Raw genomic sequence first — 55,761 nt, forward strand, 5'->3', positions numbered from 1 at the left:
GTGTGCTGGTCATAACACTCAGTGAAGCAGTGACCACTGACACTCACCCTGCCAGAACCCGCGTAAACACGCGGGTTGTGGACACGTTCTTCGAGAAAGTTCGCTGTGCAGAAGATGGGCAGTAAAGCAGGTCTCGACACGCTCGACCACCGCGGGGTGTGGCGGGTTCGTCACGGTGAGGGTCTCGACAGGCTCGACCACCGCGGGGTGTGGCGGGCTCGACACCGTGGGGGTCTCGACAGGCTCGACCACCGGGAGGGGCTCGACGCGGACCGTGTCGAACCCTCCCGGCATGCTCGCTCCGACGGGGGATGTCACCGGAGCGTGGCAATATACCCGGGTCGGGTCGAGTGGCCTGACGGAGAGTAGGGACTTCTATGGATTTCGCATCGATACGGATCATCACGGAAGACGTCGACAGGCTCGCCCGTTTCTATGAGCTCGTCACCGGATCGGTCCCGGACCGACCAGCGCCCGAGTTCGCCGTGTTCCGCACGTCGGCCGGTGCCATCGCGATCGGAAGCACCGCTACGGTCGCGATGCTCGGAGAGCAGGCGCCGAAACCGGGGAAAAACGACTCGATCATCATCGAATTGCATGTGGCCGACGTAGACGCGGAGGTTGCGCGCCTGCGCGACGATCTCGGGGAGATGGTGCTCGAGCCGACCACGATGCCATGGGGAAACCGATCCGCGTTGTTCCGCGACCCAGACGGCAACCTCGTCAACCTGTTTTCGCGCCCCGCTGGCTGAACAGTACGCGAGTCGCCGATGGTGTCCTTATCGCGGCATCCCCACCCTGCCGGGAGCACAGCTGCGGATGACGGTCAAGCCCCTGCCGGGTGCCGACCGGCGAGTCTAACCTGGCACGGAGAAGTACCCGCAAGACCGCGAGACCGCATGAGCAAGGAGACAGGATGCACGTGCAGCGAGGGGCCGCAGACACGAGTTCGCGGAGTGCAACGGTCCGCTCGTGGTTGTTCGCCGCTTCCGCCGCGCTCGGTGCCGCTTCCGCTGCCGCAACAGCCGTGGCGGTCGTGCGCTACCTGTCTCTGCGCACACGCCAGCAGCGGCAGGCGGTTGACGTCAACGCCATCGCATCGCCGAACTACGCACAGGTGCGTATCGCCGGCGCCGGGCGCAAAGACTCCGCCCGCGACGCGTCGCCCGTTCCTCCCGAGAACCCCCACGCTCCTCCCGGACGCTGAGAGAGTGACGGGGAGGGCGTCACGTATCACGGCTCGTTGCGCTCCTCGCTTGTGCGGGAGTGCGAAGAGCTGACGTCTTCGATTCCCGGCCGGGGCTTCGGCGCCAGGTCGTCTGTGGTCCCGGTCTCAGGCTCGGCGGATGCCCGCGCATCGACGGGTCCTCCGTCTGTCGGCCATTCGATCAGATCGACCTCGGTGACCCGCAGTCGCTGGTCGCGCGGAATACGGAATGTGCGCAACTGGCTGGGGCCGAAGTGCGCGTCGATCACGCGACCGACCACCGGCAGGCTGATCTGTGCCGAACCGCTCTCGCCACGTGTCTCGACAGCGCGCACGATCAGGTCGGCGCTGCCGCCGCCATCGGCATCCGCCCGGTCTTCGCTGCCCTTCACGGCGGTGATCATCACCGGCCCGCCGTCGTCGGAGGCGAACGAATGGGCCGGCCCGAGCGCACCGCCGTGCGAGGACTCGAGCATCGCCCGCACCGGGGCCTCGAGCAGGGCGGCTCGACGCGCGGGGTCGACCTCCCGCCAGTCGCCCGCGTGGGGGGCGAGCTCATAGCTGAACCTCTGGATGCCCTGGTCCTGATAGCTGTAGATGCCTTCTGGGTCGAGCAGCCTCGGGTCGTGCCATGCATAAACAGGGCTGCGGGTGGCGGTGATGCCGATGCTCGGGTTGTCGCCGGGCGAGGCGTCGAAACCGTGTTTGTTTGCGGCGATCACCGTCAGGCCGGCCGATCTGCCGTCGATCGTCCCGCTGAGGTCGACCCACGACTGCGCAGGCTCCTCTGATCCGTCTACCGGTCGCTCCAGGTGCCCGAACGGCACCCCGAACGTGGCGTGCGGGTCGTGAAGAGCCGTTGGAAAACGCAGCTTGAGCAGGTGCGCCCGCTCGCGCCAGTCGAGAGTCGCATCGACCCTCAGCACGGCGGAATCGTGGTCGAGCACCAGGTCTTCTGCGAGTGTCGACGCACCCCAGCCGCGCTCGATCCTCACGCGTGCGCGAAGCGGGCCGCTCTCACGCACGACGATGCGCGAGAGCTCCATCGGCGCGCCGGGCCAGGCATACGAGATGACGCGGTGGCCCCAGGTGTCTGTCGGGTCGTCGCAGACCTGGGTGTGCGTCTCGGTCACGACGCCGGCGGCGACATCGATGCCCGTCGTCTTGTCGAGGTACGACCGGATCCACCCTGTCCGCTCATCGAGCTCGATCCGGATCAGATCGTTCTCGAGCACGTGCTCGGTGACCTTGAGCCCGCCGCCGGCAGACGGATGCTCAGGGGGGACCGGGGAGCGGCCCTGACGCATGCGGTACAGACGGTAGCCGAGAGCGGGCACGTCTGACCGAAAGACGAGGGCACCGCGGCTCACGTCGCTTGTGGTCGCCGTCGACTGGGTGTGTTGCATGAGCACGGGGGTGCCGTCGGCGTCGACGACGTGCACGCCGTCTCGGAGGGCGCCGTAGTTGAGCGGCACGTCCGTGCTGACCGGCCACGGATGCTGGTTGAACACCACAACCGGCTGGGTCCCGTCTTCGAAGGGAACGTTGATCTGGCGTGCGATCACGTTGTGCGCCCTCACGGTGATGCGCTTGGCGATCGAGATCGCCTCACCGAGCTGATCTCTGGCATCCTCGTATGCCGGTTCGATCGCAGAGCCGGGCAGAACGTCGTGGAACTGGTTGAAGAGCACCTGTTTCCAGGCCCTCTCGAGCTGTTCCCTCGGATACGCGATGTCGTCGCGCACGGCGGTCACCGCTGCCCAGCGCTCCGCCGAGAGCACTGCATGCTGGGCACGACGCTGCCACGCTTTGATGCCCGAGTGGGCCGAGTAGCAGCCGGCCGCGTGGTGCTGCAGGTCGTCTCGGCGCACCGTGAGCGACTCGAGGAACACCGGGCCGCGCGCGACGACCTCGTCGAGGTATTCACGGGGAGAGGACATCTTCATCCTTCCGAACGAGCCCATTCGGTCGTAGCGGTGGATCGACTCGATGTTCGCCCGGGTCGGCCCGCCGCCGTGGTTTCCGACGCCGTAGAAGATCATGGCGTCTCCCAGGCTCTTGTCGAAGTTGCCGAGCGCCTTGTCTGCCTGACCGTCGACCGATCCTGGTGCGCTGCCGTACTCGAAGGGGATGCGGTAGCCCAGAACACGGCTTCCGTCGGGTGCCTCCCACCAGAACAGGCTCTCGTCGAAGTCGCTCTCGTGGGGGCCGGGCCTCAGGAACAGGTACGAGTCCATGCCCTGCCCGCGCAGGATCTGCGGCAGCATCACGTTGTGGCCGAACGGGTCGACGTTCATGCCGACCGTCGCCGGCTTGCCGAAGCGTGACCGCAGATAGCGCTGGCCGTACAAGCCCTGCCGCACGAAGCTCTCGCCCATGGGCATGTTGCAGTCCGGCTCGACCCACCAGCCGCCGACGTTCACCCATCGCCCGTCTGCCACGCGCTGCCTGATCCGCTCGAACAGCTCGGGGTCGGATTCCTCGACCCAGCTGAGCAGCACCATCTGGTCGCAGGTGAAGACGAAATCCGGATACTCGTCCATCCGCTCGATCGCCGACCAGAACGTGGCCCGTGCCTCTTGGTAGCCTTCCTGCCACGGCCACAGCCACACCGGGTCGAGGTGGGCGTTCCCGATCATGTGCAGTGTGCGATCGGGGGTCGCGAAGGGGCGTGACTCCGGATCGAGAGCGGCAGACTGAACGCCGGCAGGTGCGTTCGCGACGGGAGCCGCCACACGCGCGGACGGATGCCGTCTGGCCGGACGTCGCGCCGGCGCCTTGGCCGGCATCCGTTGTTCTTCTGGTGCCTGTCGTTCTTCTGGTGTCCGTTGTGTGTCTGGGGCCCGGTGTGCGTCGGCCGCGCGATCGGCGGCGGGTGCCTGTCTCTTGTTCGGCATGTTATGCCCCCTCTGCGGCGGCCCAGTCATCGACCATCTCTGAGATCACGTGCAGCATAAAGGTGTGCATCTCCTGTATTCGCGGGGTGTACGTCGACGGCACGAGAAGGGCGACATCCGCTGCGTCGAGCGCCGCGCCGCCGCTTCCGCCCCCGAACAGCACTGTTGTGGCTCCATTCGCCCTGGCCTGGTGCATGGCCTTCACCACGTTGGCCGATGAGCCAGACGTTGTGAAGGCAGCGACCACATCACCGGTTCTGGCGAGTGCCTGCACCTGTCGTGAGAACACGTCGTCATAGGAGTAGTCGTTGGCGATGCAGGTGAGCGTGGTCGGGTCGGTGCTCAGGGTGACGGCGCCGAGCGGGCGCCTGTCGTGTTTGTAGTGACCGATGATCTCGCCGGTGAAGTGCTGGGCGTCTGCAGCGCTCCCCCCGTTGCCGAAGGTGTAGAGCGTCTTGTCGTCGGCGAAGGCGCGGCAGAGCAGCCGGCCGACCTCGTGCACACGCGGCAGGATCGCGTCGACGCCGCGCGCCGTCGCGACGTGGTCGGTGAGCTGATCGCGCATCCAGTCAGCCACCGCTCGCCTGCCTCTGTGCCATGATCGTGCGCGGGGTGACGGATGCCTCGAGCAGGTCGAAGGCGGCGGCTCCGGCTCCGACGACGCAGACCACGTCGCCCAGCGCGGCGCGCTCGATGCGGACCATGCGAGCCGCAGGCGGCATGGCGTCGCGCTTCACGGCCTGTCGTATCGGTGCGAGGAGGAACTCCCCGGAGCGGGTGACTCCCCCGCCGAGCACAACGAGATCCGGCTCCATGATGTTCACGAGGTCCGTGATCGCGACACCGAGCAGTCTCGTCGTCTCGTTCCAGACGTCGAGCGAGAGGCTGTCGCCGCGCTGCGCGGCCGCAGAGACGTCTTCGGCGCGGATCACAGGCAGCGACGCGAGGGAGGAGGAGGAACCCGAGTGCTCCACAGCCTCTCTGGCGCGCTGGGCGATAGAGGTTCCCGAGGCATAGCCCTCGAGGCATCCGCGCCGCCCGCAGAGACACGCGCGGCCTCCCGAACGCACCAGGATGTGGCCGAACTCTCCCCCGTTGCGCGCCGCGCCGCGGTGCAGCTGCCCGTTGATCACGGCACCGCCGCCGATCCCCGTCGACACCGTCAGGTAGAGCATCGTCGACGATCCCCTGCCCGCACCGTATCGATGCTCTGCGAGCGCCGCAGATGTGGCATCGTTCTCAAGGGTGGCAGGAACACCGAATCGGGTCTCGGCCAGGGCTGTGATCGGCACCAGGCTCCACCCGGGCAGGTGCAGGGGACTGATGAGCACACCACGTTGTGCATCGAGCGGACCACCGCACGAGATGCCGACAGCCGCTATCGATTCGAACCCGGAATCCCTGATTGCGCGCTCCCCCATGCGGAAGAGGTGCTCGATCACCGAGTTCGGGCCGTTCTCTCGAGCCGTCGGCTCGACGACGAGGCCGTGAGTGCGGCCATCGGCCGTGACCACGGCGACAGCGAGTTTCGTTCCACCGATGTCGAGCGCGAGCACCGGTTGCCGCTGTGCCGTCATCTGTCCCCCCTGACCTGATGTGTGGGATCGATCCCACACGATCCTACGGGGCGCTCTGCGGTGGGTCAACTGTCTGGGCCGAGCCGGTTCGTCTGTCAGAACGGATGCATCCGTCGGCACCGATGCATCCGTCGGCACCGACGCCCCGCCTCGCTGCGGCACGGTGTTCATCCGGCGCCTAGGCACGTTAAAACGCCTCAAACCGTGCGTTGGCGACGGATAAAACCGTGTGATCGGGCAGCGCAGCCTCAACGACGTCGATGAGAGCCTCTGTGTGCTGCCCGAGCATCAGCGAGCCGATCGTCACGTCGAGGGCGATACGTGCCCTCCGCTCCGCGCCGGCGCCGACCCGCACAGAGAATGACACCTCGCGTTCCTCGCCCGGCTCCAGCTCAACGAGCAACTCGGCGGTGCCGGTGCCAGAGCCGGCGCCTGAGTGGCCGTCAGCAGTCGTCACCGACCACCCGCGCGGCAGAACGGGGCGCATGAGTGCCGTCTCGGTGTGCGGATGCGGGTTGCGCACCGTGGCCGAGAAGGGGATGACCGAGCCGCTCGCTGCGCGTGAGCGGTACGGCATCAGGCGGCTGAGCACCCCGTCTGCCCCGAGGTCGAGCTCGTCGAGCGGCAGGAGAGCCTCGTGCATCTCGATGAGGTCCTCTCCCGCATAGACGAGGTAGTCGAGGTAGCCGTCCTCCACCCAGCGCGGCTCCCAGTGCCCGCTGGCGAGAAGGCCGGGGGCTATGCGCCGATAGAGCTCTGCGCTGGCGAGGTAGTCGGGGATCCTGAAGCGATTGCGGTACTGGTAGTTGAGGATCTCGTGCCGTTCCCCCGGAATGCCGAGGTTCTCTTGCTGATCCCCCGTGAACACGACGGTGACGCCGTCGACGTGCAGCTCGAACGCGGCGGCGAACAGCGTGTGCCCCGGCTGCTCGTGCACCCTGATCGTGTACTCGTTCCAGGTGAACGCCTCGCCGACGGGCAGCACCCGGTCTGAGAGGATCGGCTCGTACCACTGGCACGGAAGGTCGTAGCGCCACGGATCGTCGAGCACGGGGGCGACGTTCGACGGCGACCAGATCTCCGTTCCCTCAACGTCTCGAAGCAGGCTCAGACCCGCGACGTGGTCATCGTGATAGTGCGTCGGCAGTGCGACGGCGATCTTCGACACAGCGAACTGGCGCTTGAGCTGCGGAAGGGATGCCAGCCACGGCCGACGGGCCGCGCGGTCCGATCCTGTGGGCAGGCCCGTGGTCATGTCGTAGCCGTAGTCGATGACGAGCGCTTCGCCCGTCTTCGACAGCAGCACGTACGAGCACGACAGGCTCGAGCGGTTGAGCAGCAGATGCTCCGTCAACCTGACGTAGGGGTTTCTCAGCCGGTCGTGAAGATCCCACGGGTGCCAGCGTTTCGAGTCGACGTGATACTGCATGCGTGCGGCGAGCAACTCGAGCGCACCGGCCGGATCGTCGATGGGGCCGCCGTGCGACGGCAGCAGCAGCGACGGATGCTCGTCTTGCAGCAGGTGGCAGCTGAGAACGATCATCGCCGGCCCCTCGTGCGCCGTGTACGACCACTGGGTCGCCGCGAGCGACCAGACCTTGCCCGGCGCATAGATGAGGTCGCCGGCGAAGGCGATGCGCGAGCCGTCTCGGTCGAGCAGGTAGGTCACAGAGCCGATCGTGTGCCCCGGTGTGGGAACGGTGGTGATCTCGACACCGCCGAAACCCGCGGTGCGGTACTCGGGAACGGTTCCGCTCACCTCGATCGGCTCGAGCAGCGAGAACCGGTCTTGCCTGACGTTGTAGTCGTTGTCGAGCTGCCTGGTGCGCCACATCTCGTCGACGTTCTCGAACAGGTCGACCTCGACGGGGGGCACGTGAACCCGTGCGCCATGCGCTATCGCACGGGGCAGGCCCTGGCCCTGGTCGCGATGGTGATGGGTCATCAGAACGTCGGTGATCCTGGTGATCCCCAGGTCGTCGAGCACATCGAGCGCCAGCCCGGACCCGAAGTCGATGGCGACGGCCGTGCGTTCGCCGTTGTGTTCGGTCGCGATCAGATAGACGTTGCAGGTGTCTCGCACCCGGAAGACCCCGGGTGCGACCTCTGTCGCGACGGATGCCGGTGCGGGTGCCGTCATCGCTGCATCCGTTCTCGGTACGCAGACCAGGTGGCTGCGATCGCCCGCAGGTCGTCTGCGTCGATGTGCTCCCCCGACCTGTCGATCGCCTCGACGTAGTACAACGCGGGCACACCCTTGTCGATCTGCGCCCGCGCGTAGCGCAGCCACTCGGCACGATCGGGCATCGGCCACTGGTCGGTGTCGATGAGGTGATCGGGAAGAACGCGTGTCGCGACCGCGTGCCGCAGCTCGAGCTGATCGACGACCGGAACCGGCTCGCCGACGACATCGAGCTTCGACACGTCGTTCAGTCGCACCATGTCGCACACGTCGGCGAACGAGGGATGCATCGCGTGCGCGATCACGAGGGCATCCGGTTTCGCGGCCTTCGCCGACCTGTGGATCTGTTCGAGCAGGCGATGCAATGCAGCGATTCCCCAGAGGCCGGAGCCCGTGAGGGTCCGGCCGCTCGGCCCGCGCTGGGTGAAGTCGATCTTGAAGCCGTCTGCATCGAGTCCGTCCGGCCCGATCAGCTCGTTGACCACACGGCGCACACGCCCCAGATAGGCCTCGCTGCCGGCATCCGCTGTGACCGGCCTGCCCGTGCGATCCAGCACGCATTCCTCTGCGGCCAGGCCTTCGGGGTCCCAGGCCTTCCACCAGAGCAGCACCCGCTGGCCGTCGCGGTGCCGATCGGCGATCCAGCCCTTGAGGTCGGGCCAGTGATCGGTGTCGACGACGCCGGTGCCGTATTCGGCCTGCCAGCGGTCGTCGATCACGATGGTGCCCGGCACCAGGTCGTTGGCCTTCAGCCGCTCGAGGAACTCGTTGTACACACCCTCGCGGGCGAAGCTCGGCGCCGTTCTGATCACAGCGAGTTCTTCGGCGCCGGACTCCGGAGCTGTGTCGTCGGTGGGAGAGTCATCGTCGCCATGCAGACGGTGGGCCGAGCGCGCGCACTGTGCCCCCCATCCGCAGAAGATCGGTTCCCGCCACCATCCCGCCGGCTCCGGTGCGGCACCGGGGGCACAGCCGGACGCCACGAGGTCGCGGCGATAATCGGTCAGCACCGACCACCCGTCTGCAACGGGTCTGAGCACGATGGTCGGTGACGTCCACTCGCCGTCCACGCGGGTGTGCCCCTCGTAGTCGAGCGTTATGAGAAAGCCGTCTTCGAGCGGTGAGTACCGCATGGCGGTGAAGGTCAGCTCGTGCACCGGGGCACGGAGCCAGAGGCCGAGCCAGTCTCCGGAGGGGACGTCGGTCGCCCCCGTCGCCGGTGACCGCGAGAGCCCGAGGGCGAGCGGAGGGGGTGAGAAGACGGCGTGGAGTCGCCCGGCTGCAGCGTCTCCGACCACCCCGAGAGAGACGGGGGTGCGGGCCGGCCTGACCAGTTGAACGGGCTCGCCGGCGACGGGAGCGAGAACACTCGTGAAGGCCACGCCGGAGCGGAAGGCGCCCGTCGCGCCGCTTGCCAGACTGCCACGACCGCCGAAGAGCGTGACCTCGTCGAGGTCACCGGCTCCGGTGACGTTCACGGACAGCTCGACCGACTCCGGTGTGCACAGCAGCCGGGTCTCGTGCCGTTGCCAGGCAGTGCTGCTGAGCGGAACCGTGACGAGGACGTGTGTTCCGTCGGTAGCGGGCACCTCGGTGATCGTGATCTCACCCACTCCCCACACCTCGTCGGCGTCGGCGAGGGTGCCGACGCCGCTGAGAAGGTTGATCTCCATCCACTCGGTGCCCTCCCAGGCCGTTCCGTTCCACTTCCCGCCGCGGCGGGCGCCCGGGGTGCGCGACCTTCCGTGGAGCACTGCATGAGGTGCAGACGTGCTGCCGGATGGGGAGAGTTCCAGCCGGTACGACTCGGCGTGCACGGTGAGGCGGTCGCCGGCTCGGTCGCCGGGACGGGCTCCAGGGCGGGCTCCAGGGCGGGCTCCGGTGCGCTCCACACGCAGGGCCGGCCGTGTGCGGGTTATGTCGTCGACGGTCATCGTGCACGCTCCGCGTCGTCGTGTGTGGTGCCCATCGTGTTGTCGAGCGCCCTCAGCAGGGCAGCGATTCCGCCTGAGGGCGAGGTGAGCACGGGGGTGCTGACGCGCTGACCGGCAACGGCGTCCACCATCGTCGCCTGCGCGAGCACAACGACATCGGCCTCTGCGCCGGGTTCGAGGATCGCCTGCGCGATGAGCCTGTTGTGCTCGGCCCGATCGCCTGAGGACCTCGCCGCAGCCGCTCCCCGCACAACGTGCGCCTCGATGCGCGTCTGGTCGTCACCGGCCGCGCGTTCGATCAGTCGTGTTGTGGGGCCGAGGGTGGCCTCGAGGGTCGCCAGCACCAGGATGCGACCTGTCCCGTTCCGCCCCAGGCGCACCGCTTCATCCGCCATCGCCGCGTCGACGCGGATGACGGGGACGGATGCCGTTGCCGCCGCTGCTTCGACGGCTTCGCCGATCGACGAGCAGGTGACGAGCACGGCCATCGCCCCGGACGCGGCGAGGTGGGCGACATGTGCGCGCACCGCGCTGTGCACGGCATCCGTCACCCCGGTGTCCACAGCCGTCTGCAACAGCACGGGGTCGGCGATGTGCACGAGTTCGACGTCGGGGCGGGTCGCGGTGATGTCCGTGTGGAAACTGCCCGCGAGGGCGGGGACGGTGTGCAACAGGCCCGCGCGTGCTGTGCTCATGAGAGGCTCCAGGGTCGTGCGTGGGTGTCGACCACGTCGATCAGCGCTTCGAGGCGCGGGACCGCGCGCTCGCGGAGTGCCAGGCGCACGTCTTCGGCGTCCATGCTGCCGTCCGGCGCCATCCCGGTGCCGACGACGTCGCTCCACAGCGCTCGTCCGGCCAGGAATCCGCTTGCGCCGGCACGGCAGGCCGCCTCGACCGCGGAGCGGAACGCCTCTCGCTCGACGCCCTGAGAGAGCACCACCCAGGGGCCGGTGATCGCCCCGGCGAGGCGCTCGCTCGCTCGGCGTTGCTCGTCTGGGGTTCCCGCGCCGGCCAGGGGAACCTGCACTTTGTACAGGCTCTGCCCCAGCGCCGAGAGCTCGCGGGCGGCCTCGTTGATGGCGTCGTCCGCATCCCAGGCGCCCGCATCGAGTTCTTCGGGCGTCGCGCGCACAACAGGCTCGAGCACCGAGAGCAGGCCGCGTTCACGTGCGGCCCCGACGAATGACCTGGCCAGTTCGACCCTCTGCTCGCGGCGATCGTCTCGACGCCAGATGATGAGCAGCTTAAGAGCATCCACACCACGAAGGTCGGTGTCGGGGCCGAGCACCACGTCGTCGAGCGCCGTCTCTTCGACGGGGCCACCGTCGTCCTGCGTCAGGGCGTCTGCCGCGAGGATCAGCCCCGTCGAGTCCCCGAGCATCCCCGCGGAGCGCACTCGATCGAAGCCGTAGTGCCTGTCGATCAGGAAGGCAGAGGCCAGCGGGCCGAGAACGTCGGCGACCACGAGCTTGAACGAGGTGAGCACGTCGTCTGCCGGCCTCCCGGCTCCGACCGCGTCGAACATCGCGCGCAGGCTCTCACGCTGGTCCATCGCCACCATGGCGAGGCCGCCGCCGTCGCGCGCGAGGCGGTCGAGTGTGGCTGTGGGTCTGTTCATCGGGCTCTCTCGCGTGTGCCGGTGTCTGCTGTGGGTTCTCGGTCGTCGTCGGGCGCCCCGCCGGCCCGTGCAGCGTCGACGAACGCGGCGAACATCTCTTCGAGGCGCGCCTTCTCGGCAGCGGCGGGCGAAGACCGTTGTGCATCCGATGGGATGACGTCTGTGACGGATGCCAGGGGCAGCGTCGCGTCTGCCGGCACACGTCCGTTGTGCACCAGGGCGAGCAGGCCTGCAGACGAGGCCACCGTCTGCGTCGCCTCGACGCGAGAGAGAGGCGCGTCGAGCACAAGCGACTTCATCCTGAGCCAGTCCGCGTTGTCGGCCGGTGCTCCCAGTATCCGGATCGCAGAGCGCCCGCCATCGGCGCCCCCGGCATCCGTCACACAGTCTTCGCCGATCAGTGCGCGCTGGGTCTCGTTCATCCAGCGCAGCTGCAGGCACATTCCGACGAGCGTCGCCGTCCAGAGCTCCGCGGTTGTGCAGCGCGAGCTGTGGACGGGACGACCACAGACGTCGACCAGGCGAGCTCTGGCACCGGCATCCGGGTGCGGTGTCTGCCTGCCGGCTGGATACGGCAGCACCATCAGCGCGCCGGGGAGCTCGCCGGCCAGACCGGACGGCACACCGTCTGGGAACCACTTCTCGATCAGAAACCCCGCACCGCTTGTGCCGGCGAGCAGGTTCTCGTGTGTGCCGGACACGGTTCTGGTGAGGCTCATGCCCGCCATCGAGACGGCGAGGCGATCGACCGGACGCTCGAGAACACGGAGAAGAGCCTCACTCGTGCCGAGCGAATCGGCGACCTGGCCGGGTTCGCGCACTCCCGCTCCCCACGCGCCGACCGCATGGTCATGCCCGCAGACGTATACGGGCAGTCCAGGTGCAAGACCTGTGCGCTGTGCGGCTGCGCGGGTGAGGCCGCCCGCCGGCTCACCGGGCTCGGTGACTGTCGCGAGACGGTACGGCGCCAGGCCGACGACCGACAGGAGCCACGGATCGAAGCCGGCGGGAACAGGCTCACCGAAGGCGGGCAGCAGGTAGGCCCCGGTCCGCCCGGCGAGTGTGTGGTCTGTGGCGAGAGTGCCGGTGAGCTCGAGGGCGAGCAGATCGGCGACGCCCGCCCAGTGGGCCATCCGCCGCCAGAGCGCGGGGTCGTCGCGCCGCAGACCGTGCCACACGGCCAGCGGGGCCTTCGGCACCGGCTGCACACCGGTCGCGGCGAAGAACTCTTCTGGCCCGATCTCATCGAAGACCGTGCTGCCGCTCACACCCGCGGTGTGTGCGTCGTTCGGCCGGCGGCGGTTCCAGTGGATGAGGGGTGTGAGCGGCAGGCCGTCCGCGTCGAGTGCGACGCCGGTCTCCGCCATCGAGCTGATCCCGATGGTGACCGGTTGCCCGGACGTGACTGGATCGGTCGGATCGCTGCTGCCGTCTGGGACCTGAACGACGTCGCGGATGGCGTCCATAACCCCGGTGAGCAGATCGGGTGCAGAGGCCGGTGTGGGGAACGAGCGCGTCTCGAGCTCGCGAACCTCCGTGTGCGGCGCGTCGATGCCCGCGTCCCCGACAATCGGCTCGCCGGCATCCGCAGCGATGAGTGCGATCTTGGTGTTGGTGCTGCCGATGTCGATTCCGATGCTGAGAAGCGGGGTCGACGAGCCGTCAGGCCCGCGGAGCGCGCGAGCACGACTCGACGTCGATGTGCCCATGGATCAATTCTGTCCGTTTCTGCACAACAAGGTCAAGTTTTGTTCTTCTATTGACAAACGCGGTCGGGCATCTTTGGATGGAGACGTGCGATACACCGAAGCCCCCGCTCGCCGAGCCGAGCTGCTCCGACGTCTCGAGGTCGCCGGCTACGTGGCATCCGCTCAGCTTGCCGTCGACTTCGGCGTGTCGGAGATGACGATCAGGCGCGACGTGCGTCAGCTGCAGCTCGACGGTCTCGCGCGACGTGTGCCGGGAGGCGCGACACTCGCGGGCGGAACCGGTGTGCCGTTCGACGAGCGCACGAGGGCGAGCACCGCAGACAAACACGCGATCGCCGCCGCCTGCGCTCCGCTCCTCGCCGGAGCGGCCACGATCGCGCTCGATGCCGGCACAACGGTGGCACCTGTCGCAGAGCTGATCGCCGCGGGCACAACAGTCGTCAGTCATTCGGTGCCGGTCATCACCGCGTGCGCCGAGCGCGCAGAGCTCGAACGGATCGACGTCATCGGCGTCGGCGGGGTGTACCAGCCAGACACACGATCGTTCGCCGGCCCGGCCGCGAGCGCGGCCATCGCGGCGCTCTCGTTCGACGTCGCCGTGTTGTCTGCAACGGCGGTCGATGCCGACGGGCTGATGTGCGCGAACATGCTCGATGCCGATATCAAAAAGCAGATGAGCAGCAGTGCGGCAACCACGATCCTGCTCGCAGATCACACGAAGCTCGTCACCCGTGCCCCGATCAGGGTGGCGCCGCTCTCGCTGATCGATGTGCTCGTCACCGACAGTCATGCGCCTGCCGAGCTGCTCGATGTGTTCAGGTCGGCCGGTGTGCGCGTTGTGATCGCAACGGACGTCGTCCTCGCATCCGGATCCGCCCTCGCGGCCCTCTGACTCCCTGATCGGAGGCCTTCCCAGATGATCGGCACAGTTCTTCCGCGACCCCGAGACCTGCGGATCGACGACCCGCACACCGTCGTCTCCCGCGATGTGCTCCTGCACGTGCTCACGGGAGCCGCGAGCGGGAGCGACGCCTGGGCCCTGCTCGCCGATGAGCGCCCGTGGGACCTGCCGTCAGAGGGCTACGTGCTGCGCATCAGCGCTGCCGGCGCTGTCATCGCGGGAGCTGACGACACGGGTGTCTTCAGGGGACGCGCTGTGCTCGAGCAGCTCACCGAGTCGGCCGAGGGCATCCACCCGCTCACCGTCAGGGACTGGCCCGAGCTGCGTCGGCGCGGAGTGGTCGAGGGCTTCTACGGGCCGCCGTGGTCGCACGACGACCGCGTCGACTTCGTGCGGTTCGCCGCCAGGGTCGGACTCAACGAATACGTCTATGCGCCGAAAGACGACCCGTATCATCGCGAGAAGTGGCGTGAGCCGTATCCGGAGCGAGAGCTCGACGAGATCCGGGAGCTGGTGGTCGAGGCCGAGAAGAACCGGGTGGATTTCGTGTATGCGATCTCTCCCGCACTCTCGATGAGGTACTCAGACGATGCCGAGCACACGAGCCTGGCCGCGAAGGCCGGGCAGCTGCTCTCTGCAGGCGTCAGGTCGTTCGCGCTGCTCTTCGACGATGTTCCCGGCGAACTCACCGACGAGGCCGATGTGAGAGCCTTCGGGGCGGATGCCGGTGCCGCCGGGCGCGCGCACGGGCTCGCGTGTGCGCGGTTCTGCGAGGGCTTTCTGCGTGCAGAGGGTGTGCAGACACCGCTGGTCATGTGCCCCACGGACTATGCAGGGTGCACCGACTCACCGTATCGGGCAGGTCTGCGCGAGACCCTTCCGGCAGACGCACTGGTGATGTGGACGGGTTCGGACATCGTTGTGGGAGAGGTCACGAGAGCAGACATCGACGCCGCCGCGGCGAGCTATGCGCGCCGGCTTGTGCTCTGGGACAACTTTCCCGTCAACGACTTCGATCGCAGTCGCCTGTTTCTCGGGCCGCTTCTCGGCCGGACAACAGATCTCGAGGGGTCGGCTCTTGTGGGGATCAGCTCGAACCCGATGGTCGAGGCGACGCCGTCGCACCTCGCGCTCGCCACCGTGGCCGACTGGGCGTGGAATCCGCCGGCCTACGACCCGCAGGACTCGGCTCGGCGCGCACTGCTCGCCGTCGCCGGGCAGCACGCGGGCAGCGTCGCCGAGGTGGTCCGGGTGAGCAGCTCCTGGCCACCGTCCGCGTCGCAGAGCGAACACATCGAACAGCTGGCAGAGGCGGCGCTCGCCGGGGACCAGGACGCGCTCTCCGGTCTGGAGGCGGCGCTCACCCTGCTCGCGCGCGCGGGCGACGGTGGCGAGGTGGACGGTGGCGAGGCCGACGGTGGCGAGGCCGTCGCCACCGATGCGGAGGAGGGCGAAGACGGCGGCCAGGCGGACGCCCTCGATCAGGACAGCACTGAGCACGACGCCGTCGAGCATCCGTTGACCGTCGCCATGCGTCCGTGGCTCGCCGCGGCACGTGACGCCGGTCGCGCCGGAGCACTCGCGTGCGCACTGCTCAGGCACATCGGCGAAGAGCACGAACAGGCGATCGCCGCCGAACGCGACGACGTCGCCGAAGCACAGGCCACGGCCGATGCCCATTACCCGAACGTGCTGCGGTCTGTGCTGCCCGCTTTCGTGCGCCGGGTTCTCGAGCGGGCGGGTGGTGAGCAGGCCGTCTCGGTCCACGCACACCATCGCGTGAGCGTGCTGACGGGCGAGAACAGGGTCCCTGGGGACCGGGACCTGTCCGAACGGCTCACCGCCCGTGGCTTCGACGTGGACCTCGTCGACGCGAGCGACGGCGTGCCCGCGGGCACCGCCACCGATCTGGTCATCGTGACGCCGGGAGCATCCGTCGAAGCGGCATCCGCTGCCGCCGGGCTCGCCGTTCCGCTTCTCGCCTGGGGCCGTCTCGACACGCTCGGCCTGACCACGGAATCCGGCACGCTTCTCGCGCAGGAGACCGTCGAGATCGTGGACCGCTCCCACGCTCTCGCTGCGGGCGTGTCGGGTGTCGTCAGGGTGTACCGAGGACCGGGAACGGTGACCTGGGGTTCGACTGCACCTGACGCATCCGTGATCGCGCGCACGACCGAGCGGGGCCTGCCCGCCATCGCGGTCTACCCGAGCGGCTCCAGACTGCCGGGCGGCCGCGTCGCTCCGGCGGACCGGGTGCTGTTCTTCTTCGGGTCGAACGGGCTGGCGCCGTGGCTCATCGCGCCAGAGGGGCACACGCTGTTCAACGCGGCCGTCGACCTGCTCATCGGAGCCGATGTCGCGCTGAGCCCTGCCTCTCAGTGACCTTTCCGGACAGAGGTGGCCGTCGCAACGAGCACCTCTGTCCGGAAAGGTCACCGAGAGCGGCAAAGCTCATCGAGAGCGGCTGAGGCCCGGCAGCCCCCGCCGTGCCGCGCGTCAGCCCCAGAGGCGCTCGGTGGCGATCGCCGCGCCGGCCGCAAGCGACTCGAGCTTCGCCACCGCGATCTGCGGGTGGATGCGTCCGCCCAGCCCGCAGTCCGTGGACGCGATGACGTTCTCTCGCCCGACGAGTCGCGCGAACCGCTCGATGCGATCGGCGACGAGCTCCGGATGCTCGACGACGTTAGTTGCGTGACCCACCACACCGGGCAGGATCAGCTTGCCCTCGGGAAGAACCGTGTTCTGCCACACCCGCCACTCGTGCTCGTGCCTCGCGTTCGCGGCCTCGAACGAATAGGCCCCCGCGTCGATGGTCAGCATCGTGTCGACGAGGTGCTTCATCTCGAGGTCTGTTGTGTGGGGTCCATGCCAGCTGCCCCAGCACAGGTGAAAGCGGATGCGATCGGCCGGCAGGCCGCGCAGGGCATGGTTGAGCGCCTCGACGCGGATGCGCGTGAACGACAGGTAGTCCTCGACCGACGGCTCTGGGTTGACCTGGTCCCAGTTCTCGGCGATCGAGGGATCGTCGATCTGCACGATCAGCCCCGCGTCGATGATCGCCGTGTACTCCTCGCGCAGTACGTCCGCCCAGGCCCAGATGAACTCTTCTTCTGTGGCGTAGTAGTCGTTGCCGATGCGGCTCGCCGAGCCCGGCGAGAGCGCCGTGATGAAACCCTCGTCGAGGCCGGCGGCGTCGAGACCGGCTTTGAGGTTGCGGATGTCGGTCGCCAAGGCATCCTGCCCCGTGTAGCGCAGCGGGCCGGTGCAGCTGGGGAAGGCTGTCGCATTCTTGCCGAGCGCGATCCCGCTCGTCGGGTCTTGGTACGCCTCGGCGAAACGAGTCCAGTCGCGGCGGTCGGCGAAGCTCGTCAACCGCACCTGCCCGGGTTCGCTGCGCACCGGCGCAGAGAGGATCGGGTTGAAGTCCGTGAGTTCGAGCCCGGCTGTGCGCTGGAACGAGTACGTCCACCACGCGCCGTAGTCGACGGCGCTCGACATGGCCTTGCCGTATTCGCCGTCGCCCGGCACCGTGACGCCGATCGACTTCTGCCTCGCGACGAGGTCGACGACGGCATCCGTCAGCAGCGCCTCGAACGCGGGTGTGCGCGTCAGCGTGAAGCCGTCGTCGCTGAACTCCCTCGCCTCGTTGGCCGCGATCAGTTCAGGCGTTCTGGGCAAACTGCCGGCGTGTGTGGTGAGAATCTGTTCGGTACTGGCGTGCATCGAGAGCTCCTTGAAACGGGAGTCACGCGGACTCCCGGTCGATATCGGAAGATCCGCAGCCGCTGCCACCGCATCCCGGCGAGCGGATGCTCTAAGGGCGAATGGCGGTGGCGCGAGGCTTCGCATAACGCTGCGTACCCGTTCACTCAACCACAGGTCACCCGCTTCCGTCGACTCGTGCCGTCACACCGGGTCACACCGGGTCACACCACGATCTGCGGCCGAAGGCTGTAGATTGGCGCCGTGTCAACGGATCTTACGGTCAAAGACGGGTCACTCCCCGACATCGACTGGGCGTTGGTTCCTCCGGGGATCACGATCGGGGTCTTCGACGCGCCCAGCGGACGACTGGCGACGGCGTCGATGGGCGACCCCCGTCATCCGCGTGTTGTTCTGGTGCCGGGGGTTACCGGCTCGAAAGAGGACTTCTGGTTCATGATGCCGCTGCTCGTCGCGGCCGGATACCACGTGCAGAGCTACGACCTGGCGGGGCAGTATGAATCGGCGGATGCCGGGCCCTGGCTTCTCGATCCCCCTCGCGAGCACTACGACTACGCGTTGTTCGTCGACGACCTGATCGCGTTCCTGCGCGCGGGCGAACCGGCGCACGTGCTCGGCTATTCGTTCGCCGGGATCGTGGCGCAGTGTGTGGTCGAGCGTGAGCCCGAGCTCGTGAGAAGCCTCACCCTGCTCTCCACTCCCCCGCTCTCTGGCCAGTCGTTCCGCGGTGTGAGGATCATCGGCGCGCTGAGCCGCATCGCGTCGCCCGCCGTGATCGCTGCACTGATGAAGTGGGGTGTGGTGAACAACCTGCACCGGGTCACCCCGATGCGGTTGACATTCATCCGCGATCGGTTCCAGCTCACCCGGCACGACTCCCACGTCGATGTGATGCGGCTGATGAAAAACGTTCCGAACTGCGACCGGGCGCTGGCCGAGAGCGGCATCCCGATCGCGATAGCCGTCGGCGACCACGATCTGTGGCCTCTGAGACTGCACCGCCGTTTCGCCCAGAGGATCGGGGCGAGCATCCACGTCTACCGCACGGGCCACAGCCCGTGTGAGACGGCTCCGCATCAGCTTTCGCGTGACCTCATCGCGCTGTGCGAGAAGGCGGCTGAGTCAGGGCCTGAGGTCGAGCGCTGAGGCTGAGCGCTGAGGCTGGGTTCTGAGGCGCGGAGCCTGACGGGTGCGCGGCCTGTTATGCGGAGCCGGGTTGCGCGTCTTGTGCCTGCGCCCGTCGGCGTTGTCTGCGCCTGGCCACCGGCGGATGCGTGCGCACACCGAGGGCGATCGTGGTGGCGGCCCACGCGATGCGCCTGGCGAACCCGGCGAAGGAGTCGAACGGCCGTGCCGAGATGCCCACGGCGAGGTCTCGGTCGTACACCACACGCATGTCGGGCTGAAGGGCGAAGCTGATGTCGAGGTCGTCGTGGACCTCGCGCCTTCGACGGTGCACCGATGTGCGGATGCGTGCCCAGGCATCCGCTGTGATGGTCATATTCGAGCCGAACAGCGGTGGATGCCCGAGCACGAGGCCCATCGACCAGAAATACCCGCCGATGTAGGCGATTCTCGCGATTCTGCGCACAACGGCGTTGCCGCCGTAGAAGTCGCCGGGGCCCGTGAGTGCGGCGATGCCGGGCTGCGCGATGAAGTGCTTCTCGACGCGCTCGAGCCAGTCCGGCGGCGGAACGGAGTCGGCATCGATGCGGGCGAAGAGGTCGCCCGTCGCGCTGTCGAAGCCGGTGGCCGTTGCGGCGAGGATGCCGTGCACCGGCTCGGTGACGACGCGGGCGCCGCCCCGCTGTGCGATCGTGGCGGAGTCGTCGCTCGAGTCGTTGTCGACGACGACGACCTCGTCTGCCCGCCGTGTCTGCGCGGCCAGGGCGTCGAGGCAGCTCTCGAGCATCCTGGCATCGTCGCGCACGGGTATCACAACAGAGATCCGCAGGGGTTCGTGCACGGCATCAGCCTATGGCGCGTGGTGTGCGTGCGGGGGGCGACGTGCCCGGCTCGGCTCACCGCGGAGCCAGACGCGTGTCATCGACCGCGGCACGCGGGGTGGCGTGCGCTTCTCGCGAACGCTGGCGTTCTCTGAATGCCTCTCCGGGTGTGTCACGGTAACGTCGAGTACACCCGACTTCGCGTCGATCCCCTGTTCGCCCTCCCGAGAGAGCCCGGATGCCTGAGAGTCCGATGTCGGCCACGCCGTATGAAGTGCTCGGTGTGCCGTCGTCAGCGAGTGCTGAAGAACTGCGTCGCGCCTACCGGCGCCGGCTTCGAGAGGCCCACCCGGACACCGGGGGAAGCGAAGCCAGGTTCCACGCTGTTCAACTCGCCTGGGAGCGCATCGGCACACCGGAGCTGCGGGCCGCCTATGATCGCGGGTCGGGCGCGGCAGGCGCGGCCGGTGCGACGATGTCGCGTGCGGATGCCTCCGGCGGCCAGAGCACATCGGCGTGGGCAGCACCGTCGTCTGGCGGCGCCTCCGCTCCCGGGCGACGGGACTCGCGGCCGAAGGCCCGCTCATACGGACACCCCGGCGGCTGGCGTCGGGAGCGGTTCCTCACCCTGATGCGCGAGTGGGTCGGTCGTGGTGTTCCGCTCGAGAACCCCTATGACCCCGCGCTCGTGCGCACGGCGCCTCGCGAGATCCGTCACATCCTCGCCGATGCCATCGCCGAAGAGGCGACGGCCACGGCACTCGCCGAGCTCGGCATCGGCTTCACGATCTGGCACGACGTCGCCACAGGGGAACCGGATCAGAAGATCGACCACATCGTGCTCGGCCCGAGCGGGCTGTTCGCGATCCTGTCCGAGGACTACGGCGAGCCCGTTCGTGTGCGTCGCGGCGAACTGATCGGCGACCCCATCGGCGCGTCGAAGCCCATGCACTCCCTCGCCCTCGGGGCTCGTTCGGTCGCGCGGTCGCTCAAGGTGAAGTTCACCGGTCTGCTGATCGTCCTCCCAGACGACGCGCTCGATCTGCCCTTCCAGGTGATCGGCTCCAGTCGCGGTGCGTCGACGGGCGTCGTGCAGCAGTCCCACCTGCCTGCCCTGCTGCGGAACGGGCTGCCGGACTCGCGGCGCACGGGTGGCACCGAGGCCTTCGACGTGCGCACCCGGCTGCAGAACGGCATCCGCTTCGTCTGAGCGGCCTCTGCGCTGAGCGGTCTCTGGGCCGAGCGGTCTCGTCACGCGCTACACCTTTTGCGACGCGCGCCCCTAGCTCGGGTAGCGCGTCACAAAAGGTGTAGCGCGCGGCGAAGTGAGCGGTGCGGGGGATGCGCGGCGACTCAGATGCGGGCTGGCGCATCGGACTCGGCGGGCACATCGGGGGCGGATGCCGCAGGGTCGCCGAGCAGGGCGACGATGCTGCGAACGGCATCCCGCCCCGCGCGAGTCGCCCCGATCGTCGATGCAGAAGGGCCATAGCCGATCAGGTGCAGCCTGGGCTCGGCCGCGACCCGAGTGCCGTTCATCGCGATGCCGCCTCCGGGTTCGCGAAGCCTGAGCGGCGCGAGATGGTCGAGGGCCGCGCGAAACCCGGTGGCCCACAGGATCACGTCCGCGTGCTGCAGGTGGCCGCCGGGCATCCGAATGCCGTCGCGTTCTATCCGCGTGAACATCGGCTGGCGATCGAGCACACCGCGGGCGGCTGCAGCACGTAGCGCCGGCGTCCACACGAGGCCGGTGACAGAGACGACGCTCTGCGGAGGAAGGCCATCGCGCACACGCTGTTCGACGAGCGCGACGGCGTCGTGGCCCGCCTGTGCGTCGAAGTCATCGTCACGCCAGACCGGTTCGCGCCTCGTGACCCAGGTCGTGGTCGTCACCTGCGAGATCTCGTCGAGCAGCTGCACAGCCGAGATCCCTCCGCCGACGACCACCACGTGCTGCCCCGCAAAGTCCTCTGCCGAGCGGTAGTCGGCCACATGAAGCTGACGGCCGGCGAAGTCGAACTGCCCCGGGTAGATCGGCCAGAACGGTTTCGTCCAGGTCCCTGTCGCATTGATGACAGCGCGGGCGGACCAGTCGCCGCGATCGGTCCGCACGAGCAGCCGCTCCGGATCGTCGTCGTGCCGCACCGCCTGCACCGACACGGGTCTGCGAACGCGCAGGTGCTGCTCGGCCTCATAGCGCGCGAAGTAGCGCGGAAGCATGTCTGCGCTCGGCTCGTTCGGGTCGACCTCTGGCTGAGCCATTCCGGGCAGGTCGTGGATGCCGTTGACGGTCGCCATGCGCAGCGAGCGCCAACGGTGCCGCCAGGCCCCTCCGGCGCCCTCTTCTGAGTCGAGCACCACAAAACTCGACGGGCCGGGCTCATCGTGCTCGCCGAGCGGGGTGAACCCCCGCCGTCGCAGGTGGTACGAGGCGGAGAGCCCGGCCTGACCCGCACCGATCACCACAACGTCGACGAGCTCGCCCATGCACACATCGTATGCGCGGCGGTGAACCCGATGTCGCCGCGATCACACCCGATGAGCCCGGATGCGATCGCGATCTCATCGCGATGCGCGGCATGCGGTCGAGGACGCTCTGTCGCGTCGCCTGCCGCCGGTGGTACGGTGCGTGCATGACGGCGTCGTTTGAAGCTTCTGTGTTCACCGCCACGAGTCTCGACGGATACCTCGCTCGTGCAGGAGGATCGCTTGACTGGCTGATGGATCGGGACGTTCCACCCGAGTCCACCGGGTGGAACGCGTTCTTCGAACCGATCGACGCGGTAGTGGTCGGCCGTGCGACGTACGACGCGGCCGCGGGCGTGGAGCCGTGGCCGTTCGCGGGCAAGCGGGTCCTCGTGCTGAGCCATTCCTTCGACGAGCTGCCCCAGCCGAACACGTCGGTGCGTCATGACCTCACCGATATCGTCGAAACCCTCGAGCGCGAGGGTCGCACTCGTGTTTATGTCGACGGCGGCCAGGCGATCACCGAATTTCTGCACGCCGGACTCGTGACGGACATCACTCTGACCGTGGCTCCTGTGCTGATCGGCGGCGGTATCCGGTTGTTCGGGCGGTTGACGAGCGACATCGACCTCACCCTTCTCGAGGTGCGCGATCTCGGTTCGGGCTTCACGCAGTCACGTTATGAGGTCGTGCGCGACTCGGTGTGAGCGGATGCCGCGTCGTCGGCATGCAGAGCGCCGCAACGAGGTGCACAAGCGCGAATCCCACGACCACCAGGAACACGGCGCTCCCGGTGGCCTGCATGGTCAGCGGATCCTGTTCGCCGGTGGCGACGCCAGGGTCGGCGGACAAGATGCTCTTCGCCACAGCTCCGAGCGAGGCCGCTCCGAGCGCCTGGCCGAGAGAGCGGAAGAAGGTCACCATTCCGGTGACCACGCCCCGCTGGTCCCAGGCGACGCTCTCTTGCAACGCGACGAGTCCCGGCACGGTGGTGAGCCCGAAGCCGATTCCCACCAGAGCGGCGAAGCCGGCGACGGTCAGGGCGGACGGATGGGGTGCGAACACCGCGAGTCCGGACCCGCCGACCAGGGTCACGCCGGCACCGAGCACTGTGGTGAACCGCAGACCGATCCTCAGGGAGAGGACTCCGGCGATCGCCGACGACACGGGCAACCCGATCGACATCGCTGCAACGGCGGCTCCCGCCAGAATGGGCGAGGTGCCCGCCGCCACCTGCAGGTAGGTCGGCACGAAAACGGTCAGCCCCACCATGATCGCGCCCATCATCAGGCCGAGCACCGTCATCACGATGATCAGACGGCGCCGGAAGAGCCCGAGCGGGATGATCGGTTCTGCCGCGAAGTGCTGTCGCACCAGGAACGCGACGAGCAGCGCGCCGCCGCCGCTGAAGATGAGCAGGCTCGTCGGTGATGACCACTCCCATGCGTCACCGCCTTCGAGCACACCCAGGATGAGCAGCGAGAGTGAAACGGTGAGCAGAACCGCGCCCGCATAGTCGACCCGGTGTCGTCGACGCTCGAACTGCTCGTGCACGCTCCGGTAGATCAGCCAGGCCGTCAGCGCACCGAGCGGGAGGTTGATCAGAAAGACCAGCCGCCAGGCATCCATCAGCGCGAAAACGCCGCCGATCGCCGGGCCGGCGACAGAGGCTGTCGCCCCGGTGACCGCTATGTAGCGCTGTACTCTGGCACGCTCCATCTTCGTGTAGATGTCGCCGATCACCGTGAGTGCCAGGGGCTGAAGCGACCCGCCGCCGATTCCCTGGACGACGCGGAATGCGATCAGCGACGGCATGTCCCATGCCAGGCCGCACAGCACGGAGCCGATCACGAAAACACACACCCCGAACAGCAGCAGGCGTCTGCGGCCGAGGGTGTCGGCGAGCTTGGAGAACACCGGGACCGTCACGGTCATCGCCACGAGATAGACCGAGAACAACCACGGGAACGACGAGAACCCGCCGATGTCCGCCACGATCGAGGGCACTGCCGTCGAGATGGCGGTCGCTGCGGCGCCCACCAGGAACGTGGCCACGAGCATGGCGAGCAGCGCCGGGCCCCGCGTCGACCGCAGTCCGATCCCGTCAGGCATGCGGCTACAGGATGTCTTCCGGCTGTCTCGAGATCGCCTCGAGGCGCACAGACACGACCGCCGGTGTGCCTGCGGCGACCTGTGCCAAGCCGTTGTGCAGCGCGCCCTCGAGCTCGTCGAACTCCGTCACGGTCACACCCCACGCGTTGCCCGCCGCTGCCGCGATCGCGGGGAAGTCCGCGCTCTGCTGCAGATTCACCCAGTAACGGTCGGTCCGGTCGGCCTGCTCGCCCTGGTGCTGACGCTTCAGGTTGCGCTTCGTCGCGTTCCAGCCGCCGTTGTCGAGGACGACGGTCAGCAGCGGGATTCCGTAGCGGTCGGCGATCCAGTACGTGGACGACGGCACGCTGAAGAAGAACGTGCCGTCGCCGACGATGCTGACCACCGTCCGATCCGCGGAGGCGAGTTTCACACCGAGTGCCCCGCCGCCCGACCAGCCCAGCGACGTGCCGCGGTTGCCGTAGACGGTGCCCGGGTTCTGCCTCGGCAGGTGCTTCCACACGGTCGGCGCCTCAGAGATCGCTTCGTTGATGACGATCGTGTGCTCGTCGACCAGGCCGCTGAGCACACGCGACACGCTGGCCGGCGTGAGGCGCTTCGCGGCGACGTCCTGTCGCGCTGCCGCGCCCCAGGTCTCGCGGGCCTCGCGGCCAGAGGCCGCAGCCGCGGCCGTGCGCCGCGTGCGCTCAGCGTCGGCGATCGCCGGAAGAGGCAGCCGCTCCAGGACCTGGTCGAGCAGCACGCCGCTGTTCGCCCGGATGAAGTGGTCGGCCGGGGCGTACCAGACGAGGATCGACTCCTGGAGCGGATCCTCGTTGATCACATAGATCTTCGTGTCTGTGCGCGGCCGGCCAGAGGCGGCCAGCCAGGGGACATCCGTGTCGAGCGCCACGATGACATCGGCATCCGCGATGAACGGGTGAGGATCGTCGCCGACGTGGAGCGGATGATCGTGGGGAAAACTCAGGACCTCGGCGTTGTACTCCACGATCGCGATGCCGAGCCGCTCGGCGACCTCGACGAGCTTCGCCACCGAGGACTGGGTGCGTCCGAGATAGCTCGTCACGAGCACCGGCGCCCGAGCCGCCGTGAGATCGGCGACGAGTTCGTCGACCAGGTCTGACGGCACCGCCGTCGGTACGACCGGCCGCCACTGGCGCGGCTCCACGTCTGGACGGGGAACGGCCTCGGCGAGCACCTCGCGGGCGCCCGTGAGATAGACCGGGCCTGCGGGGGCGCTCGCCGCCAGTTGCAGGCCCCTGTGCACCAGCTGTGGCACGTTCCTGCCGGTTCGGATGTCGTAGTTCCATTTCACGTACTGGCGCACGATCGCATGCTGGTCCGGGGCATCCTGCAGGTAGTTGATGTGCGTGTTCCTGGTTCCGGGGAGTTCGCCCTCGAGGGTGTACGGGGTGAGGCCGGCGAAGATGAAGACCGGCACCCGAGAGCGCGAGGCGTTGTGCACGGCACCGCCGAGGTTTGCCGTTCCCACGTCTGTGTGGATGAACACGGCCTGCGGTTCGCCTGTCACGGCGGCGTAGCCGTGGGCGGCGCTCAACGCGCTGTACTCGTGGGGGCAGATGATGACCGCCGGAGTCTCGATCCCCCGCTCGCGATCGGCGGCGAGCGCCTCGATGATGGCCGGATGGTCGCTGCCGAAGTTCGCGAAGAGGTACCTGACGCCGGCCTCTCGGAGTGCCTCGACGAGCAGGGCCGCTGCCGAGGCGAGCTCGGCCACTACGCACCGTCCACGGCAGGAAACCGCTGGGCGTCGATGCTGTGGAACTGCAGGTACTCGTCGATCCCGTACGGTGACGCCTCCCAGCCGATTCCGCTCTGCTTCCACCCGCCGAACGGGATCTTCTTTGTGCCGGTCGGCGAAAAGAGGTGGTTGTTCAGGATCGTCATGCCGGCCTCGACGCGGGACGCCACGGCGAGGGCGCGTTCGGTCGAACGGGACCAGACAGACGAGCAGAGCCCGTACTCCGTGTCGTTCGCCATCTCGATCGCCTGCTCCTCGGTGTCATAGCCGATCACCGGCAGGATGGGGCCGAACTGCTCGTCGCGCACCACCTCGTCGTTGTGCTCGGCATCGAGCACCAGCGCGGGCTGCTGGTAGTGACCGTCGCCCCATGACTCGGGGCTCAGCCTGCTGCCGAGCACACGCACGTCGCGCCCCTGCGCGGACGTGCGCTCGAGCAGCCCCTGTATCTTCGCGAGCTGGCCGGCGTTGTTCAGCGGTCCCATCGTGGCCCGTTCGTCGAGCGCATCGCCGACCACGATCCTGCCCACACGCTCGACGAGGCGACTCGTGAACTCTGCAGTGAGCGAACGGGGCACGTAGATCCGTTTCACGGCGAAGCAGACCTGGCCCGCTCGACGGAACGCGGACTCCACGATCCGCTCTGCAGTCACGTCGAGATCGGCGTCGTCGAGCACGATGGCCGGGTCGTTGCCGCCGAGCTCGAAGTGCACACCCGTGAGGGTGTCGGCGGCCTGGCGCATGATGTGACGGGCCGTCTCACCCCCGCCGGTGAACGAGATCTTGCGAACGCGCGGGTGACCGATGATCGCGCTTCCGACCTCACCGCCGCCGTTGACGACGTTCACGACGCCCGGCGGCAGGATCGACGCGGCGATGCGCCCGATCATGGTCACTCCGATGGGCGCGAGGGGCGACGGCTTCAGCACTATCGCGTTGCCGGCCGCAAGCGCCGGCGCGATCTTGTTCGAGGTGAGGATGAGCGGAGCGTTCCACGGCACGATGCAGGCCACCACGCCGAAGGGTTTGCGTTCCACCCGCACGAACTCACCGTTCGGGCCCGATGGATGCCGGTGCGGCGTCAGCTTCTCAACGAGATAGTCGGCCACCTCCCGGAAAGCCGCCGCGGCGCCGATCAGCTCGCGCCGGACGATCGGGCGGATGCTGCCGTTCTCGCGCGCAACCAGGGTGGCGAGCTCTTCTGCCCGCGCGTCGATCTCGTCTGCGATCTTCGCGAACAGCACGATCCGCTCCTCGGCGGATGTCGCCGCCCAGCCGGGTGCCGCGGTGGCCGCCGCGGCGACGGCGGCGTCGACCTGTTCGACGGATCCGTCGACGACGGTGCCGACGCGCTCGCTCAGTCGTCCGGGGTTCACCACCTCGATGACTCGTTCGCCCGGCAGCTCTCGGCCGCCGATCATCTGGCCGAGGTGCACAGGCTCACGCGTGCTTGTCGTGTTCGTCATGTCTCAGACCTTCTGCTCGTGTCGCGCACTTCTACGCATCGTGTGGCATGACGAGCGCCATCAGGCGGTTGCGCAGCCTCAGGAACTCTTCGCTCGAGCGGGTCTCGACCTGTGACCGGACATCGCCGAGGGGGACCTCGACGATCTCTTTCACGACGCTCGGGTTCTTCGACAGCACAACGATCCGGTCGCTCAGATAGATCGCCTCGTCGATGTCGTGTGTGACCAGCACAACGGTGATGCCGAGTTCGCGGCGCACCTTCAGGGTGAGGTCCTCGAGGTCGAACCGGGTCTGCGCATCCACCGAGGCGAACGGCTCGTCCATGAGGAGCAGCTCGGGCTGGTACGACAGCGCACGCGCGATGGCGACACGCTGCTGCATTCCGCCGGACAGCTCCCACGGGTACTTCTTCTCGACGTGACCGAGGCCGACGCTCGACAGGCTCTGGCTCACACGCTCGGCGCGCTCGGCCTTCGGCACGCCGCGGGCCGAGAGCGGCAGGGCAACGTTCTTGCCGTTGGTGAGCCACGGATAGAGGGAACGGCCGTAGTCCTGGAACACGAGCCCGAGCTGCTCCGGCACGCTGTCGAGCGTGCGGCCCTCGAAGGCGACGGTTCCGGCGCTGGCGTCGGCGAGACCCGAGATGCAACGCAGCAACGTGGTCTTGCCGGCGCCGCTCGGGCCGACGATGCAGACGAACTCGCCCTTGCCGACACTGAAGCTGACGTCGTCGATGGCCATGTTCGCCTGGTCGGTGCCTTCGTTGTAGATCTTGCGAAGGCGGTCGACGGCGAGCACGGTCTGTGTTGTGGTGGCGGTCATGGGACTCCTTACGATCCGCCCAGCGCACGCGACCGGTAGTACCAGCGCAGCGCGAGGCGCTCGATGAAAACGAACAGATAGTTGAGTATGGTTCCGATGAGGGCGAGCACCAGGATGCCGGTCCACATCTTTTTGATCGCGAACTCCGCCTGAGCCTGCAGAATGAAGTAACCGATGCCGGACTGCGCAGCCACCATCTCGCTCACGACCATCAGCACGATGCCGACGGTGAGGCTGGCGCGCAGCCCCGCGGCGATCTGCGGTGCCGCACCCGGCAGCACGAGCCTGAAATAGGTGCGCCAGCCACCGAGCCGGAGCGCCTTCGCGGTGTCGAACTTGACGATGTCGATTCCCCGCATCCCGTCGAGGGTGTTCAGCAGGGTTGGCCAGATCGATCCGAGGGCGATCAGCGCGATCTGGCGCATCTCACCGATTCCGAAGATCGCGATCATCGCCGGCAGCAGCGCGGGCGACGGCAGCACATAGAGAAAGTAGACGATCGGGTTCGTCGCCATCCGCAGATACCGCAGGCGCCAGAGCAGCGAACCGCCGATGATGCCGATGAGGGTTCCCGCGGCATAACCGAGAGCCAGGTTCTGCAGGCTGGCGACCGCGTTCGTCCAGGCGCCGAAGACCACCCACTGGTTCCATGTCTCCACGAGGATGTCCGGCAACGGCAGAAAGAAAGGCGATGTGCTTGTGGCCGTGGCGACCCACCAGAGCGCCAAGAGTAGCGCCGGCAGCCACAGCGAGGTCAGCACCCGGAGGATGACCCGCAGCGGTGCCCGAGACTGCCGCGAGCGGGTCGTGGGCACGAGGGTCGTGGTCACGCGGGTCATGCGAGGCCTCCCTTGTTGACGGCGCGGATGTTCCGCTGCGATTCGTGCCAGTGCATAACTCTCTTCTCCATCACGAAGAAGGCGCCGGTGAGCACGAGGCCGATCAGGCCGGCGACGATGATATAGGCGTACATCGTCGGGTAGGCGGCGACGCCCGTGTTCTGGGCGATCAGGATGTTGCGCCCGATGCCCGGCGCGCCGCCGACGATCTCGGCGACCACCGACAGGATGAGCGCCTGCGCCGAGGCGATCCGCATCCCCGTGACGAGGTACGGCGATGCACTCGGGATGCTCACCGTGAAGAACCGTCGCACACCGCGCACGCCGAGGGCTTTTGCGGTGTCGAGCACAACCGGATCCATCGACCTGACGCCGTAGATCACCTGGATGACGAACGGCCAGAACGCTGCGAAGCAGATCAGGAACACCTTCATGGGCATGGTCGACCCCGCCACCAGGATCACCAGCGGCAGGATCGCGATGGCGGGGATCGCCTTGAAGATCTCGATGACCGGTGCCGCACTGCGCTGGGCGAAGTCGTTGAACGCCAGCGCGGTGCCGACGATCATCCCGAGGACCACGGTGATGATCATGCCGATCAGCCAGCCGAGCATCGTCGCGCCGACCGCCGTCCACAGGCGTGGCGTGCCGAGGTCTGACCAGAGCGCGCCCAGTGAGGCCGTCATCGTGGGGAACTGCGTCGGGCTCACCATGCCGGATGCGGTGACGAATTGCCACAGCACCAGCGCGACGAGCACGGTGAGCGAGGGCAGCAGCCAGCTCAGTGCACTGTTGGTGGTCTTGGTCACTGTGCTTCTCCTCTCGCGAACGGTTCGTCTCCGTGCCGGTTTGATCGGGCGGGTGTGCGTCACTGCTCCAATGCGCCCGGCCAAACGACTGTCGACACATCCAGCTCTTCGACCGCGGCGGCCACCGCCTGGTCTTCACTGAACTTCGCGAGGAGCTCTTGGGCCAGCTGGAACGCCTCGAGGTTGAGGTGAGGGTCGCCGCCGATGTTCCAGCGGGCGACCTCGGCCTGCTCCTCGGTTATGTCGAGGCCTTCGACGAGTGTGGCGCGAGCTGCTTCAGGATCTTCGGTCGCGGCTTCGATGGACTCGATCATCGCATCTGAGAATGCCTGAACCGTGTTGGGGTTCTGGTCGATGAACTGCTGCGACGTGTTGAACAGTGTTGTGGCGGTGTTCTGGAACAGCTCGCGGTTGTTGTAGCCGAGCGGCACGCCGCCGGCCTCAAGGGCATCGTTGGCGAATGGCCATTGCATGATCGCGGCATCCACGTCGCCGTTCTCGAGTGCTGCGGCCATCTGCCCGAACGGCAGCTGCACCAGTTCGATCGACTTCGGGTCGATGCCTGCGCGCTCCGCGAGCTCCCACAGGGTGAGCGAGTTGTGCGACGAGAGTCCGATCGTCGCGACCCGCTTGCCCTCGAGTCCGGCCAAGTCGGTGATGCCGGACTCTTTCGACGCGATCGTCATGGTGCCCTCGTCGTCGGGTTTGACCTGGCCCTCGATCGACGTGACAGCACGAATGGGGATGCCGTTGGCGTTCGCGGTGGTGACGTGCACAACCGTGGCGAAGCCGAAGTCGTACTGGCCGCTCGCGATACCCGCGATGATCGCCGCGATGTCGGTCTGTGGCACGATCTCGAGCTCGAGTCCGTGCTCTTCGAAGATGCCGGACTCCATGCCGTAGAACAGAGGAGCGAACTGCGAGGAGGGGTTGATGGCGACCGTGAGGTCGGATTTCTCCGGGCCTCCTTCTTCGCCTCCGTCGCTGCTCCCGCCGGAACAACCGGCCAGGAGCAGGGCCGCTGTCGCTGTGGCTGCGGTGATCGCCAGCCGTCGTGTGGTGAGGAACTTCATTGTCTGCCTCGCTTGCTCTCGTGATTTCAGAGGTGGTGTGGGATCGCCGCGATTGCCCTATAGTCCGAGCAGAGCTGTGACGTTCCCGTGGTAGATCGCTTCGCGGTCGGCATCGGAGAGGATGTCCATCTCTTGCAGGTTGGTGATCGTCGCCCGGGTGTATCCGGGTCCCTTCTCCGGGTCGAACGGGGAGTCCGAGCCGAAGAGGGTGTGATCGACGCCGAAGAACTTGATCGCGGTGCGCATCGCGTCGCCCGCGCCGAAATAGGCGGTATCGACGTAGAACTCCTTGAAGTACTCGATCGGGCGCTTCGTCAACGGGTATCCGGTGATGTCTTCCTGCTGATCCGCGGGAGTGCGCGCACCCAGCTGGTCCCATCCGGGCCCGACACGACCGGCGAAGTGCGGGATCATCGCGCCGCCGTGATGCATCAGGATCTTGATCCCGGGCAGACGCTCGAAGATTCCGGCGAACACGAGTCGCGACATGAACGCGGCCAGGTCGTACTCCCAGCCCAGGGTCCACCAGATCTCGAACTTCGAGCGCTGCTCGGTCTTGTAGTCCGACCAGCTCGAATCCCGGCACGGGTGCACCTGGATCATCTTGTCGCCGCGTTTGGCGACGGCCTCGTAGAACGGAAAGAACCGTTCCTGATCCATCGGACCGCCATGGACGTGGGTGTAGATCTGCACGCCGACCGCGCCGAGCTCATCGAACGCGCGCTCCGCCTCCACGATTGCGGCATCGACGTCATCGAGCGACACCGCGGCGCAGAAACCCGCGAACCGGTCCGGGTGATCCGAGACCAGCTCCGCCATCCCGTCGTTCGCGATCCGCGACAGCTCCGTCGTGCGATCGGCCGGTCCGAGGTCCTCCAACGGCGGTGCCGCGGAATTGATGATCTGACGATAGTCGGGGCCGAACTCGTCCATGAACCGGAACCGGACATCCATATCGACGAGGGCCGGAACCCCGCTCACTCGCTTCTGGATGTTGCGGGCCACCGGGCTGTCATCGATCGCGAACAGACGATCGGCATACGCTCGCGGCAACAAATGACAGAAAGCATCGGTTTTCATCTGGTCCTTTCCCATGACCGCGACTGTGCGGTCTCAGTGACGCGTGGCCAGCCAATCGACAGCGAAGACCCGGTGCAAGAGATCGCGAGGTGAGATTCCGCAGCACGGAATCAGTGAAGGTGCGGTGGGCGAAGCGCGTCTCGTTGTGGTCAGGCGTGCCGGCGCGAAAGATCCTCCCTGATGCCCATCGCGCATTCCCGCAGCTCGATGACCATCTCGCGCACGCGCGTACGGGGAAGACGTGCGCTCGGCGCCGACATCGCGACCGCTGCGATCGTCCGGCCGACCGGATCCTTGAGGGGAACGGCGACGGCACGCAGCGCCGGATCGCTCTCGTTCTGGTTCACGGCATAGCCGCGCATCATCACGAGTGACAACTCCTCGACGAGCTGGGTGAAGGTCTTCGTGCGGGGTGTGAGCTTCTTCAATCCGTTCGGGTACAGCTCGCGCAGCTCCTCACGCGACAGGTTGGCGAGGAGGACCTTGCCGCCGGAGGTCGCGTAGGCAGGCAGGAGGGTGCCGGTCAGGACCTGCGTGCGCACGTGCTGATCGCTTTCGAACCCGGCGATGAACCGCACAGACGGTCCCTGCAGGATGACCAGATTGGCTGTCTCGCCGATGCGTGCGATCAATGCCTTGAGGTGCGGCTCACTGACCTCCCGGAGGTCGAACGAGCTCCTGCTCTGCACTCCGAGTTCGATCAGCGCCGGCCCGGCGCGGTAGGCCTTCGTCACCCGGTCCTGGGTGACGAAGCCCCGCGACATAAGCGTCGTCAGAAGCCGGTGCGCCGTCGATGCCGCCATCCCGAGTTCTCTCGCAGCGACCGTCACACGAAGTTCGGGCTGTGATTGCAGCAGAAGCAGGATGCGCAAGGCGTGATCGACCGACTCGACCGGGTAGCGCGGTCGTTCGTGGGCTTCGCCTACCATAAAGAACCCACAGGCACCGTCGCCTTTCGATGCATCGCGTTGGTGCGCTCGCGGCAGCAGGCTCGCCGCGCCATGACCGAACTCCCGGTGACAGATCCGTGCATGGGTGGCCGCTCCTCTCTGAGGCAAACCACATTCTCTCAGCCCCCGGCTCCGAACGAGCCACGGCATAGGCCGAGATGATGAGCAGCGCCTGGTGACGGTCAGCGCCCGTGCTGATGTCGTCGCGGAGGTCTCGAAGAGGGATGCCTGCGCTGCGGCCGTTCAGCGACTCGTGGGGGACCCGTCGGCAGTCGTGCCGGGCGAGAGGGCACCGTCGACCTTCTCGGCCCGTTTGCCGAGTCCGGGGCCCTGGCCTGGCGCCATGCCGGCCGGCTCGTCCTCCCGCTCGCCTTCTCCCGCGTCATCGGCTCCGGCAGGCGCTGCGTCGTCATCCGGGTCGTTCTTCGACTGCTCGTACGATCCGTCACGAGGCCCCCCGTCCGGAAGCGGTGGCGTCGTCCCTGAGTCGACCTCACTGTCGCCATTCGGCTCAGCGGATGACGCCGGCTGCTCTGCGTCCGGGTGCGAGTCTGACATAAGGCCTCCAAGGGTGCTGTCTCGCCGACGTTACGCCCCGTGGGTGAATTCTCAACCGCACCGATGCCGCACCGATGCCGCATCGGCCTGCGCGTCGGCCTGCGCGTCGGCCTCAGGGGGCATCCCGCCGCACGTCGACGAGTCTCAGGTCTCGCAGCTTCCCGTCTTCTGCGGTCGCCGTCATATAGGTGCAGGTGGGCTGCCGGCGCCGGTCGGTCGGTGAGCCTGGGTTGAGCAGGCGCAGCCCGGATGACGTGGTGGTGTCCCACGGAATGTGGCTGTGCCCGAAAACGAGAACATCCGTGTCGGCGGAGAACTGCGCGTCGCACCGGGCTTCGCGACCGGCCGCCGGTCCGGTCTCGTGCACCATCGAGAAGCGGATGCCCTCGACCCGTGCAGAGGCGATCTCCGGCAGGCGGGCACGCAGGTCTGCACCGTCGTTGTTGCCGAACACGCCGATCAGGCGAGCGGCCCGGTGTTCGAGCACATCGAGGGTTGCGGAGTCCACCCAGTCACCCGCGTGAAAGACCACGTCGGCCTCGTCGATCGCGTGCAGCACCTGTGCGGGGAGCGCCTTCGAGCGTGTGGGAACGTGGGTGTCGGCGAGCAGCAACAGCCGTGACGTCATGCAGACATCCTGCCACCGAGAGAGCTCGGCGCACTCCCTGCTGACAGAATGGGTCGAATGATCGGTGTGCTCGTCGGATTCGCCGTGATCGCAGCGGTGATCGCGATCGGCTATGTCGTCGGGCGCACCCGGATCCTGGGGCCCAGCGGGCAGCACGTGCTGAGCCGCATCGCCTTCTTCGTGCTCTCGCCGTGCCTGCTGTTCACCGTGCTCGCCGACGCCGATGCGCACGATCTCTTCTCGAGTCTGCTTCTCGTCTCTGTCGTCGCGGCAGTCGCCGTGTTCGCGCTCTTCGTTGTGATCTCGCGGGTGTTCTGGCGACGTTCTCTGCCCGAGACCGTCATCGGCTCACTTGCATCCGGATACGTGAACGCGAACAACATCGGTATTCCGGTAGCGGTATATGTTGTGGGTGACGCATCCGTCTCTGCGCCGGTGATTCTGCTTCAGCTCATCGTGTTCGCACCGGTCGCCCTCACGATCCTCGATATTCAGGAGCGCGGGCGCACCTCGTTGGGCAGGGTCGTTCTCCAGCCGTTCCGCAACCCGATCATCGTCGGGTCGCTGCTCGGACTCATTCTCTCGGTGACCGGGATCGCGCTCCCAGACCCGGTTATGGAACCCTTCCGGCTGATCGGCGCCGCAGCGGTTCCGGTTGTGCTCATCTCGTTCGGCATATCGCTTCACGGGCAACGCGTCCTGCGCCCGGGCTCAGGGCGCAAAGACGTGCTGCTCGCGAGCGGACTGAAACTCGTTGTGATGCCCATCGTGGCCTGGGCGTTCGCCTGGTTCGTGCTCGGGATGCGCGACGAGGCGCTCTTCGTGGCCGTTCTGCTCGCCGCTCTGCCGACCGGGCAGAACGTCTTCAACTACGCCCAGCGATACGGCCGGGGCGAGATCCTGGCCCGCGACACGGCACTCGTCACGACCATCGGGTCGATAGGCGCCCTGGTCGTGGTCGCGGCGCTGCTCGCACCCTGACGCCGCAGCCCGTGGAAACGGCAGCTGCAATCGGTGGGAAGGGGCGCTTCAGCTGCGGCAGGAGCAGACGAACCATGGTCGAGCCGGCCGCGCCGTGATCAATCGATCACGGCGCGGCCGACTCAACTCGATTCGGGTCTTCACTCAGACGGGGCCTCTTGCAGAGCCCTCACTTCGATGCGGCTCTGCAGCGCGGCCGATGCCCTGTTCGCCCAGCGCACGGCGGCATCCTCATCGTCGGCTTCGATCACCCAGAATCCGCCGACGTAGGAATCCGCCTCGACGAACGGAGCATCGATCACTTTGGCCTCGTCGGCGGTCGCATCAACTGTCTTGGCCGTCGACGGTGGCTGCAGGCCTCCGGCGAAGAGGAAGGCACCTGCATCTTTGAGGGCTGTGTTGAACTCGTCGACGGCGGCGATGATCGCTTCGAACTCGGCCGGGTCGACGTCCTGCATCGACTCCATGGTCGGTTCCTCTGCGGAGTCGTGCGGAACGGTGAGAAAGTACTGCATGATTCGTCCTTTCGTAGAGGGCCGCTTCTGCGTCCCCGTCACTAAGACGTCGAATGGGAAACATCTCGATCGACATCGGAGAGAGAAATTTTCGAATCATCTCGTTTCGGAGCCTCAACTCACCCGTGCGAAGCCCAACGACGCGCGCCGCCGGCTATGCGGCTCGGTTGAGGGGATTCCGCAACGCGTTGCGGGCGTCTCCATGAACGACGCCGTTGGCGCGAACGGTGGAATCCCTGTCGAGCGTCGCGCCATCGCCGATGCGCGCGTTCGGGCCGATTCGGCTGTGAGTGCCGATCTCGACGCCACTGCCCAGGTATGCCCCTTCGCCGATGTGCACGTTGTCACCGATGAACACCCGATCGCCGAGGTGGGCGTCCCGATCGACCCAGCTGCCGGCGCTCACCCACGAGCCGCGCCCGACATGGGCGCCAGGCTCAATGTATGCCGTTTCGTGGATGTATGCAGACGGGTCGACTTTCGACGTCGCCGAGACCATGCCCCGGCCATTGCCGTGGCGGCGGTACTTCTCGACGGATCCGTCTTGCTGTTCTACCTCCAGATACACTCTGCTCACTACTGCCTCCCTGGTTGCGCGAATTCCACGCAACCAAAGTATTAACAGTGTGCACACCCGGTTGATTCCCGCAGCTGATCAGGTTAGTTTCAGCAACCACCGCGCTGCCGACGCACTCTCAACACGGTCATGCGATCCCGCTGGCGAGGTGGATCACCTGAGGACCCGGTCGGCCCGGAGCCGAATGTCCCTCGGCATCCGAAGAATCGACGGCGGGCATGGTGCGGCGGGCTGGCCCGCCGACGGCAGGCGGTGTCGGATCGCTCGTCTATGTGGTCGGGTCGTCGGGGTTGTTGGTCGGGACGACGACTTCGCCGATGTCGATCACTGTGTAGCAGTCGAACCCGTCGTTGTCTCCGTTGGCGCGCTCGAGCTGCCACCACATGCGACCGAATCGGTCACAGATCAGACCACCGACGTCACCCTCGACCACCGTGTAGAGGATCCGTCCTTCTGAGTCGATCTCCATGGGTCCTTCCTGATAGATCTCGGGATTCGTCACCGCTGAGCTGTGTTCACACTCAGAAGCTTCAGCGAACTCTTCGATTCGTGCACCAGCGAGCGGTTTCATCCGGTACTTAAGCATGGAATGACGCGTGTTTCGGTGCGTTGTCGACGGATGAACGCGGCTGCGGCAGCGAGCCAGCCGCGTTGCCCACAACATGCCACTCGAAGCACTGAGCGTTACCCTCGAGGGGTGACGACCTCTCTGCGCGAACGTCCGGTGCTCGCCCGGGCCGCCTGGCGAGCCCGTGAGAGCACACACGCTGAGCGCGCCGACGGGTTCGCCGCCGCGTGGCGTGAGCGTCAGACGCGTGGGCAGAAGCATCCCGTCGAAGACTTTCTCTTCACGTATTACCCGTACAAACCCGCTGTGTTCAGACGCTGGCATCCGGGTGCGGGCGTTGTGCTGGCGGATGCCGACGAACGCGTCGAGTGGCGCTGGTACCGGCACACAGACGGCGGCGTCATCGTCGACGCCTCGTCGTACCTTTCAGAGCGCGTGGCATCCGTCGAGTTCATCCGCACGCTCCTGACGCGAACGGCGGCCAGGGCCGGGCAGTTCGGATGCTTCGGCCTGCACGAGTGGGCAATGGTCTATCGGCAGGGCGAGCACCGTCACGATGTCGCCCTGCGGCTCTCGCAGAAAGAGACTGACGCTGTCGTCGAGACGCACAACATCACCTGCTCCCACTTCGATGCGTTCCGCTTCTTCACTCCACAGGCCGTTCCGCTGAACCGGCTTTCGCCCTCGCGAGAGAACCAGCAGAGCCTCGAACAGCCCGGATGCCTGCACGCCGGTATGGACGTCTATAAATGGGTCAGCAAGCTCGGGCCGCTCGCGCCGGGGGAGCTGCTTCTCGACGCCTTCGAACTGGCGAGAGACATCCGCTGGCTTGATATGCGCGCATCGCCATATGACATGCGTGAGTGGGGTGCTGAGCCCGTCGCCATCGAGACTCCAGAGGGAAAAGCCGAGTACGTGCGGCAGCAGCGCTGGTTCGCCGAACGGTCCAATGCTCTGCGCGCCCGTGCGGTCGACGCGATCGACCTCGCCCGCCTGCACGGGTAGTCCTCCCCATCCCGCGCTCGTCCGCCCGCGTACCTCAGTAATGTGGGTCATCGGAGGGCAGATTTCCACATGAGTTCGTCGCAGCAGCCGGTGTCCGCGGCCGCGAACCGGCGCATCCGACGTTTTTCGACGGTGAGCTGGGTTCTCGGAACCGTGGTGATGGTGATTGTCGCGTTCACGACATTCACGCAGGTCGGGTGGGACGAGGACCGCGGCGGTCTTGTGGCACTCGGAGGCGGCGGTGGTGGCGATGCGTACCCGTGGGACGCACAGGACCCCGTCGTCGCCGAACGGGGCGACAACGGCACCTGGACGGGCGAGGGAGACAGCGTCATCCGCATCGACCAGGAGCCGGGCGAGAATGTGCCGCTGCTCGTGCGACTCGAGTCCGGAGGCGAAGACGATGTCGTCGACGTCTACATGACCGAGACCGGCGACATCGACGTCGACCTGCCACCGGACGACCGGCCTTGGCCGCGGAACGTCGGATACCTGGCCGAGGGAGAAGAGAGCATCGTGATCCCGCCCGAGGGGACTCTTGAACTCTGGGTGCAGGCAGACGCGCCCTGGGAGCTCTCGCTCGAGCCCGCCGAGCTGCAGACCGTGGACGGCACCGTCGGCGGAGAGGGCAATGCCTACCTGATCTATGAGGGCGATGCGCTCAGCGCCCGCTTCGTGCACAAAGGTGACGGCATCTTCTTTGTGAGCATCTATACCGACACAGACGACGACAGGCCGATCATCGAATCCGGTCGCGTCGATCGGCGGATCTCGTGGGACGAGACATCCGTTGTGATCTTCGCCATCGAGTCAGACGAAGAGGATGGTGCGTGGTCGGTGACCATCGACGAGATCGCGACGGATGATCCGGATGACGAGACGAACCAGACGGATCAGCCCGACTCCGCAACCCCAGAAGACCCGCAGACAGAATCCGGCGCCACGTCGGGTGAAGGGAACGATTAGATGACGTTCGCCCAGACATTCGACCAGGCGCTCAAGGCACGTTTGCCGCTGCTCTACATCGAGACGAGTGAAGAGGTGCGTGTGCTCGACGAGGTGCGCAAGGCGGCATCCGCTCTTCGCACCCCTCGGGGAATGTGGGTCTGGACCTCTGCAACCGGCCTGCTGAAGCCGGACGGCTCGTCGGTGAGCAACACCACCAATCCCACACGCGCCCTCGAACACACACTCACGATCACCGAGAACGCCGTGTTCGTCTTCTGCGATCTGCACGCATACTTCGGCAGCGAGCATCGACCGGGAGAGGCCTCGATCATCCGCAAGGTGCGTGAGACCGTTCTCGAGTTCAGGCACGCGGATGCCGCCCGCGCGATGGTCATCACCGCACCGGTTCGCGTCATCCCGCCCGAGCTCGACAAGGTTACGAGCCTGCTGGACTTTCCCCTGCCGAACCGCACAGAGTTGCGCGAGCTGCTCGACACGATGATCACCAACAACAGCTCGGGCAAAGGCCGCATCACCGTCGATGCGGACGAGCACGACCTCGAGCGGCTCGTGCAGGCCGCGCTCGGCCTGACGATGGCAGAGGCCGAGAACGCATTCGCGAGGGCCATGGTCGACGACGGTGTGTTGAGCGGAGCCGACATCGAGGTCGTGCTCGATGAGAAGCGCCAGACCGTGAGCAAGTCGGGGTTGCTCGAGTTCGTCGAGAGCGACCTCGACCTCGAACAGGTCGGCGGGTTGAACAACATCAAACGCTGGCTGTCACGCAGAGAGGGGGCGTGGCTCGCCGACGCGGAGGCGTTCGGGCTCCCCGCCCCGAAGGGCGTGCTCATCACCGGGGTGCCCGGGTGCGGAAAGTCGCTCACCGCCAAGGCGACGGCGTCGTCGTGGGGTCTGCCGCTCCTGCGCCTCGACATCGGCCGGATCTTCTCCGGGCTCGTCGGCTCGTCTGAACAGAACCTGCGGACCGCGATCGCCACCGCCGAGGCGGTCGCGCCGTGCATCCTCTGGGTCGACGAGATCGAGAAGGGCTTCTCGAACACCACGGGCAACGGCGACTCCGGAACGACTGCTCGTGTCTTCGGATCGTTCCTCACCTGGATGCAAGAGAAGAAGCATCCGGTGTTCGTCGTCGCGACAGCGAACAACATCGACGCTCTTCCGCCCGAGTTCATGCGCAAGGGGCGCTTCGACGAGATCTTCTTCGTCGACCTGCCGACGGCAGTCGAACGGCGCGCGATCTGGTCGATCCAGCTGGCGTCGCGGGCGAAGGGACCGAACGGGCTCAGCCCGCTCGCCGCAGACGCCGCCGTCATCGACCGCCTGGTGCAGGTGAGCGAGAACTATTCGGGCGCCGAGATCGAGCAGGCTGTCGTCGGCGCCCTCTATGAGGCATTCGCCGAGAACCGCACCGTCACCCGTGCCGACCTCGAGCGGGCGGTGTCTGACATGATCCCGCTCGCCGTGACCCAGGCAGAAGACGTGCACGAGATCCGCGAGTGGGCGGCGATCAGGGCCGTGAGGGCCACGGGGAGCGAAGACCTCGATGCCGGAGACCGGGCGGAACAGGTGGATGGCACAGAGTCCGCCACGGTTGTGTCGTCGCACCGCGGCGGACGCACAGTGGACTTCTAGGCCGGAGCAGACGCGATGCCACATAGGAGACGACATGTCTGACAAGAAGAAGCTCATCATCCAGGTCCGCCCAGACGGAAGCGTGCACGCCGAGACGGTGGGGATGTACGGCGAAGAGTGCCTCGACTACATCGTGGCGCTCGAAGACCTGCTCGACGCCGAAGCATCCGAATCGTCGTTCACCGAGGCGTATCACCAGGTTCCCGTGCGCCAGGACGACGTGATCGGGCAGCGCAACTGGGACGGTGCATGATGGGTGCGGTGACCGACGTGACGATCGCTTCGGCTTCGGCTTCGGCTTCGGCTTCGGCTTCGCCCGGGCTCGGTGCTGTGATGCCGGCCAGGCGCCGACGGAGCGAGCTGCGGTGGTCCCGGTTTCTGCCGGCGACCGAGGCCGAGGGCCCTGGAGTTCGCGCGGCGCTGTGGGTGCAGGGGTGCTCGGTGAGGTGCCCCGGGTGCTTCAACCCGCACCTCTGGGCCGAGGCCGGCGGGGCATTAGACGATGCGGATGCCCTTGCGTCGCGTTTCGTCGACGAGACCAGGGCCGCCGGCGCAGAGGGCATCACGCTGCTCGGCGGTGAGCCCTTCGACCAGGCCGATGCGATGGCCGTGATCGCCGAGGCGTTTCGTGCCGCCGGACTGACCGTGATGACCTTCACCGGATACACCTTCTCCAACCTGCGGGAGTGGATGACCTCGCGCGACGACATCCACCGGCTGCTGTCCGCCACGGATCTGCTCGTCGACGGCCCGTATCTGCGCGATCGGCTCGACACCAGGCGCCCCTGGATCGGTTCGACGAACCAGGGCATCCACGCGCTCACCGATGTCTATGCAGACGAGGTGCGGCGTATAGAGGAGCAGGGCTCGCCCGACAGACTCGAGATCCGCATCCGGCCAGACGGACGGGTCGACGTCAACGGGTGGGCAGACGATCTCGCTCTCGAGAACCTGCTCGACGGCCTCGGCCCACGAGCCGACCGCCCGATACGCCGCCCTGCACACGAGGAGCACACACGATGAGCGTGACGATTCTGCTGATACCCGTCGCGCTGGCGGCGGCCGGACTGGTCGGCGGCGTCGGCGTGCGAGGGGCGTTCGCCGCATCGCGCGACGAGGGCGCATCGGCAGCTGCGCCGGAGGAGCCGGTGAGGCTGAGCGTTCGCACGCGCATGAAAGACGAAGGACTGCTCGCCGAGGCACTCCGCGACCTCGGTGCTGTCGACATCGATCTGACGGCTGATGCGCTCGCGGCGGTCGTCGACGGTGTGGCTCTCGACATGGCGAAGACAGTCGACGGCATCTGGGAGGCACACCTCACGGGCGCGGACGGCGGCGATGTCGACGAGGTCACGGCGAGAGACCTGCTCAACCGGCTGGATGCCGCCTATGCCGCGAGAGTGCAGACCGCTGTGGCCGAGCGCATCCGTTCTCGTGCAGAGGCGTCCGGGTTCGAGCTCGTCTCTGAGACGACGGAAGAAGACAGCACGGTGACGATGGTGCTCAATGTGCGTACCGGCGGATAGGGCATGACGAACACCACCGCACGAGACACCAGCGCCGGCCCGACCACGGGATGGATGATCGCGTGGAGCCTCTGGATGCTCCTGGTGCTGATTCCCGGCGGCGTGATGACCTGGGCGGCCTTCCTCGTCATCGGGATCCTCGGTCGCAACACCCGGTGGACGGTGTCGGGAATCGTGTATGCGGTTGTGGCGGTCGTTCTGTCGCTCGAGCTCTGGGAAGCCTGGGACATCGTGCTGTGGGGCGCGTACTACGTGGGGAGCATCATCCATGCGCTGACCGTGAACCCGCGCTGGCTCGCGCTCCAGTGGGGGCGACGCGAGCGCGGTGAGAGTTTTGCGGGTGTTCGCATCGGCTCGGCGGCGGCGAATAGTTCATCGGGTTCACGCGCTGACCGGACGTCGGCTGTGCGCAGGGGCGCACGCTCCGAGAAGCAATCGCAGGCGACGCCGCCGGCCGAGGCAGAGGAGCTCGTGAACGCACCGGGAACCGACAGATCGGATTACCTGTCGGATGCCGTGACGGCAGGTCCGCCTGGTTCCTCTCGTTCGTTGAGAGCGCCGGGCACGTCGCGCACCGCCGCGCGGCCCGCTGAACCCGAGCCGGAACCGATCGACGTGAACACGGCGTCGCAGCGCGAGCTCTCTCGGTTGCCCGGCATGGATCGCCGGTCGGCGAAGGCGGTGGTCAAGGCCAGAACGGAGCGCGGCGGGTTCGCCTCGGTCGAGGACTTCGCGCGAACCGCCGGCCTGCAACCGCACGAGATCGTGCGGTTGCGAGACCTGACGGTGTGCTCGCCGAGACCACGGGCCGCGAGGAGCTTCGGCCGGCGGCTGGACCTCTGACACTGCCCGGCTCCTGTCGGCTCCCGTCGACGCCGGACCGGTGCGGCAGGATCCACGTGCGTCAGCCGCACCGGTGCCGGCTCAGGCGTCGGCGCGATAGACGGTGCGGGCCGTCTCATAGAGCGGTGCCGGCTGCACTGTCGCCCTGATCGACACCTGCACGTGGTCCTCCACCTGGAGCTTCGACGAGGGTGTGTCCTCGCCCCAGACGACAGTCACCTCTGTGCCCGGCTCAGCGAACTCCGGCGACACCACGGCGAGCGACAGGATGGACCGCTCGTTCGACGAGTATCCCGTCCACGTCGACACTCCGACGATCGAGCCGTCTGATTCGACACGGTCGAAGTGGAACGTGTCGTACAACGCCATCGGCAGGTTGAAGAACTTCGCTCCCGGGCCCTTGTGGAAGATGGAGCCGAACGCCTTCTCCGTGTCATCGCCGTTCCACACGAGTGTCACCTTGCGGCGCGTATCCGTTTTGCCGTCGGCCTCCATACGCTCGAGGGCCTCGCGGCCGACGAAGTCGTGGTCGAACGAGACGATACGGCCGTAGTCGAGCTCGTACGGAGTGATGTAGTAGTCCTCGATGTTCTCGGAGTGGAAGCTGCCGCCGAGCGGCGAGATGGTCTCGTATGCGTTGTCGGCGAGCCAGCGGCGGTAGTCGGCCATGCGCTCGCCCGTGTAGATGGCGGGCAGCGGGCGGGGGAGCCACCCCGACTCGAGGGCGTTGGTGTGGTAGGCGCGCGCACCGACCTGCACGAGCCCGTGGGCCTTGCCTGCTTCGAGAAGGGCTCCGTGCACCGCATCGTTGTCCTCCCACGGGCCCCACATCTCATAACCGGGCTCACCCGCCATCCCGTGCCGGAGTGCGCGGACCTCTTTGCCCCCGATGGTGAACCGGGTCATGCCGAAGAACTTCAGGCGCGGCGGCTCCTCGCCGATCGCGTCGCGCATGAGGTCGAGGGCGCCAGGGCCCTGCACCTGGTAGCGGTAGAGCACGGGCTCACCTTTGCGCACGAGCGAGTTGTCGTCTCGCCACACACGCACGTTATAGCCGCCGGTTTCTGCGTGGTAGTGAAGCCAGTTGATCGACGGCGGGATGCCGACCGCCTGGTACTCGTCTTCTTCGAGGTGGAAGAGGATGTTGTCGCCGATGACGTAGCCGTCGTGATTGACGGCCACGAACTGCTTCGCCTTGTCGACGGGAAAGTTCTCGACGCTGTTGACGGCGAGGTCGCTGATCAGCTTGAGGGCGTCCGGCCCCTTGATGTTCAGGTCGGCCATGTGGTGCGACTGGTCGAACAGCACGGCTGTGCGACGCCACGCGAGCTGCTCGTCGCGCCAGTTGGAGAACTCCTGCGCGACACGGGGAACAACTGCAGGAGGGCTCTGCGACTCCCACAGCAGGTTGACGGGGCTTCCGGCTGCGGCAATGGCCTCTTCGAGATTCTTGGGCACGATCTGTTCCTCCTTGAACTGCTTTCTGTCGATGTCGACGGCCTCCAGTCTTGACAGTTCCGTTCAAAAAGGAAAACATGTTTATGCAAGCACACACCCCAGAGAAACTGTGATGACGTCCCTTCCGTTCACTCTCCGACAACTGGAGTACTTCGACGCCATCGCAAGTGAGGGGTCGCTGACCGCCGCGGCAGACCGTTGCCACGTGAGCGCATCGGCTCTCGCTCTCTCGCTCGGAGACCTCGAGCGGCATCTCTCGCTTCAGCTGTTCGTGAGACGCAAGGGAAAGGGGGTGACGCTCACACCGGCCGGCGCGCGGGTGCTGTCGCTGGCGCGACGTCTGCTCGCGGGAGCAGAGGTGCTCGCGGCGGATGCCTGGCAGGCGGCCACGAGTCTGACCGGGCGCTTCAGCGTCGGCGTCTTCTCGACCCTCACTCCCTTCTACCTGCCGAGCATCCTGCAGGATTTTCGCCGCCGCAACCCCGCCCTCGAACTGGACTTCGTTGAGGCATCCGCACCAGAGCTGCACGAGCTTCTTCTGCAGGGGCGTGTGGATGCTGCGCTGATGTACCGCGTCGACGTATCGGACCAGCTGGCCTTCGAGTCCGTGCAGGAGTATCGCCCGTATGTGCTCGTCGCCGACGGGCATCCACTCGCTTCGCGCGGGAGCGCCCGGCTTCGCGACCTGGTCACCGAGCCCCTCATCGTGCTCGATGTGCACCCCACCCGAAAGAACACGGAGTCGATGTTCGCCGCGCTCGGCCTCGAGCCCGCGGTGGGATGCACAACGAGCAGCTACGAGGCCGTGCGCTGCCTGGTGGGGCGCGGGCTGGGCTACGCCGTGTTGTTCCAGAGGCCCGCGTCGCGCTGGACATATGACGGGCACGAGGTGGTCCCGCTCGAGATCACCGACGGTGTGCCCTCGACTCTCGTCGGTTTGGCCCGTCCGTCCGGCGCCATGCGCACCGCGCGTTACAGCGCTCTGTTCGACTTTCTCGTCGCCACCTCGACCTCGACCTCGGACGAAGCAGGTTCCTGAGACCGCCGTTCATCCGTTTCGGACCGACTCACCCCGCATGGGGGTGGATACCGTCCGAAACGGATGAAAGCGGTGGGCCGGCGCGATGGCGGCCGCTCTCGAGTCAGCGGATACGTGTTCCCGTTCGCAACAGGTCCTCTTCGATCAGCCGAGCGGCGCGAAGCACGGAGGGCAGGATGCTGGCGACGATCTCATCCACATCGCCCCGACGGATCGGAGCTGACACATTAACGGCAGCCACCACCCGCCCGGTTGCGTCGCGCAAAGGTGCAGCCACCGACCGCAGCCCTTCTTCGAGCTCTTGATCCACGAGGGCCCAGCCCTGACCTCGCACCTCTTCGAGCGCTTCACGAAGCAACCCGATGTCGGTGATCGTATGAACGGTGAGGGGCTCGGGGTGGACCGACGACAAAAACTCCTCCTGCCGCTCGACCGAGCCGCCACCGAGTATCGCACGTCCCATCGACGTGGCGAAGGCCGGGAACCGGGTCCCCACTCCGATCGCCGCCGACATGATCCGATGGGTCGCGACGCGAGCGACGTAGACGATGTCGAGGCCGTCGAGCACCGCGACGGACGCCGATTCTCCGACTTCCGCGGTGAGACACTCGAGATGCGGCTGAGCGATCTCGGGCAGGGACAGACTTGCGAGATAGGAGTAGCCGAGATCGAGAACGCGTGGCCTGAGCGAGAACTCCCGCCCGTCTGTGCTCATGTATCCGAGTCCGACGAGCGTATGCAGGAACCGGCGAGCGGAGGCACGGCTCAGCCCTGTCTCCTTCGCCACCTCGCTCACGGTGAGCGCGGGGCGACGCGCACCAAAGGCGCGGATGACGGCAAGACCCTTGTCGAGGGACTGCACGAACTCACCGGAGTGCTGCACATCGGGAGCGTCGTTCACAGGTCCTCCTCGTTGGGGTGTCTCCACACGATTGCGCACACGGGCGTTGTGCGCACGCCGCCGCTCCGAGAGAGCAAGAAGTCGAGGACGTACGCACCCTCAGTGGGTGGTCCCGGCCTCCTCGAGCGAGCGAGCACCACGCTTGGCTGCCTGCACCAGCTCATAGACGTGAGTGCGCAGCCGCGCGAACTCGGGCTCGGCCCTCGTCGTCAGCTGATCGCGATCGGCGCCGAGACCGACCCTCACATCCTCGAGCAGAACCGTCGGCCGCGCAGAGAGCACAAGCACGCGCTCTCCGAGGTAGATCGCCTCGTCGATATCGTGTGTGACGAAAACCACTGTCACGCCGAGGCGCTTCCAGAGCGACCGCACGAGGTCTTCGAGCTCGAACCGGGTCTGCGCGTCGACGGCCGCGAATGGCTCGTCCATCAGAAGCACCTGCGGTTCATATGCGGTTGCCCGCGCGATGGCGACTCTCTGTTGCATACCACCGGACAGCTGCCAGGGATACGAACGTCCGACGTCGGCGAGGCCGACGGCCGAGAGGGACTCGGAGACGAGTCTGTGGCGTTCCCCCTTCGGCACACGCTTCTCTTTGAGGGGGAGCTCGACGTTCTGAGCCACTGTCATCCACGGAAAGAGGGATCGACCGTACTCCTGGAGGACGACCGCGAGGCCAGGAGGCGGCCCGGTCACCCTCTCGCCGGCCAGCGAGACGGAACCCGTCGTCGCGGGCAGGAGGCCCGCAAGGCAACGAAGAAGGGTGGTCTTGCCCGCGCCGGACGGGCCGACGACGCACAGGAACTCGCCGGAGCCGACGGAGAAGCTGAGATCGGCGATAGCCTCGACGGGGTCACCGCGCCCGAGGTACACCTTGCCGAGGGAACTCACCTCCAGAGCTGCGCTCTCATTCGTGGTCGAGGGGGTCGATGGACCGGTCAATTTCACGCACCTCCGCGTTGGGATCTCAGATAGCCGTGGTACCACGCCAGAACGCGGTCGGTGATGAGGCGGAAAACGAGAGAGAGCAGAACGCCGAGCACTCCGAGGAGGATCACGCCGCCCCACATCTCCGGGATCGCGAAACTGCGCTGGAACTGCACGATGGCGAACCCCAGTCCATCCTGAGCGGCGAACATCTCACTGATCACCATCAGGATGATCCCGATCGAGAGCCCTTGCCGCGCCCCGGTGACGATCTGCGGGCTCGCTCCAGGGAGGATCATGCGCATAACGCGGGTCCGTCTGCCGAGCCGATAGGAGCGCGCCGTGTCCCTGAGAACAGGATCGAGCGCTCGAACGCCTTCGACGGTGTTGAGGAGTATCGGCCACAGACAGCCCATCGCGATGACAACGATCTTCATCTCGGCTCCGATGCCCAGGAAGAGCATAAAAACAGGCACCATAACGGGTGGGGGAATCGCTCGGAAGAACTCCAGGACCGGCTCGAGGAACGACCGTAGACGCCTGGACGATCCGATCAGGATGCCGAGGACGATGCCGACGACGAGTGCCGCTCCGTATCCTGCGAGCAGACGCAGTATTCCGGGAACCGCATCGCGGACGATGCGCGAGTCGCCGAAGGTCTCCCCGCCGAACCAGGTCTCGCCGAAACGCTCGAAGACCGTCGACAGCGGCGGATTCAGGTAGTTGGTGCTCCCGGCGGAGCCAAACCACCAGAGGGAGATGAGCACGGCCGGCAGCGCGACGATGAGCAGAACGCGACGACCGATGTCAGCGAGGCGTGTCATGCTGCCAGGTCCTCTCGAACCGACGGATGCCAGAAGAGCGTCACTCGTTCAAGAGTGCGTGCGAGCAGGTTCACGAGCACACCGAGCACACCGGCGACGACAACGAACGCATACATCGCGGCAACCGCCCCCGACTCGCGGGCGACGGCCAGTTGTCCGCCGAGACCGTCGAGGCTGATCAGCAGCTCACCCGTCAGCGTGAGAATGAGCGCCACAGAGGCAGCCAGGCGCAGGCCCGTCAGCGCGTAGGGGAGTGTGGTCGGCCAGACAACCGTGCTCGTACGCCGCAACAGGCCGAAACGAAACGACCGCGCCGTGTCCGATGCGACAGGATCGACGTCCTGCGCTCCTGCCAGCACCTGGATGAGCACCTGCCAGAAGCTCGCGTAGACCACGAGCAACAGTGTGGACTCCATTCCCGTGCCGAGAAGGAGCACGGCGACGGGTATAAGCGCCACAGAGGGAACAGGGCGCAGGAATTCGATCGTCGACGCCGTGAGCGCCCTCAGCAGAGGAACGGTTCCGATCAGCATGCCGAGCACCACACCGGCGACGACCGAGATCGACAAGCCGATGATCCAGGTCGCCAACGTCTCGCCGAGAGCGACCCAGAAGTCCGGTGTGGCCATGCGCTGGGCCAGGGCGACGAGAATCTCGGATGCCGGCGGCAGAAAGCGAGGGTCGACGAGGCCGGTGCGCGGCACGAACTCGAGGATGAGGAACAGGGTCGCGACACCGGCGACGCCGAGGACCCATACGGGCGTCGACCTCGCTCCGGTGCTGCGACCCGACACGAGAGGGGTCATGGCAGGAGCTTGTCGATGTCCACCGGCTCGGTGACCAGACCGTACTCGAGTGCAAGGTCGGCGAGGAGCTGCATCGATTCCTCCGAGAGCGAGGTCTCGAAGCGAGGCATCACCATGGCCTCTTTCACGGCCGTGTCGATTGTGGTGTACTCGTCGAGCGCAGCACGCGTCTCTTCGGGGTTCTCCTCCGCGTATTCGAACGAGCGAGACAGTGCCGCCGCGAAGGCGTCAACGGTATCCGGATCCGACGAGAGGAACTGTTCGCTCGTGAAGTACGCCGCGATCATCAGGTCCGGGTCCACTTCCGCATAGTTCCATGAGATGACCCGTGCGCCCTGCTGGAGGGCCATGGTCAGATGAGGCTCGAGAATCCAGGCGGCGTCGACCTGACCCTCTGCGATGGCAGCGGGCATGTCGGGAAAGCCCATTTCGACGAACTCGACAGCCATGGGGTCGCCGCCGGCATCCTCGACGACCTTCCGCACGGTGGAGTCACCGATGTTGTTGAGGGTGTTGACCGCAACGGTATGGCCGGCCAGATCGGCCACGGTGGCGATGTCGGAGTCCTCCGGGACGACAACCGCGGCGAAGTCCTCGCCGACCTGCCCGGTCGAGAAGTTGCCGGGAGCGACCGCCTTCAGCGGCACTCCCTGCTGGGCGGCGAGCAGCAGCGACGTCACATTGCTGAACCCGAACTGGTACTCGTCAGAGACGACAGCCGGCACGATCGCAGCGCCGCCCTGGGCGATCTCGAGCGTGACCTCGAGGCCTTCCTCCTCGAAGAATCCTTGAGAGACGCCGAGATAGATCGGGGCCACATCGACGATCGGGATCACACCGACGGTGACCGGGGTCAGCTCGTCACCCGTGCCCCCATCATCCGGAGACGGGCTCGAACATGCCGACACGGCAAGAGCTGCCACCGTCGCGGCAACGATCACGGATACAGACTTTCGCATGAGGTTCTCCCTTGAACTCTTCTGCACGATGTCTTGGGCGCCGTGTTGCGCGCCTCGTTTTCACCCGCACCCGTCCCGGCAGAACGGGCATCCGTCGAGTCACAAGAGATGGCCGTTGTCCGAACGAGTGTGCTCCCTGTGAACATAGTCGCGCCGGACCTCCCTCTCAATCCCCCCGTTGCAGACATCGCCGATTCGTGACCTGATCGCTATCGCGCGTGCGGCAGGCGAACATCTCGGCGCGTTGACGGGGTGTCGCGAAGCCGGCTGCGCCCTTCGACGGCGGGGACGGTCGTGCACAACTTCGGAGACTCGTCGCCGCAGTGCCGTGATCATGGGTCACGTCAGGGTGAACGCGCTGATGCGGCGCAGTTCTCCGAAGTTGTGCACGCCGTGATCATGCTCGCGTCAGGGCAGCTGTGACCCGGTGTGGCCGCCACGGCCGAATCTGCTCAGGAACGTCTCGACTGCCTCGACGGCTATTGTTTCGAGCTGGCTCTCCGGGTAGCGATTGCCCGCACCCTCGAGGGTGAGCCGATTGAGAGGAGCGGCGAGGGCAAGCCACGTGAACTGTTCGGCGGCCAGGAGCGGGTCGGGCATCACCAGGTCGCCGCGCTCGCCGAGGGCGGTGAACGCCTCTGCGAGCATCAGCTGGTTTCCGTTCCAGCTCCTGGTCACATAATCCGAGGCGACTTCGGGAAAACGGGGCGCTTCGGCAGCGACAAGTGCCCGCATCTGAATGACGGGTGTGCTCAGCACGCCGGCCTGCAGCGACCGCGCGAGTCGCAGAAGGCGCCCCCGGATGTCGGTGTGTTCACGGAGTGCTTCACTGTGCGGACGCATCGCATCGCGCCCCTGATCGACCCAGTCCTTCACCACGGCTGCGAACAGCAGCTCTTTCGAGGCGAATTGCCGATAGAGCGACTGCTTTGAGATGCGCGCCTTCGCCGCGACGGCATCCATTGTGGCTCCCGCGTATCCCAGGGCCAGAAACTCCTGCCGGGCGATGGTGAGCAGTTGCCGGGTGTCGCTTCCGCGTGGGCGGCCTCGGCGCCGAGACTCAAGACGGGACGACATCTCAACTCCTTTTAGTACTTGACAGTCTCTTATTAAGATCGTAATGTCAATTAGTGTACTACTCCGTACTAAATAAAGGAGAAACCGTGCTCGCAGTCGGCATCGGCGTCGCAGTAGTCGCCGCCTTCCTCTTCAGCACCCTGTACTACATCGCTCTCTCTCCACTCGAGCAACAAGCGCTCAAGGGGGCCGCTCCCGAAAGGAGTCCGGCAGTGTGGAAGGCGGTTGTCGAGTTTGCCAGAACCGCCGTGACAGCCGGGGTGTTCGCGTGGATCGCCCTCCAGACAGAGCTGCTCGGGTTCCCCGACTCGCTGTTGCTGGCGATCATCCTCTGGGCCGGGTTCCCGCTCGTTCTGCTGAGCGGATCGATCATCTGGGAGAAGACCGCACCCGCCAGTGCTGCTCTGCACGCCGGCGACTGGCTTCTCAAACTTCTTGTGATCGGCACGTCTGTCGGTCTTCTTCATTGACCATCGAAAGGACACCACCATGAATGCGTCGACACCTCTGAACATCGACTTCACCGCACCGCTCGAACAGAGCGAAGCCGAAGGCGGCTGGACCTACGTCAAACTCAGCAGATCGGCCGAGATCTTTGGCACCCGCGGGCTGGTGAAGGTGTCCGGAACCGTAGACGGCGTTCCCTTCAGGAGCTCGTTCATGGCGCTCGGCGACGGAACCCACAAACTCCCGGTGAAGGCCGAACTGCGCAAGGCGATCGGCAAGACCGTGGGCGACGAGGTGACCGTGCACCTCGACCAGCGCCTCAACGGGAGTGCTGCCTCGTGATCGCCGACTGTGGCATCCGTGCCGCGTTCATCCGGCGCTTAAGCACGCATTCGGCCGACATAACATGCTTAAGCGCCGGATGAATCCAGCTGAATCGCGCATAGCGTGCGTTAGTGACGGATGAACGCGCACGACGTGATCACGCGACGGAGCGTCGGGAGCGAATCGCCCGATCGACGACGGCCGTGACGAACGCGCCGAGCGCATAGGCGACCATGTCGAGCGGGACGAACGTGCTGCCGAGGATCAGCCGCGCCGGAGGGAACGCCGCCCCCAACGTCGCCGGCAGCGGAGTCAGCTGCAGCAGCTCGACGAGTGCGCAAGCCCCGAAAGCGATGAGCGCGACCGCCAGGGCACGGGCGCGAGGGGCGATCAGCGCGATGATGAGATAAACGAGCGCCGCATAGAGGGCTCCGCCCGCGATGTCGCCGGCGAGTCCCGGGATGACGAAGCGTGAGATGAGTCCGGCGACGATGACGCACACGGCGGCGGCGGCGAGAAGAAGACGGCGACGAACGGTGGGGCGTGACGCACGCGCAGGGGCGTGAGCGGATGGTGTGGGCACAGTTCACGGTATCGGCGCCGGCTTATCGGTCGCTGTGCCCGGTCCGCATGGCGCATGGCGCGACCCGGCCCCCGCCGTGACCCGCCACGTCACGCGATCGAGAGCGCCGTTCCGTCGAGGATGTCGTGTTCGCTCGTCACGACAGCGGTGAGCGGTCTGCCCGCTGCGCTCGCGGCATCCGCCACGCGTCGCACCACGTCACCCCAGACCACGGCGCCTGCGGCGATCACGTCGACCCGACCGGGATGCAGGTACGGCAGTGCGGCGCGTGCGTCGCGGGGCATACGGGCGAGGTCGTCGCACGCGGCGAGCACCCGTTCGACCGACAGCGCCGCCCCGTGGATCGCCCCTGGGTCGTAGCGCTCGAGGCGCAGGGCGTGTGCCGTCACCGTGGTGATCGTGCCGGCGACACCGACCAGAACGGATGCCTCGCCGAGGCCGACGTGCTCGCTCGCCACGTCGAGGGCGGCATCCGTGTCGCGCCGGATGCCGTCGATCGCCGCCGCGTCGAGCGGATCGCCCGTGACGTGGCGCTCGGTCATGCGCACCGAGCCGATGTCCATCGAGTGTGAGGCCGTCGGCTGCCGCACACCGAGAACGAGCTCGGTGGATCCGCCGCCGAGGTCCACGACGAGTGTCGCCGCCTCGCCTGTCGGCGCGATCGCGCTGAGCGCACCGCGGAACGAGAGGGCTGCTTCTTCTGCCCCGTCGATCACCTCGGGTTCAACGCCGAGGATCTGCCGGACCTGGCCGATGAACTCGTCGCGGTTGGAGGCATCCCTCGTCGCCGAGGTGGCGACGAATCTTGTGCGCGTGACGTTGTGCTCCCGGCAGAGGTCCGCGTAGCGCCCGGTGGTCTCGATGGTTCTGGCCAGTGCCTCTGGGGCGAACCTGCCGGTTCGATCGACGCCCTGGCCGAGGCGCACGATCTCGAGAGTCCGCACGACATCGGTGAGGGACTCGCCGTCGGTGTCTGCGATCAGCAGGCGCAGCGAGTTGGTTCCGCAGTCGAACGCGGCGACACGGGTCATGGAACTCCAGACGTGGTGGCGGACGGTACGAGCGTATCCCGGCTGCCGCCACTCCGTCTGTGACGCGCTGTCCGAGAGCGGGGCGAGCGGCGAGAGCGGGGCGCGCGCCACAAGTGGAGTAGCGCCTGACGGCCGCGGTAGATGTTCGGGTCCGTGCGATGTCTGTGTGACAGGATCGACTGCGTGAAAACCCTCGAGACCGAAAGACTTGTGCTGCGCACCTGGGAGCCAGGCGATGCCGATTTCGTCTTCGACCTGAACTCGCGGTGGGAGGTCAGGAGGTTTCTCGGAACCACTCCCTCTGTTATGCAGGAGCGTGACGAGGCCGTGAAGCTGATCGAGAGATGGAGTGCGCTCGAGCACCCCGTTCACCACATCTGGGCGATCACCCGCCAAGACGATGACGGGCTGCTCGGAGCTCTTCTGCTCAAGCCGATCCCGGCATCCGGAACCGACGGTGCGCCCTCTGGCGACACGGAGATCGGCTGGCACCTGCATCCGGATGCCTGGGGTCACGGATACGCGTCAGAGGCGGCCGCGCGCGTGCTCACATACGCGTTCGACAAGGGCCTCGACCGCGTTGTTGCCGTGACGAACCCCGAGAACACCGCATCGCAGGCCGTGTGTCTTCGGATCGGCATGACCCACCTCGGCCGGAGTGACATCTATTACGACACGGTCTGCGAGCTGTTCGAGGCGCGGCGTTCGCTCCCGGCTCAGGAGCAGCCGCGGGGCTGACGTTGACACCACCGGTCTGACATCCGTCCGGTCGTGCTGTGGGTTCGACGAGGTCGCCGAGCCCGCGACAGATGGAGGCCGGGCGCCACCGATCACAGCGGCGTGTGGTCGCGGCGTGTGGTCTGGGACCCGAGAATCGATCAGGATCGAAGAAGCACACGACGAACCTCGCCATCTAGCCTCGGTACTGGTGCGCGGCACAGCGCCCGGTCACCGACAAGAGCCACGAAGGAGCGACCACTATGGCACAGGCAGACACGTCCCGAGGACTGAGCAAAGAGGAGCGCGATGCAGTCAAACAGCGTGCGAAGGAGCTTCGCGAGCAAGAGAAGGCGGGCAAGAATCGAGCGGCCGGCGAGAAATCGGTCCTCGACGCCATCGCGGCGCTGGAGCCCGAAGACAAGGTGCTCGCCGAAGGGCTCCATAGGGTCGTCACCGAGATAGCGCCGGATCTCGTGCCCAAGACCTACTACGGCATGCCGGGTTATGCGAACGCCGAGGGCAAGATCGTCGTCTTCATTCAACCGGCCAAGAAGTTCAAGACGCGCTACGCGACCATCGGGTTCGAAGACAAGGCCAACCTCGATGACGGCGACATCTGGGCGGTGGGCTTCGCGGTGCGCAACTGGACGCCGGCCGTCGAGAAGAGGATCACCGAGCTCGTCCGCACGGCCGTCGGCCGATAGCCGTTGCTCACGACGGAGCGACGGTCGGCTCAGCCACGCGCCGTTTCACGCGGCGCGGTGGCTGAGCAGCCGGATGAGGTCTAGCAGCCGACGAACTCCTCGGCGGAGGCCCACCCGGTGTTGGCGAGCCCGCGCAGCCCGTCGATCGCGGGGACGTGCTCCCGTTGCGACGCTTTTCGGTCGTAGAGGACGGCGGTATGCATAACAGCGGGTAAAGAAGGCATGGCACCACCCTCGGCGTCAGACATCACGCCGACGTCGCCGTTATGTCCCGATGGCGTCGCAAGAGCGGCCAGGTGGGTGTTCGCCTAGCGCAGCTCCCGCACAGACGGCGAGTCGAGCATGGCCGTCAGGACATGCCTGAGCGTCGCCCGGTCGTCGCCCGAAAGACCGCGCGTGAGCACCTCGTCGACGCGCGCGACGCGGGGGAGCAGCGCCGCCAGCTCGCTCTCGCCGAGTGCCGTGAGGTGCAGAACATTGCGGCGCTTGTCCGCACCGTCGCGGATGCGTTCGATGAGCCCACGGCGTTCAAGCCTGGCGACGATGTCGGCGATGGTCGAGCGGTCGAGGTCGAGCCGCTCGACCAGGTGCTGCTGGCTCGCGCCGGGTGTGCTCGAGAGCACGTTGAGCACGCCGAACTGAACGCTCGTGACCTCTGCCGAGACCTCGCGCTGCCAGGCCGCCACGTGCGCCTGCTGGGCGCGGCGGATGAGGTAGCCGGTGTATTCGGAGACGTCGTGCGGTTCCATCATGCTGATTGTCGCAGAGCCAGTGGAGATCAGAGCCAGCGCGGGGCCGGCGGCGCGCTTTCGCCTGTGGCGGTCACCACACCCTCGCTCCCGCGGCCGGTCGCCCAGCGGGCGAGGGCCGCCGCTGTGCCGCGCAGCACGATCGGCTCCGTTCCGCGCGTTGAGTCGACGCCGGCCGCCGCGGAGAGTGCGGGCCGGTCGATGGCCTCGAGCCGGAACAGCGGCAATCCCTCGGCCTCGCGGCGCCTCTCCCAGACGCCGAGCACGTCGTTTGTGAGAGCATCGAGCAGCTGAGGCGGAAAGTCTTCGAAGCGGGCACCGTTGCCGAGGTCGACG

The 55,761-nt window shown here is 66.8% G+C and carries 57 protein-coding genes (1 of these 57 only partly in view); 20 read left to right on the plus strand and 37 right to left on the minus strand.

Annotated elements, in window-relative coordinates:
• Positions 1-377: 377 nt before the first annotated feature.
• On the plus strand, positions 378-752 hold the full coding sequence (locus ACYVF5_RS13740) for a VOC family protein (RefSeq protein WP_460947353.1): 375 nt from the start codon (positions 378-380) through the stop codon (positions 750-752).
• A 164-nt stretch (positions 753-916) separates the two neighbouring features.
• Positions 917-1,207, plus strand: a complete 291-nt coding sequence (locus ACYVF5_RS13745) for a hypothetical protein (protein ID WP_460947355.1) — start codon at positions 917-919, stop codon at positions 1,205-1,207.
• A 26-nt stretch (positions 1,208-1,233) separates the two neighbouring features.
• Here the strand turns inward: ACYVF5_RS13745 and ACYVF5_RS13750 are convergent, their stop codons facing one another.
• The 8 genes from ACYVF5_RS13750 to ACYVF5_RS13785 form a co-directional block, all read right to left on the minus strand.
• Positions 1,234-4,104 carry an alpha-mannosidase gene (locus ACYVF5_RS13750; RefSeq protein ID WP_460947357.1) on the minus strand — a complete coding sequence of 957 codons (2,871 nt, stop codon included), beginning with the start codon at positions 4,102-4,104 and terminating at the stop codon, positions 1,234-1,236.
• A gap of 1 nt (position 4,105) precedes the next feature.
• Entirely contained in the window at positions 4,106-4,681 is a 576-nt protein-coding gene (locus ACYVF5_RS13755; protein ID WP_460947359.1) for a D-sedoheptulose-7-phosphate isomerase, read from the minus strand.
• Positions 4,674-5,681, minus strand: a complete 1,008-nt coding sequence (locus ACYVF5_RS13760) for an ROK family protein (protein WP_460947361.1) — start codon at positions 5,679-5,681, stop codon at positions 4,674-4,676. The genes ACYVF5_RS13755 and ACYVF5_RS13760 overlap by 8 nt, the downstream gene beginning before the upstream one ends.
• 187 nt (positions 5,682-5,868) lie before the next feature.
• Complete coding sequence (locus ACYVF5_RS13765) at positions 5,869-7,821, minus strand: MBL fold metallo-hydrolase (protein ID WP_460947363.1); 1,953 nt, start codon at positions 7,819-7,821, stop codon at positions 5,869-5,871.
• Entirely contained in the window at positions 7,818-9,797 is a 1,980-nt protein-coding gene (locus ACYVF5_RS13770) for a hypothetical protein (protein ID WP_460947365.1), read from the minus strand. Before ACYVF5_RS13770 ends, ACYVF5_RS13765 begins: the two co-directional genes overlap by 4 nt.
• Positions 9,794-10,492, minus strand: coding sequence for an aspartate/glutamate racemase family protein (locus ACYVF5_RS13775; RefSeq protein WP_460947367.1), 699 nt, complete (start codon positions 10,490-10,492; stop codon positions 9,794-9,796). Before ACYVF5_RS13775 ends, ACYVF5_RS13770 begins: the two co-directional genes overlap by 4 nt.
• Positions 10,489-11,415 carry a hypothetical protein gene (locus tag ACYVF5_RS13780; RefSeq protein WP_460947369.1) on the minus strand — a complete coding sequence of 309 codons (927 nt, stop codon included), beginning with the start codon at positions 11,413-11,415 and terminating at the stop codon, positions 10,489-10,491. The genes ACYVF5_RS13775 and ACYVF5_RS13780 overlap by 4 nt, the downstream gene beginning before the upstream one ends.
• Positions 11,412-13,124 (minus strand): FGGY-family carbohydrate kinase, encoded by a 1,713-nt coding sequence (locus tag ACYVF5_RS13785; protein ID WP_460947371.1) that lies wholly within the window; start codon positions 13,122-13,124, stop codon positions 11,412-11,414. Before ACYVF5_RS13785 ends, ACYVF5_RS13780 begins: the two co-directional genes overlap by 4 nt.
• An 85-nt stretch (positions 13,125-13,209) precedes the next feature.
• Between ACYVF5_RS13785 and ACYVF5_RS13790 the strand changes: the two genes are divergently transcribed.
• On the plus strand, positions 13,210-14,016 hold the full coding sequence (locus ACYVF5_RS13790; RefSeq protein WP_460947373.1) for a DeoR/GlpR family DNA-binding transcription regulator: 807 nt from the start codon (positions 13,210-13,212) through the stop codon (positions 14,014-14,016).
• A gap of 24 nt (positions 14,017-14,040) precedes the next feature.
• Entirely contained in the window at positions 14,041-16,407 is a 2,367-nt protein-coding gene (locus tag ACYVF5_RS13795; RefSeq protein ID WP_460947375.1) for a beta-N-acetylglucosaminidase domain-containing protein, read from the plus strand.
• A gap of 114 nt (positions 16,408-16,521) precedes the next feature.
• Here ACYVF5_RS13795 and ACYVF5_RS13800 read toward each other — a convergent pair whose 3' ends face one another.
• Positions 16,522-17,748, minus strand: a complete 1,227-nt coding sequence (locus ACYVF5_RS13800; RefSeq protein WP_460947377.1) for a cobalamin-independent methionine synthase II family protein — start codon at positions 17,746-17,748, stop codon at positions 16,522-16,524.
• Between the two features lie 243 nt (positions 17,749-17,991).
• Here ACYVF5_RS13800 and ACYVF5_RS13805 point away from each other — a divergent pair, with 243 nt between their 5' ends.
• Positions 17,992-18,894 carry an alpha/beta fold hydrolase gene (locus tag ACYVF5_RS13805; RefSeq protein WP_460947379.1) on the plus strand — a complete coding sequence of 301 codons (903 nt, stop codon included), beginning with the start codon at positions 17,992-17,994 and terminating at the stop codon, positions 18,892-18,894.
• A 55-nt stretch (positions 18,895-18,949) separates the two neighbouring features.
• Here ACYVF5_RS13805 and ACYVF5_RS13810 read toward each other — a convergent pair whose 3' ends face one another.
• Positions 18,950-19,714 (minus strand): glycosyltransferase family A protein, encoded by a 765-nt coding sequence (locus ACYVF5_RS13810; protein ID WP_460947381.1) that lies wholly within the window; start codon positions 19,712-19,714, stop codon positions 18,950-18,952.
• 218 nt (positions 19,715-19,932) lie between these two features.
• On the opposite strand from ACYVF5_RS13810, the gene ACYVF5_RS13815 reads away from it, so the two are divergent.
• Positions 19,933-20,904 carry a DnaJ domain-containing protein gene (locus ACYVF5_RS13815; protein ID WP_460947383.1) on the plus strand — a complete coding sequence of 324 codons (972 nt, stop codon included), beginning with the start codon at positions 19,933-19,935 and terminating at the stop codon, positions 20,902-20,904.
• A 143-nt stretch (positions 20,905-21,047) separates the two neighbouring features.
• Here ACYVF5_RS13815 and ACYVF5_RS13820 read toward each other — a convergent pair whose 3' ends face one another.
• Complete coding sequence (locus ACYVF5_RS13820) at positions 21,048-22,181, minus strand: NAD(P)-binding domain-containing protein (RefSeq protein WP_460947386.1); 1,134 nt, start codon at positions 22,179-22,181, stop codon at positions 21,048-21,050.
• 146 nt (positions 22,182-22,327) lie between these two features.
• Between ACYVF5_RS13820 and ACYVF5_RS13825 the strand changes: the two genes are divergently transcribed.
• Positions 22,328-22,867 carry a dihydrofolate reductase family protein gene (locus ACYVF5_RS13825; protein WP_460947388.1) on the plus strand — a complete coding sequence of 180 codons (540 nt, stop codon included), beginning with the start codon at positions 22,328-22,330 and terminating at the stop codon, positions 22,865-22,867.
• On the opposite strand, the gene ACYVF5_RS13830 is transcribed toward ACYVF5_RS13825, so the two are convergent.
• The 11 genes from ACYVF5_RS13830 to ACYVF5_RS13880 form a co-directional block, all read right to left on the minus strand.
• The gene (locus ACYVF5_RS13830; protein WP_460947390.1) at positions 22,827-24,272 is read right to left on the minus strand and encodes an MFS transporter; all 1,446 of its coding nucleotides are present in this window, start codon (positions 24,270-24,272) and stop codon (positions 22,827-22,829) included. The two genes, ACYVF5_RS13825 and ACYVF5_RS13830, sit on opposite strands and share 41 nt — an antisense overlap.
• Before the next feature lie 4 nt (positions 24,273-24,276).
• A complete protein-coding gene (locus ACYVF5_RS13835; protein ID WP_460947392.1) occupies positions 24,277-26,010 on the minus strand; it encodes a thiamine pyrophosphate-requiring protein in 1,734 nt (577 codons plus the stop codon).
• On the minus strand, positions 26,010-27,500 hold the full coding sequence (locus tag ACYVF5_RS13840) for an aldehyde dehydrogenase family protein (RefSeq protein WP_460947393.1): 1,491 nt from the start codon (positions 27,498-27,500) through the stop codon (positions 26,010-26,012). Before ACYVF5_RS13840 ends, ACYVF5_RS13835 begins: the two co-directional genes overlap by 1 nt.
• 31 nt (positions 27,501-27,531) lie before the next feature.
• Complete coding sequence (locus tag ACYVF5_RS13845) at positions 27,532-28,323, minus strand: ABC transporter ATP-binding protein (protein ID WP_460947395.1); 792 nt, start codon at positions 28,321-28,323, stop codon at positions 27,532-27,534.
• 8 nt (positions 28,324-28,331) lie between these two features.
• Positions 28,332-29,162 (minus strand): ABC transporter permease, encoded by an 831-nt coding sequence (locus tag ACYVF5_RS13850; protein ID WP_460947397.1) that lies wholly within the window; start codon positions 29,160-29,162, stop codon positions 28,332-28,334.
• Positions 29,159-29,971 carry an ABC transporter permease gene (locus ACYVF5_RS13855; RefSeq protein ID WP_460947399.1) on the minus strand — a complete coding sequence of 271 codons (813 nt, stop codon included), beginning with the start codon at positions 29,969-29,971 and terminating at the stop codon, positions 29,159-29,161. Before ACYVF5_RS13855 ends, ACYVF5_RS13850 begins: the two co-directional genes overlap by 4 nt.
• Positions 29,972-30,030: 59 nt before the next feature.
• Complete coding sequence (locus ACYVF5_RS13860; RefSeq protein WP_460947401.1) at positions 30,031-31,044, minus strand: ABC transporter substrate-binding protein; 1,014 nt, start codon at positions 31,042-31,044, stop codon at positions 30,031-30,033.
• 57 nt (positions 31,045-31,101) lie between these two features.
• Positions 31,102-32,124: an amidohydrolase family protein gene (locus tag ACYVF5_RS13865; protein ID WP_460947404.1), complete on the minus strand. Its 1,023-nt coding sequence runs from the start codon at positions 32,122-32,124 to the stop codon at positions 31,102-31,104.
• A 149-nt stretch (positions 32,125-32,273) separates the two neighbouring features.
• A complete protein-coding gene (locus ACYVF5_RS13870) occupies positions 32,274-33,053 on the minus strand; it encodes an IclR family transcriptional regulator (protein ID WP_460947405.1) in 780 nt (259 codons plus the stop codon).
• A 264-nt stretch (positions 33,054-33,317) separates the two neighbouring features.
• On the minus strand, positions 33,318-33,632 hold the full coding sequence (locus tag ACYVF5_RS13875; protein WP_460947407.1) for a hypothetical protein: 315 nt from the start codon (positions 33,630-33,632) through the stop codon (positions 33,318-33,320).
• A 112-nt stretch (positions 33,633-33,744) separates the two neighbouring features.
• Entirely contained in the window at positions 33,745-34,260 is a 516-nt protein-coding gene (locus ACYVF5_RS13880; protein WP_460947409.1) for a metallophosphoesterase family protein, read from the minus strand.
• A gap of 57 nt (positions 34,261-34,317) precedes the next feature.
• Between ACYVF5_RS13880 and ACYVF5_RS13885 the strand changes: the two genes are divergently transcribed.
• Entirely contained in the window at positions 34,318-35,241 is a 924-nt protein-coding gene (locus ACYVF5_RS13885; RefSeq protein ID WP_460947411.1) for an AEC family transporter, read from the plus strand.
• Positions 35,242-35,381: 140 nt separating this feature from the next.
• Here the strand turns inward: ACYVF5_RS13885 and ACYVF5_RS13890 are convergent, their stop codons facing one another.
• From ACYVF5_RS13890 to ACYVF5_RS13900, 3 genes are all read right to left on the minus strand, one after another.
• On the minus strand, positions 35,382-35,756 hold the full coding sequence (locus ACYVF5_RS13890; protein WP_460947413.1) for a YciI family protein: 375 nt from the start codon (positions 35,754-35,756) through the stop codon (positions 35,382-35,384).
• A gap of 154 nt (positions 35,757-35,910) precedes the next feature.
• The gene (locus ACYVF5_RS13895) at positions 35,911-36,333 is read right to left on the minus strand and encodes a DapH/DapD/GlmU-related protein (protein WP_460947415.1); all 423 of its coding nucleotides are present in this window, start codon (positions 36,331-36,333) and stop codon (positions 35,911-35,913) included.
• Between the two features lie 268 nt (positions 36,334-36,601).
• On the minus strand, positions 36,602-36,802 hold the full coding sequence (locus ACYVF5_RS13900; RefSeq protein WP_460947417.1) for a hypothetical protein: 201 nt from the start codon (positions 36,800-36,802) through the stop codon (positions 36,602-36,604).
• 228 nt (positions 36,803-37,030) lie between these two features.
• Between ACYVF5_RS13900 and ACYVF5_RS13905 the strand changes: the two genes are divergently transcribed.
• The 7 genes from ACYVF5_RS13905 to ACYVF5_RS13935 all read left to right on the plus strand — a co-directional run bounded on the left by ACYVF5_RS13905 (position 37,031) and on the right by ACYVF5_RS13935 (position 42,876).
• Positions 37,031-37,906 (plus strand): 3-methyladenine DNA glycosylase, encoded by an 876-nt coding sequence (locus ACYVF5_RS13905; RefSeq protein ID WP_460947419.1) that lies wholly within the window; start codon positions 37,031-37,033, stop codon positions 37,904-37,906.
• Positions 37,907-37,975: 69 nt separating this feature from the next.
• Complete coding sequence (locus ACYVF5_RS13910; protein WP_460947421.1) at positions 37,976-38,872, plus strand: hypothetical protein; 897 nt, start codon at positions 37,976-37,978, stop codon at positions 38,870-38,872.
• Positions 38,873-40,507 carry an AAA family ATPase gene (locus ACYVF5_RS13915; protein WP_460947423.1) on the plus strand — a complete coding sequence of 545 codons (1,635 nt, stop codon included), beginning with the start codon at positions 38,873-38,875 and terminating at the stop codon, positions 40,505-40,507.
• Positions 40,508-40,541: 34 nt separating this feature from the next.
• The gene (locus ACYVF5_RS13920) at positions 40,542-40,760 is read left to right on the plus strand and encodes a DUF2997 domain-containing protein (RefSeq protein WP_460947425.1); all 219 of its coding nucleotides are present in this window, start codon (positions 40,542-40,544) and stop codon (positions 40,758-40,760) included.
• 8 nt (positions 40,761-40,768) lie between these two features.
• A complete protein-coding gene (locus ACYVF5_RS13925; RefSeq protein ID WP_460947427.1) occupies positions 40,769-41,530 on the plus strand; it encodes a 4Fe-4S single cluster domain-containing protein in 762 nt (253 codons plus the stop codon).
• The gene (locus ACYVF5_RS13930; protein WP_460947429.1) at positions 41,527-42,033 is read left to right on the plus strand and encodes a hypothetical protein; all 507 of its coding nucleotides are present in this window, start codon (positions 41,527-41,529) and stop codon (positions 42,031-42,033) included. Before ACYVF5_RS13925 ends, ACYVF5_RS13930 begins: the two co-directional genes overlap by 4 nt.
• Positions 42,034-42,036: 3 nt before the next feature.
• A complete protein-coding gene (locus tag ACYVF5_RS13935; RefSeq protein WP_460947430.1) occupies positions 42,037-42,876 on the plus strand; it encodes a ComEA family DNA-binding protein in 840 nt (279 codons plus the stop codon).
• An 81-nt stretch (positions 42,877-42,957) separates the two neighbouring features.
• On the opposite strand, the gene ACYVF5_RS13940 is transcribed toward ACYVF5_RS13935, so the two are convergent.
• The gene (locus ACYVF5_RS13940; protein ID WP_460947432.1) at positions 42,958-44,334 is read right to left on the minus strand and encodes an aminomethyl transferase family protein; all 1,377 of its coding nucleotides are present in this window, start codon (positions 44,332-44,334) and stop codon (positions 42,958-42,960) included.
• Positions 44,335-44,446: 112 nt separating this feature from the next.
• Between ACYVF5_RS13940 and ACYVF5_RS13945 the strand changes: the two genes are divergently transcribed.
• Positions 44,447-45,373, plus strand: a complete 927-nt coding sequence (locus ACYVF5_RS13945; RefSeq protein ID WP_460947434.1) for a LysR family transcriptional regulator — start codon at positions 44,447-44,449, stop codon at positions 45,371-45,373.
• A gap of 103 nt (positions 45,374-45,476) precedes the next feature.
• Here ACYVF5_RS13945 and ACYVF5_RS13950 read toward each other — a convergent pair whose 3' ends face one another.
• From ACYVF5_RS13950 to ACYVF5_RS13975, 6 genes are all read right to left on the minus strand, one after another.
• Positions 45,477-46,274 carry an IclR family transcriptional regulator domain-containing protein gene (locus ACYVF5_RS13950; RefSeq protein ID WP_460947436.1) on the minus strand — a complete coding sequence of 266 codons (798 nt, stop codon included), beginning with the start codon at positions 46,272-46,274 and terminating at the stop codon, positions 45,477-45,479.
• Between the two features lie 99 nt (positions 46,275-46,373).
• Positions 46,374-47,216, minus strand: coding sequence for an ABC transporter ATP-binding protein (locus ACYVF5_RS13955; RefSeq protein ID WP_460947438.1), 843 nt, complete (start codon positions 47,214-47,216; stop codon positions 46,374-46,376).
• A gap of 2 nt (positions 47,217-47,218) precedes the next feature.
• Positions 47,219-48,025, minus strand: a complete 807-nt coding sequence (locus ACYVF5_RS13960; protein WP_460947440.1) for an ABC transporter permease — start codon at positions 48,023-48,025, stop codon at positions 47,219-47,221.
• Positions 48,022-48,831, minus strand: a complete 810-nt coding sequence (locus ACYVF5_RS13965) for an ABC transporter permease (RefSeq protein ID WP_460947442.1) — start codon at positions 48,829-48,831, stop codon at positions 48,022-48,024. Before ACYVF5_RS13965 ends, ACYVF5_RS13960 begins: the two co-directional genes overlap by 4 nt.
• Positions 48,828-49,790: an ABC transporter substrate-binding protein gene (locus tag ACYVF5_RS13970; RefSeq protein ID WP_460947444.1), complete on the minus strand. Its 963-nt coding sequence runs from the start codon at positions 49,788-49,790 to the stop codon at positions 48,828-48,830. The genes ACYVF5_RS13965 and ACYVF5_RS13970 overlap by 4 nt, the downstream gene beginning before the upstream one ends.
• A gap of 408 nt (positions 49,791-50,198) precedes the next feature.
• Positions 50,199-50,867 (minus strand): TetR/AcrR family transcriptional regulator, encoded by a 669-nt coding sequence (locus tag ACYVF5_RS13975; protein WP_460947446.1) that lies wholly within the window; start codon positions 50,865-50,867, stop codon positions 50,199-50,201.
• Positions 50,868-50,953: 86 nt separating this feature from the next.
• Here ACYVF5_RS13975 and ACYVF5_RS13980 point away from each other — a divergent pair, with 86 nt between their 5' ends.
• Positions 50,954-51,337, plus strand: coding sequence for a DUF1761 domain-containing protein (locus ACYVF5_RS13980; protein WP_460947448.1), 384 nt, complete (start codon positions 50,954-50,956; stop codon positions 51,335-51,337).
• Between the two features lie 19 nt (positions 51,338-51,356).
• Positions 51,357-51,656 (plus strand): DUF1905 domain-containing protein, encoded by a 300-nt coding sequence (locus ACYVF5_RS13985; protein ID WP_460947450.1) that lies wholly within the window; start codon positions 51,357-51,359, stop codon positions 51,654-51,656.
• A 139-nt stretch (positions 51,657-51,795) separates the two neighbouring features.
• Here ACYVF5_RS13985 and ACYVF5_RS13990 read toward each other — a convergent pair whose 3' ends face one another.
• Together ACYVF5_RS13990 and ACYVF5_RS13995 are read right to left on the minus strand one after the other, a co-directional pair.
• Positions 51,796-52,221 (minus strand): ribosomal maturation YjgA family protein, encoded by a 426-nt coding sequence (locus ACYVF5_RS13990; protein WP_460947452.1) that lies wholly within the window; start codon positions 52,219-52,221, stop codon positions 51,796-51,798.
• Between the two features lie 89 nt (positions 52,222-52,310).
• A complete protein-coding gene (locus ACYVF5_RS13995; protein ID WP_460947454.1) occupies positions 52,311-53,252 on the minus strand; it encodes a Ppx/GppA phosphatase family protein in 942 nt (313 codons plus the stop codon).
• 183 nt (positions 53,253-53,435) lie between these two features.
• Here ACYVF5_RS13995 and ACYVF5_RS14000 point away from each other — a divergent pair, with 183 nt between their 5' ends.
• Positions 53,436-53,990, plus strand: a complete 555-nt coding sequence (locus ACYVF5_RS14000) for a GNAT family N-acetyltransferase (protein WP_460947456.1) — start codon at positions 53,436-53,438, stop codon at positions 53,988-53,990.
• Between the two features lie 242 nt (positions 53,991-54,232).
• Positions 54,233-54,676 (plus strand): iron chaperone, encoded by a 444-nt coding sequence (locus ACYVF5_RS14005; RefSeq protein ID WP_460947458.1) that lies wholly within the window; start codon positions 54,233-54,235, stop codon positions 54,674-54,676.
• A gap of 80 nt (positions 54,677-54,756) precedes the next feature.
• On the opposite strand, the gene ACYVF5_RS14010 is transcribed toward ACYVF5_RS14005, so the two are convergent.
• From ACYVF5_RS14010 to ACYVF5_RS14020, 3 genes are all read right to left on the minus strand, one after another.
• The gene (locus ACYVF5_RS14010) at positions 54,757-54,900 is read right to left on the minus strand and encodes a hypothetical protein (RefSeq protein ID WP_460947460.1); all 144 of its coding nucleotides are present in this window, start codon (positions 54,898-54,900) and stop codon (positions 54,757-54,759) included.
• A gap of 84 nt (positions 54,901-54,984) precedes the next feature.
• Entirely contained in the window at positions 54,985-55,425 is a 441-nt protein-coding gene (locus tag ACYVF5_RS14015; protein ID WP_460947462.1) for a MarR family winged helix-turn-helix transcriptional regulator, read from the minus strand.
• A 29-nt stretch (positions 55,426-55,454) separates the two neighbouring features.
• On the minus strand, positions 55,455-55,761 hold the final stretch of the coding sequence (locus tag ACYVF5_RS14020; RefSeq protein WP_460947464.1) for a maleylpyruvate isomerase family mycothiol-dependent enzyme. The gene runs 458 nt beyond the window's last position; only the last 307 of its 765 coding nucleotides appear in the window; its start codon lies off the right edge, out of view; it ends in the stop codon at positions 55,455-55,457.

The sequence above is a fragment of the Okibacterium endophyticum genome (assembly GCF_054780075.1).

Coding starts and splice junctions, on each gene's coding strand:
- ACYVF5_RS13850 (WP_460947397.1), bottom strand. CDS start 29,162: ATGACCCGCGTGACCACGACCCTCGTGCCCACGACCCGCTCGCGGCAG.
- ACYVF5_RS13765 (WP_460947363.1), bottom strand. CDS start 7,821: ATGACGGCACCCGCACCGGCATCCGTCGCGACAGAGGTCGCACCCGGG.
- ACYVF5_RS13965 (WP_460947442.1), bottom strand. CDS start 48,831: ATGACCCCTCTCGTGTCGGGTCGCAGCACCGGAGCGAGGTCGACGCCC.
- ACYVF5_RS13750 (WP_460947357.1), bottom strand. CDS start 4,104: ATGCCGAACAAGAGACAGGCACCCGCCGCCGATCGCGCGGCCGACGCA.
- ACYVF5_RS13860 (WP_460947401.1), bottom strand. CDS start 31,044: ATGAAGTTCCTCACCACACGACGGCTGGCGATCACCGCAGCCACAGCG.
- ACYVF5_RS14010 (WP_460947460.1), bottom strand. CDS start 54,900: ATGCCTTCTTTACCCGCTGTTATGCATACCGCCGTCCTCTACGACCGA.
- ACYVF5_RS14015 (WP_460947462.1), bottom strand. CDS start 55,425: ATGGAACCGCACGACGTCTCCGAATACACCGGCTACCTCATCCGCCGC.
- ACYVF5_RS13960 (WP_460947440.1), bottom strand. CDS start 48,025: ATGACACGCCTCGCTGACATCGGTCGTCGCGTTCTGCTCATCGTCGCG.
- ACYVF5_RS13820 (WP_460947386.1), bottom strand. CDS start 22,181: ATGGGCGAGCTCGTCGACGTTGTGGTGATCGGTGCGGGTCAGGCCGGG.
- ACYVF5_RS13880 (WP_460947409.1), bottom strand. CDS start 34,260: ATGACGTCACGGCTGTTGCTGCTCGCCGACACCCACGTTCCCACACGC.
- ACYVF5_RS13740 (WP_460947353.1), top strand. CDS start 378: ATGGATTTCGCATCGATACGGATCATCACGGAAGACGTCGACAGGCTC.
- ACYVF5_RS13770 (WP_460947365.1), bottom strand. CDS start 9,797: ATGACCGTCGACGACATAACCCGCACACGGCCGGCCCTGCGTGTGGAG.
- ACYVF5_RS13830 (WP_460947390.1), bottom strand. CDS start 24,272: ATGCCTGACGGGATCGGACTGCGGTCGACGCGGGGCCCGGCGCTGCTC.
- ACYVF5_RS13800 (WP_460947377.1), bottom strand. CDS start 17,748: ATGCACGCCAGTACCGAACAGATTCTCACCACACACGCCGGCAGTTTG.
- ACYVF5_RS13975 (WP_460947446.1), bottom strand. CDS start 50,867: ATGTCGTCCCGTCTTGAGTCTCGGCGCCGAGGCCGCCCACGCGGAAGC.
- ACYVF5_RS13825 (WP_460947388.1), top strand. CDS start 22,328: ATGACGGCGTCGTTTGAAGCTTCTGTGTTCACCGCCACGAGTCTCGAC.
- ACYVF5_RS13900 (WP_460947417.1), bottom strand. CDS start 36,802: ATGGAGATCGACTCAGAAGGACGGATCCTCTACACGGTGGTCGAGGGT.
- ACYVF5_RS13745 (WP_460947355.1), top strand. CDS start 917: ATGCACGTGCAGCGAGGGGCCGCAGACACGAGTTCGCGGAGTGCAACG.
- ACYVF5_RS13780 (WP_460947369.1), bottom strand. CDS start 11,415: ATGAACAGACCCACAGCCACACTCGACCGCCTCGCGCGCGACGGCGGC.
- ACYVF5_RS13935 (WP_460947430.1), top strand. CDS start 42,037: ATGACGAACACCACCGCACGAGACACCAGCGCCGGCCCGACCACGGGA.
- ACYVF5_RS13945 (WP_460947434.1), top strand. CDS start 44,447: ATGACGTCCCTTCCGTTCACTCTCCGACAACTGGAGTACTTCGACGCC.
- ACYVF5_RS13910 (WP_460947421.1), top strand. CDS start 37,976: ATGAGTTCGTCGCAGCAGCCGGTGTCCGCGGCCGCGAACCGGCGCATC.
- ACYVF5_RS13815 (WP_460947383.1), top strand. CDS start 19,933: ATGCCTGAGAGTCCGATGTCGGCCACGCCGTATGAAGTGCTCGGTGTG.
- ACYVF5_RS13970 (WP_460947444.1), bottom strand. CDS start 49,790: ATGCGAAAGTCTGTATCCGTGATCGTTGCCGCGACGGTGGCAGCTCTT.
- ACYVF5_RS13875 (WP_460947407.1), bottom strand. CDS start 33,632: ATGTCAGACTCGCACCCGGACGCAGAGCAGCCGGCGTCATCCGCTGAG.
- ACYVF5_RS13795 (WP_460947375.1), top strand. CDS start 14,041: ATGATCGGCACAGTTCTTCCGCGACCCCGAGACCTGCGGATCGACGAC.
- ACYVF5_RS13930 (WP_460947429.1), top strand. CDS start 41,527: ATGAGCGTGACGATTCTGCTGATACCCGTCGCGCTGGCGGCGGCCGGA.
- ACYVF5_RS13915 (WP_460947423.1), top strand. CDS start 38,873: ATGACGTTCGCCCAGACATTCGACCAGGCGCTCAAGGCACGTTTGCCG.
- ACYVF5_RS13865 (WP_460947404.1), bottom strand. CDS start 32,124: ATGAAAACCGATGCTTTCTGTCATTTGTTGCCGCGAGCGTATGCCGAT.
- ACYVF5_RS14005 (WP_460947458.1), top strand. CDS start 54,233: ATGGCACAGGCAGACACGTCCCGAGGACTGAGCAAAGAGGAGCGCGAT.
- ACYVF5_RS13920 (WP_460947425.1), top strand. CDS start 40,542: ATGTCTGACAAGAAGAAGCTCATCATCCAGGTCCGCCCAGACGGAAGC.
- ACYVF5_RS13785 (WP_460947371.1), bottom strand. CDS start 13,124: ATGGGCACATCGACGTCGAGTCGTGCTCGCGCGCTCCGCGGGCCTGAC.
- ACYVF5_RS13760 (WP_460947361.1), bottom strand. CDS start 5,681: ATGACGGCACAGCGGCAACCGGTGCTCGCGCTCGACATCGGTGGAACG.
- ACYVF5_RS13840 (WP_460947393.1), bottom strand. CDS start 27,500: ATGACGAACACGACAAGCACGCGTGAGCCTGTGCACCTCGGCCAGATG.
- ACYVF5_RS13775 (WP_460947367.1), bottom strand. CDS start 10,492: ATGAGCACAGCACGCGCGGGCCTGTTGCACACCGTCCCCGCCCTCGCG.
- ACYVF5_RS13985 (WP_460947450.1), top strand. CDS start 51,357: ATGAATGCGTCGACACCTCTGAACATCGACTTCACCGCACCGCTCGAA.
- ACYVF5_RS13890 (WP_460947413.1), bottom strand. CDS start 35,756: ATGCAGTACTTTCTCACCGTTCCGCACGACTCCGCAGAGGAACCGACC.
- ACYVF5_RS13885 (WP_460947411.1), top strand. CDS start 34,318: ATGATCGGTGTGCTCGTCGGATTCGCCGTGATCGCAGCGGTGATCGCG.
- ACYVF5_RS13845 (WP_460947395.1), bottom strand. CDS start 28,323: ATGACCGCCACCACAACACAGACCGTGCTCGCCGTCGACCGCCTTCGC.
- ACYVF5_RS13870 (WP_460947405.1), bottom strand. CDS start 33,053: ATGGTAGGCGAAGCCCACGAACGACCGCGCTACCCGGTCGAGTCGGTC.
- ACYVF5_RS13995 (WP_460947454.1), bottom strand. CDS start 53,252: ATGACCCGTGTCGCCGCGTTCGACTGCGGAACCAACTCGCTGCGCCTG.